Below are 56,559 nucleotides of genomic sequence, written 5' to 3'. Positions count from 1 at the left end.
CGACGAGGTGCAGGCCGCCGTCGACCGCATCGTCGAGTCGGGTGTTCCGCTGCGCATCGTCGTCAACTGCGCCGGTGTCGGCTGGGCCGGCCGCATCCTGTCGAAGAACGGCCCGCACGACCTCGAGCTGTTCCGCACGGTCATCACCGTCAACCTGCTCGGCACCTTCAACGTCATGCGCCTCGCGGCCGACGCGATCTCCAAGACCGAGACGGTCGACGAGTCGGGTCAGCGCGGCGTCGTCATCAACACCGCCTCGGTGGCGGCGTTCGAGGGCCAGATCGGTCAGATCGCGTACTCCGCGTCGAAGGGTGGCGTGCACGGCATGACCGTCCCCGCCGCACGCGACCTCGCGCAGTTCGGCATCCGCGTCAACACCATCGCCCCCGGCATCGTGGACACCCCGATGCTCGCCGGTGTCACCGAGGAGTACCGCAAGGGCCTCGAGGCCGGTGTGCCGTTCCCGTCGCGGCTCGCCCAGCCCGCCGAGTACGCGCAGCTCGCGCAGATGATCGTCGAGCACGACTACCTCAACGGTGAGACCATCCGCATGGACGGCGCGCTGCGCATGGCGCCGCGGTACCCCTTCCTCCGGTACCCCCGCCTCTTCCGTGCGCGTTTCCGGCAGTTCCGGCTGCCGGGAACGCGCACATGCGTTAGACCGGACCCATGCGGATCGTTCTCGCCGTGGTGCTCGTCGTCGCGCTCGTCGGCGTCGCCGGGTGGGCGCTGCAACGACGCCTGATCTACCTGCCCGACAGCTCCACTCCCCCGTCCGCCGCGACCGTCCTGCCCGGTGCGGAGGACGTCGTGCTCACCACCTCCGACGGTCTCGCGCTCGACGCCTGGTTCGTGCCCGGTCGCGCTCCCGACGGCCCCGGAGCCGGCTTCACGGTTCTCCTCGCTCCCGGTAACGGCGGCAACCGACTCGGCCGCGTCGACACCGCCGCCGACCTCGCCGCGGCGGGGTTCTCGACGCTCCTGTTCGACTACCGCGGGTACGGCGGCAATCCCGGCGCCCCCACCGAGGAGGGGCTCGCCGCCGACGCCCGCGCGGCCCTCGAGCATCTCCGTTCACGCGACGACGTCGACCCCGCCCGGGTGCTGTACTTCGGGGAGAGCCTCGGCTGCGCCGTGGTCACCGCGCTCGCCGTCGACGAACCTCCCGCCGGGATGCTGCTGCGCTCGCCGTTCACCGATCTCGCCGCCGTGGCCCGGCACCACTATCCCTTCGTGCCCGCCGCACTGTTGAAGGACGAGTTCCCCGTCGCCGAACTCGTCGGCCACATCGACGTGCCGATCACGGTCGTCTACGGCACCGCCGACAGCATCGTCCCGCCCGCCCAGAGCACGGCGGTCGCCGATGCCGCCCGGCAGCTGCACGAGCGCGTCGAGCTCGACGGTCTCGAACACAACGATCCACCGATGTTCGGCGCGCCCGTGGTGGACGCCCTGATCCGGCTCAGAGCAGGCCTGTGAGCCTGGCGGAGCCGTCGACGAGGAATCTCACCAGATCGGGATCCGGCTGTACCTTCGCGGCCGACCCGTGCAGGTACAGGCCGCCGACGACGAAGGACGACGAGTCGCGGATCGGGACGGCCAGCGCCGCCCGGCCCAGCCGGGTCTCCTGGCACTCCTTCGCGTAACCGGACGAGACGATCTCGCGCAGCTCCCGCGCCAGCGACTCGCGGTCGCACATCGTGAACTCGGTGAGCCGGCGAAACTCGGCATCCGGAGCCGCCCCCGGCACGTGTGCCAGCATCAGCTTGCCGATGGCATTGGCGTGCAACGACTTCGACAGCGTGGTGATGGCGACGATCTCGTGGTCCGGATCCTGGTCGACGAAGCGGAGCCGGCTCCCGGCGAAGGACGCGACGTGCAATCCGAAACGCGTGCACCCCCGCAGGTCCTCCATCACGTCGTGGAGCGACTCGGACGGGGTGGATTCCGCTGCGGCCTGGGCGAGTTCGGCGGTGCGACGACCGAGCGCGAAACCCGACAGGTCGGGGACACGCACGAGATAGCCGTCCGCGACGAGCAGGTTCAGCATCCGGTAAGCGGTGGCGGGAGGCACTCCGGCGAACGCGGCGATCTCCTTGGCGGTGGTGCCGGGACCGAGCTGTGCGACGGCCTCGAGCATCCCCAGCGCCTTCTGCACGGCGTGGGGTTGTCGTCCTCCGAAAGTAGTCTCGGAGGACCGGATCGGCACGTGGGCGGTCACATCCGCTCCTCCTGTGTGCCCCCCGTGACGATCCGCGGCCGCCCGTGCTCGTCGAGGACCAGTGTCCCCGCACCCGGCAGCAGATCCGAGGTCTCGACGGTGTCGAAGGCTCCGATCGTCGCGAGGCTCTGCGGGCGGAGCCGGCGCAGCACCGCGCGCCAGACGGGTCCCGACACCAGGAGCGCGACGAGCGCCACCGGCACGACGAGCAGCGAGTGCGTGACCCCGTCGACGGCCGTGGCCACCAGCAGACCACCACCGAGCAACGCGACGAACACCGCCGCGACCCGCGTCCACGTGGTGTCCTCACCGATGCGGTGCAGGAACCGCAGGGATGCCACCGCGACCAGCGTGTACGCCGCGACCAGCGCGACCTCGACGACACCGTCGAAGACGGACGAATCCGCTTCCGCCACCAGGGTGTACAGGACGGCACCCGCGACGCTCACCGCGACGAACGTCGTCACCGCGAGGTAGGGGGTGCGCAGGGTGCCGTGTACGCGGGCCAGAGCGGACGGCAGCACCCGTTCGACACCCATCGAGTACAGGAGCCTCGAGCCTGCCTGTGCGCAGCCGAGTGTCGACGCGAACCACGAGCACGCCATGCCCGTCTTCACGGCGAGCACGACCGCCCACGACGCACCGGAGTCGACACCGTCGAAATACGCTCCGATGATGAGCGATCCACGCCCGGTCAGCGAGGCGACGGCCGTGAAGACGAACAGCGCCCCGACGACGAGAGGGGTGATCAGCACCGTCCGGCTGACCGTGACGAGCGGCCGACGGGCCTCGGGTCCGAAGAACGCCGCGCTCTCGAATCCGGCCATGGACAGGACGGTCATGAGCGCCAGGAAGGGCAGCAGGCTCAGCGGTGAGACCGGCAGTTCGCTTGTCGTCGTCCCGCCCGCCGGCGCGACCAGCATCGTCGCGACGATCAGTACCAGCGAACACGTTTCGACGAGCAGGATCGCGCGGGTCGCGAACCGCACGCCGCGGATCGCGATCAGGGCGACGACCCCACCGAGCACCGCCGCCGTCACCAGCCACGGTCCCGTCCCCGGAAGATTCAGTCCCACAAGCTCACCGAGATCCAATACTGTGCGTGCTCCCTGGGCCAGCACGGAGATCGAGATGCCGAGATATCCGACGATGAGCGCCGTGCCCGTCACGAGCGCCGCGCGCGTACCGAGTCCCTGGAAGACGAAACTGTAGAGCGAACCCGCCGCGGCCAGGCGTCGCGTGAACTGCGTGATGCACCATGCGACCAGCACGACGACGCCGGTCGTCGCGGCGATGGTGAGCACACCCCCGAGTCCCGGAGCGCTCACGGTCATCCACAGGGCGATGAACACCATTCCGGTTGCGGGAGCGATCGTCGACAGCGACTGCCCGATCAGATCGAGCTGGGACAACTGCCGGCGGCCGAGCGCATGCAGGGGTGAGCGCACGTGATCCCCGGTGGGTTCCGCGTCCTGCGCGCGGACGATCGCCGCCCGGAGTGCTGACGTCACGGCCGTGGTCCTTTCACTGGATTCGTCCGGACGCTAACCCCGTTCTGTTACAGCCGCATTACCTGCGCGAACACGACGTGCCGTCCAAGTGGGAATCCGCTCGCAGAGGCGATGCGAGGTGCATCACGCCACCGCCTTCCGCGCGGACTCGGGCGAACGCAAAACCCCACGTCGCCGAGCCCCGACGTCCCTGAATTCGAAGGCTCGCGTTCTCGTTCAGGGTGTCCCCGTTCGTTTCTCCGGCGTCGCACGCCCGACTCGAGACCGCAGCAGGATGTGTCCATCCCCACCTGCGAGGGATCCGCCGGGACCTCGACGAGGTCCCGAAGCGAAACGGAAGGAGTGGTCGCACACATGCTGTGGGTGCTGATCGCATCGATCGTCGGAGGCACGCTGTTGCTCGCCGGCATCCCCAAGACCCGGGACCGCCAGGGTCTGCTGCGCACGGTGCGCGGGTACAAGCTGCTGCCTGCGCCGCTCGAGGACGCGGTGTCGTTCGCGCTGCCGTGGGCCGAGATCGTCCTCGGTGCCGCGCTCATCACCGGCATCGCCGGACGATGGGCGGCCGCAGGCGCCGCACTGCTGTTCCTGTGCTTCTTCGGCGGCCTGACGATCAACCTTCTCCGAGGCCGTCGTGACCTCGACTGCGGCTGTTTCGCATTCGGTTCCCATGACATCCCGCGGATCGGGTGGTTCCACGCGGTGCGGGCCGGTGCGTTCGTGCTCGTCTCCGCAGCCCTGGCCCTCGTTCCCGCCGGCGCACCGTCGCTCGCCGAGCACCTCCTCGCCGTCGCGCTCGCCGCACTGGTGCTGGTCGTGGTCGTCACCGCGGTGCAGTTGCGGTCGATCGTGCATCCGGGCCGACGCCCGGTCGACGACCACCTGACGAAGGCCTCGATCGAACTTCGTGCCGCCTCGACCCTCTCGCGGTACTGACACATCCGAACGGAGAAATCTGTGAACACCTTCCTGCTGATCGCGGTCATCGTGCTGGCCGTCGCCGTCGCGGCACTGTTCCTCATGCTGCTCGCCCTCGCCCGCGAGATCGGGCGCGTGCAGGTGCGTCTCGGCCCCCTCGGCGCCCGGATGATGGACACCGGCCCGAAGATCGATCAGGTCGCTCCGAGCTTCCGCGGCCTGCAGGACCACCTCGGCCGCGAGGTCGGCGTCGGTGGCCACCGCGACAAGGCGCAGCTGCTGCTGTTCACCGCGCCGTCGTGCTCGACCTGCAAGAGCCTGCTGCCCGGCGTCAAGGCTATGGCGAAGGCGGAGAAGGACCTCGAGGTCGTCATCATCTCCGACGGCACGCCCGAGGAGCACCAGAGTTTCCTTGCCGGTTCGGGTATCGGTGCCGAGCTCAGCTACGTCGACGCCCGCGATGTGGGCATCGCCTACCAGGTGGGCACCACTCCGTACGGCGTGATCCTCGACGAGCACGGCAAGATCCAGGCCAAGGGCCTGTGCAACCACATGGCGCAGGTCGAATCCCTCCTCAACGCACTCGAATCCGGCACGCCCTCGCTGCAGCACCTGCACGAGGCAGCCAAGACTCGCGCCGCAGCCGGTCTGTGATCTGCGAGCGCCGACCGCCCCGTCGGTACGGGCGGAATCTCATCCCCTTCTCGAGATCGGAGTACGTCGTTGGACCTCAGACCCTCATCCGGTGAACCGGAGATGCACGAGAACCGATATCCGGTGGACGAAGCCACCGTCAAGGAACAAGCCGAATGGATGGCCGGCCGCGGCGGATCCTTCATCGGCCGCACCGGCCGCAGGATGTCCGAGCGGGTCTCCCGCCGTTCGGTGATCAGCAAGATCGGCCGGTGGACCATGGGTGTTTCCGGTGTGGCACTGATCAGTTCGCTGCCCGTCACCCGCACTGCGCTGGCGCAGGAGCCGCCGGCTCCGCCCCCCGCCGAACCCGAACCGCTCGTTCCGGTCTACGACGGCAAGGACCCCGCCGAGTGCGAGTACTGGCGCTGGTGCAACATGGACGGCACCTCGTGCGCGGCCTGCAACGGCGGCGGTGTCACCACCTGTGCGCCGGGAAGCCGTCCCGGAGCGGAGTTCTGGGTTGGATGCTGCACGCATCCCGACACCGGTAAGACCTACCTGATCGCCTACTACGACTGCTGTGGTGCACCGTCGTGCTCGAACGCCTTCTGCGGTGAACCCGACATGCAGGCCATCATGTACAACCCGGTCTCGGGCAGCTTCGACCAGGAGATCATCTGGTGCGTGTCCGACGAATCCCAGTCGTACACCTGCACGATGGCACCGATCATCGGTGAGGACTGCCAGACCCGTCCCGCCGCACGACCGAAGGTGGGCGCCGGATCATGAAGCGCACCCAACGGGCGGTCGCCGCGACCGTCCCGCTCGCTCTCGCACTGTCCCTCGCGGCGTGCTCGAGCGACGACGACTCCTCCTCCGCGGCGGGCGAGGTCACCTACCCGACCGTCCCCTACACCACTCCCGGTGAGGGCATCTCCCTCGGTCACGACGATCAGGAGATCGGCGACACCATCCCGGAACCCGTGCATGTCTCGGAGATCCAGCCCGCGAGCGAGAACGACCTGCTTGCGGTCCTCCGGACTCCGGGCGGGCTCGAGATCGGTGTGAACGTCCTCGACCCGGTCACCGGTGTCGCGGGCAGTCGCATCGTCGTGGGTCCCGGCATCTGGGATCCGGTCATCCACGGGTTCGTCGGCGAGAGTTCCTCGGACCCAGCGGTTCTCGCCGCCGAAGTGTGGCGGCCGCGCGGGTCGCGCGGCCAGGCCGACTTCACCGTCACCACCTACTCGGGCGACCTGCTCGAGCCGGACGAGATCGAACTGCCCGACTACGCCCGCGCGCACTCGCGTCCCGGGTCCAGTGCCGTCACCTCGGACGGGAAGTACTTCGTGACGTGGGACGACGGCCTGTACGGCGTCCGCGTCGTCGATCTCGAGGCCGGCAAGGAGAGCGGCGCGCTGCAGATCATCGGGTGCGGTCCGTTCACCTGGCTCGTCGACCACAAGCTCTACAGCGTGTGCGAGGACACCCGCGAGCTGATCCAGATCTCCATCGACGATGCCGGTGTCCCCACCGAGACGGCGCGCACGAAGGTGCTGCCCGACGACTTCGTCAGCAACCGCAAGGTGACCTGGGCCGCGGACGCGAAGAAGGCACTGCTCGTCGGCGCGACCGGCGACGTCTTCGTCTTCGACTTCTCGAACGGTCTGCCGGAGGATCCAGTCGCTCCCATCGGGAACGCCGGACAGGACGGCGGCCGCTTCGCGGAGAACGCCATCAACAACACCGGCGACCGGATCGCGATCGAGTACACCGACAGCGAGATCCATCCGCACTCCGCGCGCGGTGGCGACATCGTCACGATCGAGCTGTTCGACGCGACCGGCCTCGCTCCGATCCGCACCCTCGATCTCGCGGCACTGGGGATGACGGACATCGCGTCCATGGCCTTCTCCGTGGACGGATCGATCCTGTATGTGGTCGGTTCGGGCCCCGAGGTCGACGGCGAGTCGGCCCAGCGCATCGTCGGTGTCTCGGCGAGCGACGGCACCGAGGTCAGTGCCGCCGAGGTCACCGGAACCGTCGACGACATCCGTTCGCTCCTGACCCCGCAGGTGATCCGATGACACGACCCGGTTCCGGGCTCGTGCTCGCTCGCCGACGCTTCCTCCGCCTGGGCACCCTCGGTGTCGGGGCGGTGGGGCTCGGCGCGCTCGGGTTCGGTGCCACCGCCTGCAGCTCCGGTACGTCCGGACAGCAGGCGGTGGCCACCGAGCTCGACTACATCCGTCCCACCGATCCCGAGGTGGCCGCGGCCGAGGCGGCCCGCGCCACCTCGGGAGCGACGGCAGCCTTCGCGCTCGCTGCGGGGGTGGGCGCCGTGGACCTCGGTGGGCGGATCGTGAACACGTGGACCTAGGGGGGGGCCGCCGTCGCACCCGAGCTGCGGTTGTCGAAGGGCGACCGGGTGCGGGTGTCGGTGGACAACGGGCTTCCGCAGGAGACCACGCTGCACTGGCACGGCATCCGGATCCGCAACGACATGGACGGTGCGGCTCCGGTCACGCAGGAACCGATCGGCGCCGACGGTGGCCGGTTCGAATACGACTTCGTCGCACCCGATCCGGGCACCTACTGGTACCACTCGCACAGCGGACTGCAGGCCGACCGTGGTCTGTTCGGGGCTATGATCATCGAGGACCCGAACGACGCCACCGGCGCGGACGCCGACGCGGTGCTCGTGCTCGACGACTGGGTCGACGGTCTGGGCACCACCCCCGACGCGGTCCTGGCCGCGCTCAACCCGCAGGTCGCCGGGCACGGTCATGCCGGGCACGGCTCGGGGCCGGCCGAGTACACGGACGCCGATGCCTCGGTGGCGCAACAGATCACGTCGGCGGGCCACGGGGACTCCGTCCCGCTCGGCGGCATGACCCAGCACATCGCGTACCCGCTGCACCTGATCAACGGGCGTCCGCCGAACGATCCCGCCGTGGTGGAAGCCGCTGCGGGGCAACGGTTGCGTCTACGGGTCGTCAACGCGGCCGCGGAGACGCCCTACCGTTTCGCCGTGGCCGGTCACGAACTGACCATCGTCGCCGTGGACGGCTTCGACGTGCAGCCGACGACCGCTGACACCGTGATCCTCGGCATGGCGCAGCGGGTGGACGTGCTCGTCACGGTGCGTTCCGGTGCGTGGCCGATCGTGGCGAAGGTCGAGGGGCGCGACGGCTACGCGTCGACCGTGCTGCGGTCCCACGACGCGGTGCCGATGTCGAACCCCGATGTGGGATACGACATTCCGGAGCTGAACGGGCGACTCGTAACCGAGAGCGAACTGCGGCCCGCCGAATCGGTACTGCTCGAGAAGCGGGACGTCGACCGCGACTACCGCGTCGAGCTGATCCAGGCCGGCGACCGCTACGTGTGGGGCATGGCCGGCCCCGACGCCGGCCGACTGGTGATGAAGGAGGGGGAACGGATCCGGATCACGATGGTCAACTCGTCGCCGATGTGGCATCCCATGCACACCCACGGCCACACCTTCGCCGTACCGGGTTACGGCGGTCTGCGACGCGACACCGTCAACGTGCTTCCGGGGACCGAACTCGCCATCGAGTTCGACGCGGACAATCCGGGCGAGTGGATGTTCCACTGTCACAACGCCTATCACTTCGAGGCAGGAATGACCGCGAATCTGCGGTACATCCGGTGAGGACGAGATATGAAGAAGTTTCTTTCCGCGGTCGCGGGCACGACACTCGCGATGGGACTGCTGACCGGATGCGGCAGTGCGGACGCCGACGAACCCGCGGTCGTCATCGAGGTCTCCAACATGTCGTACAGCCCCGCATCGGTCACCATCGAAAAGGGCCAGACCGTGCAGTGGCACTTCGACGACTCGGGACTGCCGCACGATGTGGCGGGCGACGGACCGCTCGAAGGTGACCTGAAGAGCGAACTGCTCACCGAGGGCACCTACGAGTACACCTTCGACGAGGCCGGCACGTTCACCTACCACTGCACGCCGCACCCCGCGATGGTCGGCACGATCATCGTCGAATGATGCGGATCCGGTGGGGGGTGGCCGCGTTCGTGATGCTGGCCGCGACCTGGTGTGCCGGCTCCCCCACCGGGCCGGACGCGGAGATCGTCGTGCGCGACGTGCACTTCGCGCCGGTGGACGTGACCGTACCGGTGGGCGGCACCGTCCGGTGGACGTTCGACGACGGCGGGGTCCTGCACCACGTCGGATCGGAGGGCGAGTTCGACAGCGGCATCATCCCCGAGGGGAGCTTCGAGCACACCTTCACGACGCCGGGCGTCTACGAGTACCACTGCTCGGTCCACCGGTACATGACCGGAACCGTCACCGTGACCGGGTGACGGACAACGCCGTCCGCCGTCCGGTCGTATCCGTAAGCACCACAGCAAAGGAGCATCCCGATGACAGAAACACTCGTGCGTGAGCCTCTGGCTCACCCGCCCCTCGGAGTCGACGTACCGGAGATACGCCCGACGCTCGAGAGCGCCGTCGCGAAGAAGACCCGCGGCGGCCTGATCGCCGGTGCCGCGGTGGTCGGCGCCGCCGCCGGTCTCGTCGCGGCCGCCTCGACCCCGACGGCCATGACCGCCGCGGTGATCGCCACCGGCGCGGTGACCGCACTGGCCGCCAACTGGTCGACCTGCGGTATGTCGGTGGCCGGCGTGGTCGCCGCACCGAAGCAGCCGGGACGCCGTGGGTCGTCGACCCCGATCCGCCGGCTCGGCTGGCACACCCTCGGATCGCTCGCGACGGGCATCCCCACCGGCGCGCTCTTCGGTGCGCTCGGCGCGCTCGTGACCGGCTCGGTGCCGTGGGCGTGGATGCTCGCGGCCTGGGGCGTGATCGCGCTCGGTTACGGCCTGCACGAGCTGGGCATGATCACCCTGCCGACGCCCATGCGGCGTCAGCAGCTCCCCCGCCACCTGCGGCGCACGATGGCGCCGTGGAAGGTGTCGCTGCTGTTCGGTGCGCTCATCGGCCCCGGCTTCATGATCTTCATCCGGTCCAGCGCGTACTACCTGCTGGTCCTCGGCGTGATCGCCTCGGGTTCGCCGGTGCTCGGCGCCGCGATGTTCGCAACCGTCAGCCTCGGCCGCTGCATGCCGAGCGTACTGGCCATCCTGCACACCCACCGCGGGGGTTCGATGCCCGGCTTCCTGTCGGCGATGTGCGTCGTCGACCGTCGTGTCCAGACCCTCACCGGCGGTGTCCTCATCGCCCTGGCGGCCTTCGCTCTTGCCGCACTGGTCTGATCTCCCGTGCGTGGTTCCGGTGGCCGAGGCCACCGGAACCACGCACGTGGCATGCTCTGCGCTACAGGTCCTCGACGAACGGGATGTCGAGCACCGCACGATCACTCATCCACTCGCGCAGGACCTTCGTGGCGATCACGTCGTCCTCGTTGTACTCGAGCAACCGCACACGCTGCGCCGGATCGGGCTCGCCCGCCATGCCCACGGCCTCGCGGTACCAGCTCATCGACGCCTCACCCCCGGCCTCGGCGTCACGCCAGTGATGCCCCGCGATCGGTGCGATCTTCTTCAGCCCCTTGCCGTTCGGACACACGAACTGGTCGGTGACGGCCTGGAAGATGTCGACCCACTCGTCCGAACCGATGAACGCCTTGACCTCCGCGAGCTCCGGCACACCCGGGAAGCCGTGGAACCGCCGCGCCGACGACAGCAACCACTTGTCCTCCGCCGACCGCGAATAGCAGTAGGCCGCAAAAGTCTTCCCGCGACGTTCGGCCGCGCGCCGCTGGTCCGACAGCCAGCGCCAGAACTCGGCGAACGAGCGTGCCTCGTCGTCGGTCGGCACGGGCTCCCACGTCGCGAACGGGATGTACTCGGAGGACGATCTCGAATTGAGCAGCGTGCCCCACAGATAGGCGCCGTGCTCGTGGTAGCTCTCCATGTCGATGTCGACCTCGACGTCGGCGCGGTGGACGTGCACGTGCCGGTAGCGACGCACGAGCGGCGCACCGGCGATCCACGCCCGCGCCGTGACGATCGCGTCCTCGAACGAACCCTGCGGCCACGCTTCCGGTTCCCCGCCCTCCCACCGGGCGAGGCCGTCGATGGTGTGCACCTCGAGTTCGCGCAGCACGGCGGCACGTTGCCCCGGCGCGACGAGCGACACATCCCGGGTGACGGTGAGTTCGGCGCGGCAGCGGTCCCACCACGGGCAGGTCTTGCACTCGCCGATCTGCGACGGCGCCGTCGGAGTGAGACCCCGCGCGATCTCGAGTCGGTCCGCCAGGCGGGCGTCGTAGTCGTCGAGGATCTGGTCGAGATCGTGCACGAGGATGCAGTCGCCGCCGTAGCCGATCGCGCCGGCGACCTTCGCGGGGCTCGCAAGTCCGTGACGTTCGAGCATCCGGTACAGGTGCGCGAGGCGCATCTGGTCGCGCACCTGACTGCGCACCTTGCGGGTCTCGTCGACAGCGGGTGCCCACGCGAACAGATCGGTGGTGAGCGCGCCGTGTCCGGGATCGGTGACCTTGTGGTTGACGACGATCACCGGGATGTAGCCGCCGTGTTCGGCGTCGCGCAGCAGGATCTCCGAGCGGCCGCGGCGTCCGGTGTCGGGTTCGCTCGGCAGCACCGCACCCCAGATGCGGTCGGCGCCCGCGCGGCACGCGTCGAGTGTGCGCTCGGCGCGCTGCGACATCGGTCCTTCGGGGGCGACGAGCACCCACCCGTCCGGGTCGGCGTCGAACAGCGTCTGGCGGATCGCCTCGCGATGCGCAGCCGCCGCCTCCTGGCGTTGCCGCGCACCCGGATTCTCGGGTGCATCTGCGAGTTCGTCGGGGAAGGTGGCGTCGAGATAGACCCGGTGGCGGCACCTCGTCAGCGCAGCGGCCTCGAGGGAGACGGCTGTGCGCTGTGACACTCCGCGTCGGGGCCGCGGTAGTTCTCCGGTTGCGTCCACGACATTCCAGGGTATTCCCTGCACAGGCGACGGCTCGCAGCAGCACCGTCACGTTAGGCTGACGCGGGGCGCCGGAGCGTCGTGTCGTACCGAATGGAGGGTGCTGTTCGATGGGGTTGTTCACACGGAAGCGTCGCGCGACTCGCAGGGCGGAAGCGAAGGCGCTGAGGACCAAGGCGAAGATCGAGGCCAGACTGGTCGCGAAGAATCGGCTCGAGAACGACCGGCGGGCAGCGAAGGCCAAGGCGAAGATCGACAAGAAACTCGCGAAGTCGCAGGTCAAGCTCGACCAGGAACTCGCGAGGTCGCAAGCCAAGGTCGAGAAGGAACAGATCGCGACCCTCAAGGCACAGAAGAAGGCCGCCGAGAACCAGGGGCTCACCGCGGCGAAGGTGCGCCGTTATCTCGGCGTCGCGCGTCTGCTCGCGCCGGTGCTCGTCCCGATCGTCTACCAGGCCGTGACGGCGCTGCGCGGTCAGCTCGACTCGCGTCGCGCGCAGCAGCTCGGGGTGCCGATCGAGGAACTGGGTTCGTTCACCGGTCACGGTGCCCGGCTCAGTGCCCGCATCGCGGGTGCGGAGCAGTCGCTCGCGAAGGTCGAGCAGCGCAACCCCAAGGACGCGGAGACGCAGAAGTTCGCCACCGCGACCCGCGAACGCCTCACCGATCTGACCGCCGCCGTGCAGACGGCCGAGCAGATGCCGGCCGCGCGCCGGAAGTCGGCACACGCGGCGATCTCGTCGGAACTCGACGGCATCGAAGCGGATCTGCTCGCGCGCCTCGGCGTGCGCTGACGCGGCCTGCACATCAGGAACGAGCACGACCGACAGTGACCAGGTATCCGACCGTTCTCGGCACCACCGCGGGCATCGCCACCGCGGTGCTGGCGGTGGCCGCCCACGGCGCCGCCGGCGGTGGTGTGCCGACGGGACCGGTCGCGGTACTGCTGGTCGCGGTCGCGGCGATCGTCGGGATCCTCGGCGCGCACCAGCCGTCGCTGTCCCCGCTCGTGCTCCTCGCCGGTGGGCAGGCGGCCACGCACGTCGCGCTCACCGTGCTGGTGCCCGGTCACGAACACCTGTCGGTGTCCATGCTGGGCGCCCACATGCTCGCCGTCGCCGTGTGCGCGGTGCTGCTCACCGCCGCGGCCCACGTGTACGCGGCGTGCGGCACCGCGCTGCGGGTCGTGCTGCTGCGCGGCCCCCGGGTCGCCGCGCCCGCCGTGCTCGCCCCGACCTCGTCGACCGACCGGCTCGTGTGGGGGCGTGCACCCCCGGCCATCTCGCGGAGAGGACCACCGCTCGCCACGGCTGCGCTGTGACGATCGATCCTCCAACCACGAGAAAGACCCATACATGTTCGAGTTCTCCCGTCGCGCCCTCGTGGGCGCGACAGCAACCGCTGCGCTGATGGTCGCGGGCGCCGGCATCGCTTCGGCCCACGTCACCGTCGTCGCACCCGGAGCCGAGCAGGGCGGTTACACCGTCCTGACCTTCCGGGTCCCCACCGAGTCCGAGACCGCCGGCACGACCGCCCTCACCGTCGAGCTTCCGGGGCTGCGCTCGGCGCGCACCGAGCCGCTGCCCGGCTGGACGGCGACCGTCGAGAAGGATCCCGAGTCGCAGCTCGCGACCTCCGTGACGTGGACCGCCGAACCGGACGTGCAGGTCGGGCCGGGACAGTTCCAGCAGTTCGTCCTGTCCGTCGGGCCGCTGCCCGAGGAGGACGAGATCGCCTTCCCCGCGATCCAGACCTACAGCGACGGCGAGGTCGTGGCGTGGGACGAGATCACGACCGGCGACGGGGAACCCGAACGTCCTGCCCCCAGCCTGACCCTCGCGGCGAGCAGCGGCGACGGGCACGGCGGCAGTGGTGACGCGCACGCCACCGAGACCGAGCAGACCGCCGGCGCGTCGGAGGACACCACCGACAGCACCGCGCGGTGGCTCGGCGGTATCGGCCTGGTGCTCGGTGCGCTCGGCGCCGCACTCGGCCTCGGCGCCGTGATCCGGGGGCGGCGGGCATGAAGCGCATCCTCGTTCTCCTCACCGCGTTGATCGCGGCGCTGACCCTGTCCGTCGGTTCCGCAGCCGCCCACTCGGTGGTGCTGTCGAGCTCGCCCGAGGACGGCGAGCAGATCGCCGAGGCACCCGATCGGGTGACCGTGACGTTCAACGAGAACCTGCAGGAGCAGTTCGCGGCTCTGACCGTCGTCGGGCCGGACGGCAACCTGTGGTCGAAGAGCGACCCGATCATCGAAGGTGCGAACGCATCCGTCGAACTAGACGGTCTCGGCCCCGTGGGCGAGTACACGATCGCCTACCGGGTGACCTCCGCCGACGGACATCCCGTCAGCGGAACCCGCACCTTCACGCTCACCCAGGAGGGGACCGGCACGCCCGGTGAAGCGGCGTCCGGTGACACCGCGACCGGCGAGACCGGCGCGGAGTCGGGCGAGAGCGACAGCAGCGGACCTGCCGTGTGGTGGTTCGTCGTCGCAGGTGTCGTCGTGGTCGCCGCAGGTCTCGCCTTCGCGCTGCGCAAGCCGAAGGCCTGACCCGCATGATCCCGGAACGCCGGCAGTGGCTCGTCGTGGCCGCTGCCGGCGTTGCCTTCGGAACCGTCGCGGGCATCGCCGTGGCCGGTTCCCTCGCCCTGCCCGCCCCCTCGAGTTCGGTGCGGGCGATCGAGCTGTGTGCCGGCTCGACCGTGCTCGGACTCGCGGTCCTGGCCGTGATGGTGCAGCGGCAACGCCGTCCCGCGGTTTCCTCCGACACGCTGTGGCGGACGATCGCCACGCTCGGCGGTGTCTGGCTCGTGCTCGCGAGCATCGACCTCGCCTGGGCCGCGTCCACCGCGGCCGATGTTCCCGCCGCGGACCTGGATGTGGGGCGGTTCGGGCAGTTCGTCGGCACCACCACGGGACGCGTGGATGCGGCGGCGTGGGTGTGCATCGCCGCGATCGTCGTCGTCGCCGCTGTGGCGTACCGCCGGTCGGCGGCGTGGTCCACCCTGCCGGTGCTCGTCGCCGCGGCGCTCGCGTTGATCGCCCGGCCAGTCACCGGCCACATGGCGCAGCAACCGCTGGGGTCGCTGTTCAACGCCGTGCATGTGCTCGCGGCCGCGGTGTGGTTCGGGGTGCTCGTGGCGCTGGCCGTCACCGTGCGGGGCCGCGGAGCGTGGGCGGAACTGCTGCCGCGCTACTCGCAGCTGGCCCTGCGGTGCGTGGTGGCGTTGGTGATCACGGGCGTGGTCGACGCGGCGGTACGGCTCGGCTCGGGCTCCGCACTGCTGGGCACCGGCTACGGACGCGTCGTGCTCGCGAAGGCAATCGTGCTGTGCGCCCTGCTGGGGCTCGCGTGGAACTGGCGGCGCAACTGGCTCCCCGCTGCCGCGTCCCACCGTCTCCCGGAGGAGGAGTCGCTGCGCAACGCCGTCCTCGAGGTGTGCGCGATGTCGGTGGCGCTCGGGCTCGCGGCCGGATTGGCGACCACCGGCTGAGCCGTCACAACGTGGCCGCTCGTTCCAGGTCCTGCACGAACGAGCGGAACATGTCGTCGCGCTGCGATTTCGCCCGCAACACCGCCGACGGGTGCACGGTGACGACCACCGCCGGATCGCACGACCCGCACAGCTCCTCGGGCAGGTGCAGGACCTCCCCGCGGTGCTGTGTGAGCTTGAAGTCCTTACCGAGCAGCGACTGCGCGGCCGTGGCTCCGAGGCACACCACCACGTCGGGGCGGACGGCGTCGAGTTCGGCCTCGAGCCACGGCCGGCACGCCGCGACCTGCCCACCCGACGGTTTCTTGTGGATGCGTCTGCGGCCGTTGGCGGACCGGTCGAAGCGGAAATGCTTGACGGCGTTGGTCACGTACACCGTCCCGCGATCGATGCCCGCGCGTTCGAGGGCCTTGTCGAACAGGTGCCCCGCGGGCCCGACGAACGGTTCTCCCGCGAGGTCCTCCTCGTTGCCCGGTTGTTCGCCGACGAAGAGCATGCGTGCGTCGCGCACCCCTGCCCCGAAGACCGTCCGCTCGGCGGCCTTGTAGAGATCGCATCCCCGGCATCCCGCGGACGCGGCGGCGAGTTCGGCGAGGTCGCGGCTGTCGGGTACGTACTCCTGTGCGCCGGGATAGGTCACCATGGCTGTCGCATACCCGGCTTCACCGCGGTTGCACCAGTCGCTCGATCCAGGCGCGGCTGTCGGCGGGGGCGATGACGTCGTCGAGTTCGAAGCTCGTCGCCGCCTGCAGGGCCTTGCCCTGCTGGTAGGCGAGGGCGACGAGCCGGCCGAACAACTCCTCGCGCTCGCGGGGTGTCTCCGCGGCGTCGAGTTCCTTGCGGAATCCGAGACGCACGGCCCCTTCGAGTCCCATTCCGCCGATCTCCCCCGTCGGCCACGCGACGGTGAATTCGGGTGCGTGGAAAGATCCGCCGGCCATCGCCATCGCGCCGAGGCCGTAGCCCTTGCGGAGGATGATCATGCCGAACGGGACCGTCAGGCGTGCGCCGGCGACGAAGAAGCGCCCGAAGCGGCGCACGGTGGCGTCCTTCTCCGATTCCGGTCCGACCATGAATCCCGGTGTGTCGCAAAGACTCACCACGGGCAGCCGGTGCGATTCGCACAGTTCCAGGAAGTCCGCGGCCTTGTCGGCGGCCTCGGCATCGATCGCCCCACCGAGGTGGGCGCTGCTGTTGGCGAGCACGCCGTAGGAGGCGCCTTCGACGCGCATCAGGGCGGTGACGATGCCGACGCCGTAGTCCGGGCGCAGTTCGAGCACCGATCCGAGGTCGGCGATCGCGTCGATCGCCGACCGCACGTCGTAGGCGCGGAAACGGTTCTCCGGCACCACATGTCGCGCGAGACGCGGGTCTGGTGCCTGCCGGTCCTCGTGCGGCGCGGTGAAGTACGCGAGATATCGCCGGGCGACGTCCACGGCGTGCGCCTCGTCGCGCGCCGCGACGTGCACGACGCCGTTGCGGCGTTGCACGTCGATCGGCCCGATGTCCTCGGGGCGGTGCACGCCGAGTCCTCCGCCCTCGATCATCGCGGGGCCGCCCATGCCGATGTTGGCGTCGGGGGTCGCGATGAGCACGTCGCACACCCCGGCGAGCGCGGCGTTGCCCGCGAAGCAGCGGCCGGAGACGACCGCGACGGTGGGCACGCGTCCGCGCAGCGACGCCATCGAGCGGAAGGTGGGCAGGTCGAGGCCCGCACCGGAACCGGCGTCGACGTCCCCGGGTCGCCCGCCACCACCCTCGGCGAACAGCACGAGCGGCACCCGCCGCCGGGCGGCGAGTTCGAGCAGCCGATCGGTCTTGCGGTGGTTGTTGCGGCCCTGGGTACCTGCGAGGACGGTGTAGTCATAGGACATCACGACCACCTCGGCCCCTCCGATCCGGGCGGTGCCGCCGACGAGTCCGTCCGCGGGAGTGTTCGCGATCAGGTCCTCCTCGCTGCGGCGGCCGCGCTGCGCAGCGAGGACGAGCGGCCCGTATTCGACGAAGCTGCCGCCGTCGACGAGGTCGGCGATGTTCTCGCGCGCAGTGCGCCGGCCCCGCCCGTGCCGCTTCGCCACGACCTCGGGCCGCGCCGCGTCGGTGGTGGTCTCGTGCCTGCGGCGGATCTCGTCGAGGTCGGCACGGTCGGCGTCGAGGTCGACCGCGGCGATGTCGTTCGTCGCGGTGTCCGCGTCGAGCACGCGGACCACCGCGAGCACCGTGCCCGGGTCGACGGTGCGGCCCGGCTCGACGAGCACACGTTCGACCACGGCGCTGCCGAGTGCCCGGATCTCGTGCTGCATCTTCATCGCATCGAGCACGGCGAGCGGCGCACCGGCCGGAAGGGTGTCGCCTGCGCGGGCGACCTCCACGACCGTGCCGACCATCTCGGCGTGCACCGCGTGTTCGTCGGCGCGCAGATCCGTGTACTCCACCGGCGCGGTCGTGGCGGTGTCGACGAAATCCGGGAGCCGCTCCCCCAGCCACGTGGTGTGGACGTTGCCGGACCGGAACTCCTTGTCGTCCAGGATCTTCTGCAGGAGATCGCGGTTGGTGTCCACACCGTCGACGACGAACTCGCCGAGTGCCGTCGACGCCTTGCGCAGCACGGCCGCGCGGTCGCCGGAGCGCACGTACGCGACGACCTTGGCGAGCAGGGAGTCGTAACGTCCGGTCACCTCGAGGCCGGGTCGGCCGTGGGTGTCGACGCGGATGCCCGGTCCGCTGGGAGGCGTGAACGCGGTGAGCGTCCCGGCGGTGGGCAGGGCGATGCCGTCGGCGCGCGGTGTCTCGGCGTTGACGCGCACCTGCACCGCGATGCCCTGCGCCACCGCAGGACGGCCGTCGATCCCGTTGCCGTCGAAGGTGATTCCTGCGGGGAGGCCGAGTTCGTCGAATCCGGCCCCACGAGCGATCGCGATCTGGGTCGCGACGAGATCGACGCCCGTCACCTCCTCGGTGACGGTGTGTTCCACCTGGATCCGGGGGTTGACCTCGAGAAACACAAAACCGGCATCGTGGACGAGGAATTCGACGGTGGACAGCCCGTGGCATCCGACGTTCCCGATCAGCCGGACGGCCGCGCCGTGCAGCGCCTCCCGCAGGGCGTCGGGCAGGTCGGGCGCGGGTGCGATCTCCACGAGTTTCTGGTGCCGGCGCTGCACGCTGCAGTCGCGGTCGCCCAACGCGACGGCGCGGGTACCCGACCCCGACTCGGCAGCCACGACCTGCACCTCGACGTGCCGGGCACGCTCGACGAGCGCCTCGGCGTACAGCCGGTCGTCGTCGAAAGCGGCGTGCGCTTCGGCGGCGGCGAGCCGGAGCGCCTCGTCGAGATCGGCGGCATCGCGGACCACGCGCATGCCGCGACCGCCACCACCCGACAGTGCCTTGACGACGATCCCGCCCGGATGGTCGCGCAGGAAGGCCCGCACGGACTCCGGATCCGTCGCCTCGACGGCAGCGGTCACCGGGATGCCGAGTTCCTCCGCCACCGAGCGGGCGGCCCGCTTGTCGCCGAGGACACGCAGTGCTTCCGGGGACGGCCCGACGAAGGTGAGCCCGGCGTCCGCACAGGCCTGCGCGAAGGCGGCGTTCTCGCTGAGGAATCCGTAACCGGGATGCACCAGCGTGCACCCGGTCGCCCGGGCGACACCGACGATCGCCCCGGGGTCGAGATAGACCGAGGGACCGGACCCCGGCAGGGCCTCGGCTCGCGTGGCGGCGCGGACGTGCGGAGCGTCGGCGTCGTCCGCGGCGTGGACGGCGACGGTGTCGAGTCCGAGGTCCCCGGCCGTGCGGACGACACGCAACGCGATCTCACCCCGGTTGGCTACGAGCAGCATCGACGATCCTTCCCTCGGCAGCGGTTGTATCCACTCCTACTCCGGTCGGCACCCGCACCGCAGACCGTCGTCTCACGCAACGACCACGGGACGGTGACGCAGGGCGCGACCGAGACCGAGCGCCATCAGCACGGACGTGATCGAGGCCGTCGCCATGATCGCGGCGAGCACGACCACCTGGAACCGTCCGGCCTCCACCGGCGACAACCCGCCGAAGATCGCGCCGACGAACGCCCCGGGCAGAGTCACCAGACCGGTCGTCTTCGTCTGGTCGGTCGACGGGATCATCGCCGCGTGCACGGCGAAGCGTGCAGGTGAGAGTGTCGCCTGTCGCATGGTCGCGCCGAGTGCGAGCCAGCCCTCCACCTCGGGCCAGTGGTCGTCGACGGTTTCGTGGAAGCGGCGACCGGCGAGGGCCGCGACGGTCATGGTGTTGCCGATGATGATGCCGCCGAGCGCGAGCGCGTAGCGCGGGGTGGCCTCCACCGCGCCGGTCGCGAAGACGATGCCCGCCGCGACGAGTACGCCGGTCGACATCGCGACGGCCGTCGCCCCGCGCACGACGGACTCGTTCCCGATCCGCCGGCAGGCCGTCCACCACGCGACGGTGAACATCACGACGAGCACCACCGCGACCCACCGGGCGTCGGTGATGACGCCGGAGAGCACGACGCTGATGAGCGCGAGTTGCACCGCGCCGCGGGCGATGGCACCGACGGGCGCGAATCGGTGCGGGACCCGGAACGCCCACAGCACCGCCGTCGAGATCACGGCGAGAGCGAGGATGCCGATGATCGTGCGGATCAGGACGGTCGGGTCGATCACAGGGTCGACGTTAATGCCCCGGTCGCCGGGTGAGGCCCTATCGGCGCTCGGGCGCGGCGTGCGGCAGATCCGCGGCGGACGCCACCGGCCAGTGCAGCGGATCGGGGCCGAGCGTGCGGAGCTGCTCCACCTGTTCGCGGCACCACACCGACACCTCACGGCGTCCCTCGACGACGTCCTCGGAGAACTCCGTCCAGTCGACCCATTCGGTGTCGTGCACCTCCGACGGCTCAGGAGTGGGCGCCGGCCCGTCGTAGAGCACGCGGAAGACGGGGCAGATCTCGTTCTCGACGATGCCGTTGTCCATCACCGCGCGGTAGCGGAAGGACGGCAGGACGACCTCGATGTCGTGCACGTCGAGCCCGAGTTCCTGACGCAGCCGGCGGCGCACGGCCGCGGTGAGCGGTTCGTCGGGCGCCGGATGACCGCAGCAGCTGTTCGTCAGGACACCGGGGAAGGTCGACTTGTCCAGGGCGCGCCGGGTGAGCAGAACGTTGCCGTGGGGGTCGAAGACGTACGACGAGAAGGCGAGGTGCAGCGGGGTGTCGGTGGTGTGCACCGTGGCTTTCGGTTCGATCCCGACCGCGCGGCCTGCGTCGTCGAGCAGCACGACCTGTTCCATGTGTTGTCCTGTTCTGTATTCGTGTCCGAATGCCGGCTCGGCCGGGCGGGCCTCACCGGCCGAGCGGCGCGGTGGGCGTCCCCAGTCTCGACCGTGAACGCAGCGTGGTCCAACCGGCCGAGGCCAGCCGCGGTGCCGCCACCGACAGGCGCCGGCGCCGCGACACGCGTGCGCGCTGGTGGAGTACCCGGTATCCGCTCTCCTCCACCGCCCGCAGGATGTCGCCGTAGAGGACGAAGGCAGTCCGCATCGCGGGGCGCACCGTGGGGTCGAGGAGGTCGATGCCCGGTTCGGCCACACGGTAGAGCGAGCGGGTGTGCGCGATCAGGTGCGCGAGGGCGCGTTCGAGCCGTATGTCGCGCTGCCCGGTCCGGCGGCAGTGCCACAGCAGGTCCTCGTCCACGTCGAAGGCGGCGAGGATGTCGGTGGGCAGGTAGATGCGGTCGCGGTCGAGGTCCTCACCCATGTCGCGGATGAAGTTGGTGAGCTGGAAGGCCTCACCGAGCGCGGCGGCGGGGGCCTCGGCCCGTTCGCGTGCGGCCTCGATGCCGAGGATGGGCAGCATCTGCAGCCCGATGACGGCGGCCGAGCCGTACATGTACTCCGACAGTTCGTCCATCGTGCGGTACCGCGACCGGAACAGTTCGGTGCCGGGGATGTCCATCCGCATCGACCGCAGGAAGGCGTAGTAGTACTCGTGCGGGATGTCGTACCGCTGCGTGGTGTCGACGAGGGCCCGCAGCACGAGACCGAATTCGTCGTAGGTCGGCGGCCTGCCCCCGAGCGCGTCGGACAGACGGCGTTCGAGCGCGTCGAGAACCGGTGCCGCGTCGACCGGTTTCACGTCGACGATGTCGTCGACCATCCGCGCGAAACCGTAGAGGGCGTGCACCCCGGCCCGTTTGGACGCCGGGAAGATGCGGGTCGCGAGGAAGTAGGTCTTGCCGTGTCGCCGGTTGAGCTCACGGCACAGCTGATACGCCTCGTGCAGATCGGGATCGATCCCGTCGAGTTCACGCATGAGCAACCGCACCTGCTTCCATCGGAATCGACATCGTCGTGGATCCGGCAGTCACACCACCGGAGATACGTTCTGCGGCAAGACGTCCGGAGATGAGCACGGTCGGGACGCCGACACCCGGCGTGGTGCCCGACCCGGCGAGGACGAGATTGTCGACGCCGTGCACGAGGTTGGGGCGGCGGAAGGGCCCGGTCTGCCGGAACAGGTGTGCCGCCGAGAAGGGGCTGCCGTCGAGCATGCCCTTGTCGGCCCAGGTCTGCGGGGTGTCGAGGTGGTCGACCCACATGGAACTCGCGAATCCCCGATAACCGCGCCGTTCGAGGACCTGCTGGATCTCCCGCATGTACGGCCTGCCGAGTCGGCCCCAATCGAGGGGTGCGGCAGCGAGATTCGGGCACGGAGCCAGCACCGAGACGGGTTCGCACTCGACACCGCCGCGCACGACCCGCAGGGACGGATCGGTCACGGCGGGTCGCGTGATGAGCAGGGACGGATCGGCCATCAACCGGCCGCGGCCGCGCGGCGCGGTGATCCGCGCGAAGGTTTCCGCCCACTCGGCACCGAAATCGATGGTGTGGTGGGAATCAGGCCAGTCCTGCGTCACGTCGGTGGGCACCGTGCCGTGGAAGACGACGGCCGAGGGCGACGCGACGGTGGCGCTGCGGGCGCGGCGGCGCGGCGGGACCCCGGCGCGCAGCAGCAGGTCGTCGACCACGGGCAGGTCCACGGTGAGGACGACGGCGTCGGCGGCGAACTCCCGGCCGTCCGCGGAACGCACGCTCTTCGCGCGGCCCCCGTCGACGCGGAGTTCCGACACCTCGACCCCGGTGTGCACGGTGCCGCCGCCCCGGACGAGCGCATCGACCATCGCGGCGGCGATGGCGGACATGCCGCCCTTCGGGAAGTAGACGCCGAGCGAGGTGTCCATGTGGGCGATGGCGCCGTAGACCGCCAGGGCCGTCGACGGCGCTGTGCCCGCGTACAGGGCCTGGAAGGTGAAGATGCGCCGGAGCCGCTCGTCCTTGATGAACGACCCCACGCGCGATCCGAGTCGGCCGAAGCCGCCGAGCCGGACGAGGTTGGCGGTGTCGCGCAGTGCCGCAGGTGTCGACACGAGGTCGAGCGGCGAATCGAAGTTGGAGTCGATGTAGCGGTCGAACTCGGCGTCGAAGATCGACGCGAGCCAGCGGCGCAGCCGCCGGTATCCGCCGGCCTCCTCGGGACCGCACACGCGCGCGATCTCGGCGGTCATCTCGTCCGGATCGGAGTACACGTTCAGGGCGGTGCCGTCGGCGAAGCGCGCGTGGTAGCCGGGGGCGAGCGGGGTGAGGTCGAGCGCCGGGGTGGTCGAGTCGAAGGATTCTCCGACGGCCGCGAGCGCGTCGGCGATGAGATTCGGCATCGTCAGCACACTGGCACCGTTGTCGATGTCGTAGAGATGCCGCCCGTCCTCGAACACCGGGTACGTACCGACGCGACCACCGACCGTGTCCTCGCGTTCGAGGACGGTGACGCGCTTGCCGGCGCCGGTGAGGTGGAGCGCCGCGGACAGTCCCGCGAGGCCCGCGCCCACCACGACGACGGACTCGACGGAGCCGCTCACGGACCTCACGCCTTGCCTCCCTGCGCGCGCGGGGTCGTCTGCTCCGTGCGCGTGCGCGCTTCCATGAACAGCTGGAGGAAACCTACGGACGGGTGCGGGTGCCGATTCTCGTTCTGCCGGGCTTCGTAGTTGGGCATGATCGGTCTTCCTCCGGTCGTCGCTCGAGCCGCGTGGGCGTGCGTAGTGGTTCGTGTCGGTCGGTTCGGGTGACGGCCCTCACGCCGTCTCTCCCCGTATTCGGAGCCGGTCGTCGAGCGGATGGGTCGGGTCTGCGGATTCGTCCCGTCCCTGGACGGGCGCGATACGGTCGAGGTATGGCTGCCCGCAAGACCGCTGTGCTCCGACGGCCGTCGGAGACCGACGACTACCTCTACGAACCCGTCGATCGCCGGATCAGAGGTGAGTGGTTCGGCCGGACGGTCGTCGACAGCACCCGGGCCGTGCTGGTGTGGGCACCCGGCAAGCCCGTTCCGTTCTATGCCTTCCCTCGCGAGGACGTCCGGCTCGACCTGATCGCGGCTTCCCTGTCGCCGAGCCGCTCCCGGCAGGACGTCTGGCAGTGGTACGACATCGTCGTCCGCGACCATCGGGCCTATTCACCGGTCTGCCAGCTCGACGTCGACGGTCTCGACGACCGTCTCGTCTTCCAGTGGTTCCGGTGGGGCGAGACGGGGCCGGGCGACGATGTCGACGAGGGCGAACGGTGGTTCGAGGAGGAGACCGAAGTGTTCACCCATCCACGCGATCCCTATCACCGCGTCGACGCCCTGCGCGGCTCCCGGCACGTGCGGGTGACCATCGGCGACGTCGTGGTCGCCGAGACCCGCAACCCCGTACTCGTGTTCGAGACCGGCCTCCCGACCCGCTACTACCTCCCTCCCGAGGACGTCGACTTCTCGGTGCTCGAGGAATCCGAGTGGCGGACGAGCTGCCCCTACAAGGGCGCCGCCCGATACTGGTCGTTCTCCGGCACACCGCCTGCCGAGAACGTCGCATGGTCGTATCCCGAGCCGTTCCCCGGCATGGAGCCCATCGAGGGATACGTGTGCTTCTACGACGACGCCGCGGAGATCACGGTCGAGGAGTGAGTGCGTCGGCTGCGGGACGCAGCGCTGCCCCGATCCCCGAGCCGCGGGCCTGGCGCGCACTGGCGGCCCTGTGCGTGGGTCTGTTCATCACCCTGCTCGACCAATCGCTCGTCGCGGTGTCGCTGCCGCGTATCCGCGAGGATCTGGACGCGAGCATCAACCAGGTGGTGTGGGTGTCGGCGGCCTATCTGCTGACCTTCGCGGTGCCGCTGCTGGTCACCGGTCGTCTCGGCGACCGTTTCGGTCAGCGCAACGTCTACCTGGTGGGCATGGCGATCTTCACGGCCGCGGCCTTCGCGTGCTCGATGGCTCCGACGATCGAGTGGCTGATCGCGCTGCGTGCGGTGCAGGGGCTCGGCGGGTCGCTGATCAACCCGCAACCGCTGAGCATCATCCACCGGATCTTCGCGCACGACCGGCGCGGTGCGGCCACCGGTGTGTGGAGCGCGGTGGCCAGCTCGGCGGGGCTGTTCGGGCCCGTCCTCGGTGGGGTGCTCGTCGGTACCGGTGGGTGGCGGTGGGTCTTCTTCGTCTACATCCCGCTGGGCCTGATCTCTCTGGTGATGGTCGCGCGGTACGTGCCGAAACTGCCGACCGGGGCGCGTCGCATCGACGTGCTGAGCGCCGTCGTCTCGCTGGTCGCGGTCACCGGCGTGATCTTCTCCCTGCAGCAGGGTCCCGATGCCGGCTGGACCGTGTGGGTGTGGGTCGTCCTCGGTATCGGGATCGTGGCGTTCGGGGTGTTCGTGCGTCTGCAGCGGACCGCGGTGGCCCGCGGCACCGAGGCGCTGGCCCCGCTCGGGTTGTTCACCCGCCGCAACTTCACCCTCGGGGTGACCGCCGTGGCGACGCTGGGTTTCACGGTCTACGCCGTGACCCTGCCGATCATGCTCTACCTGCAGGTGGGTCAGGGACTGTCCGCGCAGGTCGCAGGTCTGATGCTGGTACCGATGGGCGTGATCTCGGTGATCATGGCGCCCTTGATCGGGCGGGTCACCGATCGGGTCGCGCCGGGCCGGATCTCCCGGATCGGTTTCTCCGCGATGATCGCGGCGATGCTGTCGTTCGGTGTGGCGATGCATCTCGAGGCCACCGTAGGCTGGCTCCTGATCCCGATCGTGCTGCTCGGTTTCGCGAACTCGTTGTGCTGGGCCCCGAACTCGACGATCGCGTTGCGCGACCTGCCCGGTGACCTCGTAGGCGCCGGATCGGGTGTGTACAACACCGCCCGGCAGGTCGGTGCGGTACTCGGTGCGGCCGCCCTCGGTGCGGTGATGCAGATGGGTGAGGGGACGCTCGGGTTCGGTGCCGCGATGGGCAATGCGGTGTTGCTCCCGGTGGTCTTCCTCTTGGTGGGACTGGTGGCGGTCTCCCGTTTCCGAGAGAGTTCCACCGTCACCAGCGCAACGGGTGCGTGAGCAACCGTCATCGGCGCAGCAGGTGCGTGACCAGGCGTCCGCCTTCCTCCAGGGACATGTGGGGAAGATAGGCACGACCGACCGCGATCCCGATGGTCGGCAGCGCCGCCGGGTCCGGGAACACCATGTACAGCGGGCGGTAACGGGGCTGGAACTTCGCCTTGAACGCCAGCAGCGAGCGGAATCCGTATACCGGTTCGAGCGTGCGGCCGAGCAGATCGAGCAGGGCGTCGAGGGCTCCTCGGTCGAGTCCGGACCCACCGTCCATACTCGCGAGGGGCGCCCCCGACAAGCTCAGGAATTCGAGGCCCTCGTCGGCGGCGGACCGTGCCGCGGACGCGATGAGGAATTCCATGGCCGGCCGGAAGCCGTCCGAACGTCGCCGCATGAAGTCCAGCGTCAGCCCGACCACCTTCCCGTCCCGGTGGACCGGCATCCACGACGTGATCGCATGGACGTGGTCGTTCGCGTCGACCGCGAGCAGCAACCGGACTTCGGGATCGCGCAGTTCGGCGACTCCTCCGAGCGTGAACCCCATCTCGGGCAGTCCCTTGTCGGCCACCCATTCCTCGGAGATGTCGACGATCTGCTCGGTCACCGACAGCGGCGCGGCGGCGAAGGTCGTCCATCGCGCTTCGATCCCGTCCTTGGCAGCACGGTTGAGGGCGGTGCGGACGTCCTGGAACTTCTTGCCCTTGAAGGCGAGGTCCGCGAGATCGACGACGGTCTCCTCACCCACCTGCAAACAGGTCCAACCGTGGTCCCGGGCGATCGTCGCCGTCTCCTCGCCCACCGAGTACAGGCACGGTGTCCATCCGTTGCCGAGGCAGTACGCCGCGAACTCGTCGATCGTCTCGGTCATCGAGGCGCGCTCACCGATCGGATCCGTCGCCGTCAGCGCGACACCCGAGTGGACCCGATACGCCACGGCGTGCCTGCCGTCGGTGCCGAACCAGTACCGATTCCCCGCCCAGGTGGTCATCCACGACATCGATCCGCCGCCCGGGTCGTGCAGGAGTTCTCGCACCCGCTGCTCGTCGCCGAGGTCGACCCCGGCAGGGGGCACGAGGAAGCTGCGCCACAGGAGCACGCAGAAGGCGACCCAGACGATCACGCCGATCCACTCGAACAACAGGGTGGCGGCGGTGTCGAGGGGCATCACGGGAGGCTCGAAGAGCTGGAGGTAGACCGGTGGAAGGAGCCGGCGCGGCGCGTCGCGGAGCAAGGTGCCGATGCCGGGATCACGATCGAACCCGTCCGCCACCAGCGTGCCCACCATCACGTACGTCACGAGCGCGATGCCTGCGGCGGCTGCGGTTCCGGCCCATACCCGGCGATAGGTTCCCTGCGGTGCACGGACATCGAACAGGGTGCGGGTCAGCAGTAACAGGGCGAGCACGGAGACCAGCGCGAGGAGTGGCGCGAGTTCCATGGATACGGAGCTGTGCCGGTGGATTCCGTACAACAGGGAGCGGATCTCGTCCTGTTCGGTCACGCGGACGATCGTGCTCGCGGCGGCCACGACGATCAGCACGATGTGTCCTCCGACCGAGAGGAACCATGCTGCCCGCCGCCCTCGACGCAGTCCTTCGGCACCGATCAGCAGCAGTACCGACGGCATGAGATTCGCGACGAGCGGACCTGCACCGGAGAGCCGAAGGGCCTGTTGCCCTTTCCGGCACTCGTCGTGCAGCGCGGGATCGGCACACACCTCGACGAGTTCTCGCGGGGGGTAGGGAACCTGCTCGAACAGCTCGCGTAGCGCGGACAGCGGTCCGATCGAGTGTGGGGAGAGCGCCGCGAAGATCGGGCCGAGCACGCTCGCTGCGACCACGAGCGCGACGAGCGTGCGGCGCTCCCGGATGGTGCCGCCGAGCACAGGACGGCGCACACCACGTCCGAACAGGAGCGGGCCGGCGAGCAACCCGGCCAGCGCGACGGTCACCCTGTTCACGTCCTGCAGGTGTCCGGCGAACAAGGCTGCGGTCACCAGGAAAACCAGCAGGAGTGTCCGGATGCGGCGACGCCACAGGGTGCCCATCGCGGTGGTGGAGGCGAGCAGGACGCCGAGCACCCACGCCAGCGGGTCCTCGGTGAGGTGGGTGTGCAGCTCCCTGCCCCACAGGTTCGGCACCAGGGAGGCGACCTGAGCAACGAGCAATGCGAGTGCCGCGCCCAGGCCCTGTGAGACGAGCGCGGCGAGCGTGAACCTGCGACTGCCGATGCGACGTTCGACCGGCACCGCGACGGCGAGGATCGCAATGCTTCCGAGCACATACTCACCGGGACCGGAGGCGAACAACCCTGAAGTCCACAGTGTCCACAGGTGGCCGTCGGTGATATTCGGGATCCCGAGCGACATCTCGGATGCCGTTGCGTGCGACGGCCCGTTCCTCACAGAACCGGTGACGACCGCCAGGAACCAGATCAGCACGAGCAGTCCGCACGAGACGGGCGCCCGGAGCACCACCGTCCCGGTGCGGGACATCAGCCCCCCCGCCCCTGTGCGGCGCATCAGTTGCCGAGCCGGAGCCGTTGTGCGAGCCATGGCAACTCCTTCTCGAGCCCTGCGGACCACAGGGCGAAGCTGTGTGTGCCCGGCAGTTCGGTGAGGTGGACGTCCATCCCCGCGCTCCGAGCCAACGAAGCGAGTTGTTCCACCCCGGCACGGTATTCGGAATCGTCGAGTCCCACCACGAAAGCACCGGCGGAATCGGGATACCGATTGCGTGCGAGCAGGTCGGCAGGATTGTTGCGCGCGAATGCTTCCGCATCACCACCGAACACGTCCCGGATCGTCGACGCCCGGTCACCGATGGTCGGCTCGGCCTGTCCCGACATGTCCAGAAAGGTCGGGTAGACATCTGGCCGGGTGGTCGCGAGTTGCAGTGCGCACGTTCCGCCGTACGAGAGTCCGCCCACGGCCCGTGCCCGTGGGTCGTCGTCGACCTGCAGGTCGTCCCGTACCCACGCCGGAACGTCGACGGCCAGATAGGTCGCCACGTTGCCGAGATGCGAGTCGGCGCACAACGGGTTGTCGAACTGGCCTCCGGTGCCGTCCGCGAGCACGACGACCGGCGCCAGGCCGTGATGCTGCGCGGCATAGGCGTCCATGGTGGACGGGAGATGTCCGCCCACGAGCCAGTCCTCCGGACTGCCGGGCTGTCCGGCGAGCAGTACCAGCACCGGCAGTTCCGGTCGTGGATCCGAGAAGTAGGCCGGCGGGAGGTAGACGCGGGCTTCCCGCGCCCGAAATCCGGAGACTGTTCCGGGAATTGTCACAGAGGTGACCGCACCGGTCGCAGGCAGATCGTCCGACGCCGACCAGTCCTCCACCGGCACGGTCTGCGATGCCCGGAGGGAGGGGTCGTCGAAGGGGACGGTCCGGTAGTCGCTGATTCCGAGAACAGTCCGAACGGTGGGATAGGCGTCGTAGACCGCGTCGATCCGGCCCGCGGCGGAGATCACGACGAGTACCGCAGACACCACGAGTGCCGTCGCGACGAGTGGTCGGGCCCGGTCGCGACGTCGCACGAACCATCGTCCGATCAGTAGGGAGACGGCGAGCAGTGCCGTTGCCGCCCACCCGTACACCGCCCACGGCAGACGATCCGGGAACGGTTTCCACACCTTCTCGATCAGGAGCGCGGCTACCACCGTCGAGCCGAGGGCGGCGGTTACTGCGAGGGGTACTCCGTGTGCGAACCACACCCGGTAGCGGCGGAGGAGCAACACGATCAGACCGATGACCGTGAGGATCGCGAACACCGCGGTCGCCGTGGGGGTGGTGAGCGGTATTCCCAGCACTCCGTTCACCATCCTGGTCGAGGACATGGCGATCAGTATGCGCGGCCTTACACCCACCTGTCCGACATCACCGTCGAGACCATCGCAGAACAAGCGGAGGTTTCTACACGCACGCGCTGATCGCCGCTACGGCGGCCGGTGCGGTGCTGTTCGTCGCGGTGGAACGACGCGTCGCCGAACCCGCGATCGGCTGGGGCTCCTGTCGACCCTCGGCGCGGACACCCCGATCTGGGTGCTGGGCTGCTGGTTCGCCGTGCTCGGCATCGGATTCGGCACGTCCATGCAGCTTCTCGTGCTGATCGTGCAGAATTCCGGTTCTCGAGGCGTACAACGACGCGCTCGTGCCGATCTACCTGTACATTGCGCCGCTCGTGGTGGTCGCCGGGGTCCTGCTGTGCCTCGTCGTCGAGAAACCCCTCGCGACCACCATCGCGTGGAAGAGCGATCCGGCTCCTAACGACCCGGCAGCCACTGCATCGACTTGACGAAGGGGGCGAGCACCTTCGCCCACACCCGCCGCGGAAGTCCGCGCGGGCCGTCGAGATTGAGCAGGCGCGTCGTCGCGATCGTCTGCGCCTCGGTGTACTTGTACAGGCCCTCCGCGCCGTGGCGGCGTCCCATGCCGGAGATGCCCATACCGCCCATCGGTGCGTCGGTGCTGCCCCATGCCGGGGCGTATCCCTCGTCGACGTTCACCGTGCCGGCACGCACCCGCGCGGCGATGGCCTCGCCCTGCGCCTTCGTCGCGCCCCACACCGATGCGTTGAGCCCGTACTCGGTGTCGTTGGCCTCGCGGATCGCTTCTTCGACATTCTCCACCGGATAGATCGACACCACCGGGCCGAACGTCTCGTTCCGGTAGCACTCGGCGTCCTCGGGCACGTCGGTGAGCACGGTGGGTTCGAAGAACAGCGGTCCGAGGTCGGGCCGCGTCTTCCCGCCGGCGACGACGGTCGCGCCCTTGGCGACGGCGTCCTCGATGTGCCGGGTCACCGTCTTGACCTGGCTCTCGCTGATGAGGCAGCCCATCTCGGTACCGAAGTCGTAGTCGGGACCGAGCGACATCTCGCGCACCCGTGCCCCGAACATCCGGATGAACTCGGGGGCGATCGACTTCTCGACGTAGATCCGCTCGATCGAGATGCACAGCTGCCCGGAGTTCGAGAAGCATGCCCGCACGGCGGCGTCGGTGACCTCGCGCAGGTTCACCCCGGAGGTGACGATCATGGGGTTCTTGCCACCGAGTTCGGCGGAGAACCCGATCAGGCGCCGGCCGGCCTGCTCGGCGAGCAGACGTCCCGTCTCCGACGAACCCGTGAACATCAGGTAGTCGGTGCTTTCGACGATGGCGGTGCCCACCACGGTGCCGGGACCGGTGACCACGGCGAAGACGTCGCGGGGGACCCCGGCCTCGTAGAGGAGTTCGACGACGGCGAGCGCGCAGTAGGGCGTCTGGCTGTCGGGCTTGAGCACCACGCTGTTGCCGGCGAGCAGGGCGGGGATCGCGTCGGAGACGGCCAGCGTCATCGGGTAGTTCCACGGCGCGATCACGCCGACGACGCCCTTGGGATGGTGCAGGACGGTGGTCTTCGTCAGGACCGGCAGCATGCCCGTGGCCTTGCGGGGGCGCAGGAGCTTCGGTGCGACGCGCGCGTAGAACCGCGCGGTCATCGAGATGTCGAGCACCTCTTCTTGCGCGGAGACACGGGACTTGCCGGTCTCGGCCTGCGCCATGTCCATGAGCTGCTCGCGTCGGGACAGCACGAGCTCGCGGTAGCGGTGCATGATCGCGGCGCGCTTCTCGACGGGCAGCTTCGCCCACGCGACCTGCGCGATGCGGGCCCGGTCGATCGCGGCCTTCGCGTCCTCGGCCGTGCCGACCGGCACGGTGGCCAGCTCCCGGCCGGTGAACGCCTCGACGACGGGGCGGGTGGTCCGCTCGGCGGCGTCGGGGATCGCGATGAGGTCGGCAAGACGCTGGAAGGTCGCAGCGCTCGGAGCTGGCATGTTGCACCCCTACCGGTGAGTAGTACTTGCAGTTTCACTAAACTTACCCGGGTGCGTGTGTGCTGTCACACAGGCGTGGCGTCGAGGCCCGTCTCCCGATCGTCGCGTCGCTCGGGACCTGCTTCGACGATCCCCTGAGCGACCTCCGCGAGGGGGACGTTGCTGTCCTGCGAGAGCCGGCGCAACAGTTCGAAGGCCGCAACGGCATCGATACCGAAACGCTCCATGATCATGCCCTTGGCCTGCCCGATGATGTCGCGGGTCGCCAGGGCGGACGCGAACTGTCCCCGACTGCGGGCCGCGCTCATCGCCATCGCGGCATGAGCGGCCAGGACCTCGGCGGTCGCCTCCGCCGGAGGACCGAACGCCTCGGCTTTCGCAGAGAACATGTTCAGCGCTCCCATGCTCTCCTGATCGAGATACAGCTGGAACGACAAGGCACTGAGTACACCCGCGTCCACCGCGGCCTTCGCGAAACGCGGCCAGCGGGTCTCCGTCCGCAGGTCTTCGGAGCGCACCACGAGATATTTGAAGCTCGCATCGAGGCACGGACCTTCCCCGAACTGTTCCTGGACGTCGTCGAGATGCTCGGCGAGTTCCGACGTCGCGGCGAGAGAGCGGAAATGCTTCCTTCCGGTCACGATGAGGACGTCGGCGCAGTCGGCCCCCTCCACCAGTTCGACCGCGGCCGCGGTCACGCCGCGCAGGGTCTCGTCGAGATCGGCCGGATGGTAGAAGCCGCGAGCGAGCTGGGCCATACGCCGCCCGAGATCGCCCGCTTCCGACGCACGTGTCATGGGTTCATCCCTTCTCCATCGAGTTCGTAACCCCGCGGATCCGCCGACCGTATTGCCCGACTCAGCGAGCTCTACACCGCCGTCCTCCTCATCGGAACACGACCTCTTCCATTTCTACCCCGATAGTCTGGACTGATGGATCCGCCGGTGACCCGGTATCTACCCCGCGATGGTCACAATCCGGCCTACGGGGTGGCCGGAACCGGCCCCACCGACGTCGTGTGGTTCTTCGAGGTCCAGATGCGTCTGGACCTGTTGTGGACCGATCCGTACATGCACTCGCTCTTCGAACGCCTCGCCACCTGTTCGCGCGCCGTCTGTTTCCAGCGCCGCGGTTTCGGGCTCTCCGATCCCGTCGACCACGTGCCCACGATCGAACAGCAGGCCGAGGACGTCCTCGCCGTCATGGACGCCGAGCAGATCCGGCACGCCACCCTCATCGAGGATCGGCCCGATCGCCCAGGAAGCCGGCGTGGGAACCCTGGTGCTCTCGCACATGGTCCCGGGCAATCGGCCCGATTCCACCTGGGAAGGATGCGGCGCCGGATTCGCCGGGCGCCTCGTCATCGGCCACGACCTCGACGTGATCGGCGTCGGAGCCCCGGCCTGACCCCGTGCGTCGGAGACGCAGCGTGAGCCCGTTCTATTCGCCCGTGTAGAACGCACTCGTCCGCTCGGCGGCTGCGCGTGCCTGTTCGGGGTCCTCGCCCGCGGCGATGTCGGCCTCGCACCAGCCTTCGCTGCTGTCGCGGACGAACTGCAGACCTTCCTCGGACATCGACCAGGTCTCGAATTCCTTCGGGTCCACCGTTTCTCCCGATTCGATGTGCAGTCCGAGTCCGAGAAGCGCCTGGTCCCAGCCGATACCGACTGCGCCCGGACCGTACTGCTCCCAGTGCTCGTCGGGGTGGGCGATGTGCGTCAGTTCCAGGCGCGCCCGGTCTCCCGGTTCGGGCAGGACCGACACCTCGATCCAGCTCACGTGACCAGCGAATTCCCAGGTGGCCCTGAACGTCCGGGGCGGTTCGCAGGTGAGGACCTCACCGCCGGCGTTGCCCTGGAGCTGGTACCGGCCACCGACCTCGAGGTCGCCCTCGACGGGCAGGAACCAGCGGGGGATGCGCTGCGGGTCGGTGCACGCCTCCCACAGGTCCTCGGCGCTCGTGCGGTAGCTGCGCGAGATCGTGACAACCTTGGCCTCGTGGCCCTCGACGGTGCGACGACCGACCGTGCGGCGACTCGTCTCGTTGCTCGTGATCACGTTCTTCATGAGGATTTCCTTCTCTCGTCGGAAGCAGGGAGCGCGGGCGGGACGGCGTCGCGGCTCCGCCGCTCACGCTTGCCGCGCGCGATCTCGGTCTCCAGGGCGTCCAGCGCCGCGAATACCGGCGTATGCAGACCCGCGAGCCAGTCCTCGAGTTCGACGAGGACCTCGGGATCGAGTTCGTAGTAGCGGCGGGTGCCGTCCTTGTGGACGGCGGCGAACCGCTGGTCGCGCAGGATCTTGAGATGTTGCGAGACCGCCGGCTGGGAGATCGAGAACTCCCGGCCGATCGCCGCGACGATTTCACCGGCCACCTGCGGACCGCCCGCGAGCAGTTCGAGAATGCGGCGGCGAACCGGATCTGCGAGGACCTCGAACCCGTGCATGAACCAACTATATAAGTTCCTACTTATATTCACCAGAAGGACGGTTCCGCTACCTAGACTTCGACATATGACGACAACGACGCGCGTCTCCGAGGAAAAGGTCGACCGAGCGGTCATCGACGAACGGGCCCCCTCGGTCGCCCGCCTGTTACTCGATCGAGTGGCCGCCACACCCGACGCCGAGGCCTTCCGCTACCCCGACGGGAAGGACGGCTGGACGTCGGTCACCTGGGAACAGACCGGGGATCGGGTACGACTGCTCGCGGCCGGCTTGATCTCCCTGGGTATCGAGGCCGAGGACCGCGTGGCCCTCGCGTCGTCCACCCGCTACGAATGGGTGCTCGGCGACCTCGCCGTCATGTGCGCGGGCGCCGCGACCACCACCGTCTACCCCACCACCCACGCCGACGACGTCGCGTTCATCGTCGCCGACTCCGGCAGCCGGATCGTCATCGCCGAGGACGCCGGGCAGGTCGAGAAGCTCGTGAGCCACCGCAGCGATCTGCCCGAGGTGGCGAAGGTCGTGGTCGTCGAGGGCACCGGCGACGGTGATTGGGTCATCAATTTCGATGAGCTCGCCGACCTGGGCCGTGGCCTGCTCGCCGAGGACTCCGGAGCGGTGCTCAACCGCATCCACAGCATCAGGGCCGAGCACCTGGCCACCCTCATCTACACCTCGGGTCCCACCGGCAAGCCGAAGGGCGTGCGCCTGCCGCACTCGGCGTGGACCTACGAGGCCGCCGCCATCGACGCGCTGCACATGCTCAGCTCCGACGACCTGCAGTATCTGTGGCTGCCGCTGTCGCACGTCTTCGGCAAGGTGCTGCTCACCCTCCCTCTGCAGATCGGCTTCCCCACCGCGGTGGACGGACGTGTCGACAAGATCGTCGAGAACCTCGCGGTGGTCCGCCCGACCTTCATGGGTGCGGCCCCGCGCATCTTCGAGAAGGCCCACGCGCGCGTCGAGGGAATGATGGAGGAGGAAGGCGGCGCCAAGAAGAAGATCTTCGACTGGGCCGTAGGCGTGGGCCGGAAGGTGTCGAAGGCGAAGCAGGCCGGCAGGTCGCCCGGACTGCTGGACAAACTGCAGCACGGCCTCGCCGACAAGCTGGTCTTCTCCACCATCCGCGAACGCTTCGGCGGTCACCTGCGGTTCTTCATCTCCGGTTCGGCGGCGCTCAACCCCGAGGTCGGCGAATGGTTCGACGCCGTCGGCATCCCCGTCCTCGAGGGTTACGGACTCACCGAGACCTCTGCCGCGACGTTCGTCAACCGTCCCTACGCCAACCGCATCGGCACGGTCGGCTGGCCCGTCCCGGGCACGGAGGTCCGCATCGCGGAGGACGGCGAGGTGCTCGTCCGCGGCCCCGGTGTGATGACCGGCTACCACAACCGGCCCGACGCGACCGCCGAGTCGCTCTCCGACGACGGATGGTTCCACACCGGCGACATCGGCAGCCTCGACGACGAGGGCTACCTGCGCATCACCGACCGCAAGAAGGACATGTTCAAGACGTCGCAGGGCAAGTACGTCGCCCCGTCGTCGCTGGCAGCGACCTTCAAAGGCATGTGCCCGTACGCGTCGGAGATCGTCGTCTACGGCGAGGGCAAGCCCTACTGCGTGGCGCTGGTGGCGCTCGATCCGGAATCCGTCGGCGAGTGGGCGAACAAGAACGGTGTGAGCGGATCGTTCGAGGACATCGCACGGCACGACAAGACCCACGATCTGATCTCCGGATACATCGACGAGCTGAACCTGCAGCTCAACCGGTGGGAGCAGATCAAGAAGTTCACGATCATCGAGCGTGAACTGTCGGTCGAATCGGGTGATCTGACGCCGAGCATGAAGCTGCGCAGGAAGGTCGTCGTCGACAACTTCGCCGACAGGCTGGCAGGCCTCTACGAAAGGTGACGGCCTATCCTGGGTCTCATGATGAGTAGTGCACGACCGAATTTCCTGCAGCGGATCGGCTACATGTTCGGTCGCGCGCTACCGCCCGAGATGCGGGAGTGGGTACGCGACGACGTCCTGGGCCCCGGCGGAACACGCCGCTACCTGCTGCGATGGAACCTGCCGATCATCCCGCTGCTCCTGCTGTTCCTGCTGATCCCGGGGCCGGTGTGGATCCCGATCGCGATGATGCTGTTGCTGCTGCTGCCATGGGTCTACTTCTCGGTGGCGTTGATGCCCATCTGGCAGCGGCACCGCCTCCAGCAGCACGGTCTCGATCCGGAACTGCTCAGCGCGAAGGCACGCGCCCGCGCCGCCCGCGAACGAGAGGACTACGAACGCCGTTTCGGTCGCGCGTCCTGACCGGACCTCCCACGGTGCGGGGCAGCGTGTCCGCTTATCCTCGCACCATGAGTGACACCCCTGCCTTCACAGCCACAGCAGACCTCGCCGACGAGATCGGCCCGGACATCCGCAGCTGCGACACGCAGTTCATCCAGTTCGGCGGCCGCACCGAGTTCGTCGGCCCCATCACCACCATCCGCTGCTTCCAGGACAACCTGCTCGTCAAGCAGACCCTCTCCGAGCCGGGCAACGGCGGCGTGCTCGTCGTCGACGGCGGTGGCAGCATCCACACCGCGCTCGTCGGTGACATCATCGCCGGTCGCGGTGTCGACAACGGCTGGGCCGGGGGCATCGTCAACGGCGCGGTCCGCGACTCCGCCATCCTGCGCACACTCGACATCGGCATCAAGGCCCTCGGCACCAACCCGCGCAAGAGCACCCAGACCGGCTCCGGCGAGAAGAACGTGCCCGTCGAGATCGGCGGCGTGACGTTCAACCCGGGCGAGATCGTCTACAGCGACTCCGACGGCGTCGTCGTCCGCGCCGAGAACTGATCAGCCGAGCGCGCGGGTCGACCCGCTATTCGTGCGCGACCCGCGCGCTCGCCCCGGCGATCTCCACCACGTCGCCCACCTTCAGCTGACGGCCGCGACGCACCTCCACGTCACCGTTGACCGACACCAGGCCGTCGGCGATCACTTCCTTGGCCTCCGCACCCGACTCGATGAGGCTTGCGAGCTTGAGGAACTGACCGAGCCGGATCGACTCGTCACGGATCGGTACATCGAATGCGTCGGACATGGCACCCATTGTCCCCGACACTGGATCCATGGCCCGCCCCAGCATCATCTGGTTCCGTCGTGATCTCCGACTGAACGATCTGCCCACCCTGCTCTCGGCGACCGAGGCCGCCGACGACGTCCTCGCCCTGTTCGTCCTCGACGACGCACTGCTCCGCCCGTCCGGGGCCCGCCGGCGCGACTTCCTCATGGGATGCCTGCGAGCCCTCGACCGGGATCTCGGCGGGCGCCTGCTCGTCGTCGAGGGAGACCCGGTGACCCTGGTGCCGCAGGTCGCCGCCGAGTTCGATGCGACCGCGGTCCACATCAGCTCGGATCACGGGCCCTACGGCACGCGACGTGACCGGGCGGTCGCCGAAGCGCTCGGCGACGTCCCGCTGGTGGCCACCGGCTCGCCGTATGCCGTCACGCCGGGCCGCGTGACGAAACCCGACGGCACTGTATACAAGGTGTTCTCGGCCTTCCGCCGCGCCTGGAACGACCACGGATGGCACACACCCGCGGCGACCGGACCGGACACCGCCGACTGGGTCGACCCGAGCGGCTGCTCCGCACGCGTGCCGATTCCCGAGGCGGGCTACGAACCCGCACCTCCCCCCGGAGAGGCGGCCGCGCTGGTGCGGTGGCGCGAATTCCTCGACGACGGTCTCGAGCGGTACGCCACCGACCGCGACCGGCCGGCCTTCGACGGCACGAGCGGCCTGTCGCCCTATCTGAAATTCGGCTGTATCCATCCGCGGACCCTGCTGCACGACATGAGGAACCGGTCCGACGACGGGGCCGTCACCTTCCGCAGCGAACTGGCGTGGCGCGACTTCTACGCCGACGTCCTGTTCCAGCGGCCCGAGACCGCCCGGACCAACTACAACAGCGACTTCGACGCCATCACCTACGATTCCGGACCCGACGCCGACGCCCTGTTCGCGGCATGGTGCGAGGGCCGGACGGGATTCCCGATCGTGGACGCCGGGATGCGGCAGCTTCTCGCCGAGGGCGTCATGCACAATCGGGTGCGGATGATCGTCGCGTCGTTCCTGACGAAGGATCTGCACCTGCCGTGGTGGCGCGGGGCACGACATTTCATGAAGCATCTGGTGGACGGCGATCTGGCGTCCAACCAACACAATTGGCAGTGGACGGCAGGTAGCGGCACCGACGCCGCTCCCTACTTCCGGGTGTTCAATCCGACCCGGCAGGGCGAGAAGTTCGATCCGAGGGGTGAATACGTGCGCAGGTGGGTACCCGAACTGCGGAGCATCGACGGCGCTCGTGTGCACAGCCTGCCCGACGGCCCTCCGGACGGATATCCGGAACCGGTCGTCGATCACGCACACGAACGTCGCGTCGCTCTGGACAGATACGAGCGGATTCGCTCACCCCGATGAAAAAGACGGCGAAACGACCCATCCGGTCGTGGCGGTGCTCCGAACAACTTCCGGACGGACAACGTGTTCGCCGTACACCCAACGAAAGGACACCGCAGTGCGCGCTCTCGTCGAAGCAGCTTTCATGGCCATCCACAACCCGCTCGTCGACGCATACACCTTCCTGATCAGCGTCCTTCCTGCTTGAGTGGATACGGCGCCGGAGTCCGCTCCGGCGCCGTGACCACTGGGCGCCCCGGCGCCGTCACCACCGGGTGAGCACTCTGCGAACGGGAGGTAGGGCATGGGCATCGAATTCTCGAGCGCCGTCGACGCACCGCGTGACGAAGTGTTCGACTGGCACTCCCGTCCCGGCGCCATCCTCCGTCTGATCCCGCCCTGGCAACCGATGAGCGTCGTCGCCGAGGCCGACTCCCTCGAATCCGGCACGGCCGTCCTCGGTCTCCCCGGCGGACTACGCTGGATCTCCCGGCACAGACCCGAGGATTACGATCCACCAGCGCGTTTCGTCGACGAACTCTCCCACGACGGTCTGTTGTCGCGCCCCGCCACCGTCATCGGCTCCTGGCGCCACGAACACCGCTTCGACGTCGTCGACGAATTCCGCACCCGCGTCACCGATCGCGTCGACACGCCGGTACCGGGCCGTTTCCTCACCCAGACCTTCCGTTACCGGCATCGCCAGCTCGCCGACGATCTCGCGAGCCACCGCTGGTCGCACGCGCAGGGCATCCGGCCCGGGACGGTCGCGGTGACGGGATCGAGCGGACTCGTGGGTACCGCCCTGACGGCATTTCTGTCCACGGGTGGCTACCAGGTCGTCCGCCTGGTGCGCCGGAAACCGCAGCGCCCCGACGAACGACGCTGGGACCCGCAGGATCCGGCGCCCGACCTGCTCGAAGGCGTCGACGCCGTCGTCCACCTCGCGGGCGCGTCGATCGCGGGACGGTTCACCGACTCCCACAAGGCCGCGATCCGCGACAGCCGCATCGAACCGACACGCCGACTCGCCGAACTCGCCGCGACGACACCCAACGGTCCTGCGACCTTCGTCTCCGCGTCCGCGATCGGCTTCTACGGTTACGACCGAGGAGACACACCGCTCGACGAGAAAGCGTCACGTGGAACGGGTTTCCTCGCCGACGTCGTCGCCGACTGGGAGGCCGCGGCACATCCCGCGGAGAAGAAGGGCATGCGGGTCGTGCACGTGCGCACCGGCATCGTCCAGACACCTCGCGGCGGAACGCTCCAGTTGATGCGGCCGCTGTTCGCGAGTGGTCTCGGAGGCCGGCTCGGCGACGGTCGGCAGTGGTTCTCCTGGATCGACATCGACGACCTCCTCGAGGTCTATCACCGCGCCCTCACCGACCCGGGCCTGGCCGGGCCGGTGAACGCCGTTGCACCGCAACCGGTGCGCAACGAGGAGTACACCCGAGTACTGGCGTCGGTGCTGCACCGTCCCGCACTGCTGCCCGTCCCCGGTTTCGGCCCACGGTTGCTGCTCGGCGACGAGGGTGCACGCGAGGTCGCCCAGGCCGATCAGTTCGTCGTCCCGAAGGCGCTGATCGACGTCGGGCACCGGTTCCGGCGTCCCGATCTCGAAGCGTCGCTGCGCCATCAACTCGGCCACATCCTGGAGGAGCCGTGAGCGGAAAGCGAGTCCTGGTCACCGGAGCGACCGGTTACATCGGTGGCCGGCTCGCTCCACGCCTGCTCGAGGCGGGGTACCGGGTACGGGTGCTCGCGCGCAGCCCCGACAAACTGCGCGACGTGCCGTGGGCCGACGACGTCGAGATCGTCCGCGGCGACCTCGACGACGCCGAATCGCTGCACGAGGCGTGTCGCGACATCGACGTCGTGTACTACCTGGTGCATTCGATGGGCGGCCGCGACGAGTTCGTCGACGCGGAGAAGCGGGCCGCACAGAACGTCGCCGACGCGGCACGCGACACCGGAGTCTCCCGCATCGTGTACCTCGGTGGGCTGCACCCGGAGTCGGGTGATCTCTCACCGCACCTGTATTCGCGCGCCCAGGTCGGACGCATCCTGACGGATTCCGGTGTGCCGACGCTCGTGCTGCAGGCCGGGGTCGTGATCGGTTCGGGTTCGGCGTCGTTCGAGATGATCCGGCACCTGAGCAACCGGCTCCCCGTCATGACCACTCCGCGCTGGGTGAACAACCGGATCCAGCCCATCGCGGTGCGCGACGTCCTGCACTATCTGGTCGCCGCCGCCGATGCACCCCTCCCCCGCAGCGGCACCTACGACATCGGTGGGCCCGACGTCCTGCGGTACGGCGAGATGATGCAGCAGTACTCGGAGGTCGCCGGTCTGACGAAACGCCGGATCCTCGTCCTTCCCGTCCTCACCCCGAAGCTCGCCGGTCTGTGGATCGGCCTGGTCACGCCGATCCCTCCGCCTCTCGGACGTGCGCTCCTCGAATCGCTGTCGACCGACGCGGTGATGCGCAACCACGACATCGATTCGATCATCCCCCCACCGGAATCCGGTCTCACCGGTTATCGCGACGCCGTCCGGCTCGCCCTCGGCCGTATCGATCGGGGAGAGGTCGAGACGACGTGGACGAACGCGTCCCCGGTCGGTGCGCCCGCCGATCCGCTTCCCTCCGATCCGGACTGGGCGGGCGAGGTCGTCTTCACCGACGAACGGTCGCTCGAGTCGGATTCGTCCCAGGAGAAGGTATTCGCCGTCGTCGAGAGCATCGGCGGCGAGAACGGGTGGTACTCCTTCCCGTTGGCGTGGACCATCCGCGGCTGGCTCGACCGGTTCGTCGGCGGCGTCGGACTCCACCGGGGTCGCCGTGACCCGAAGACCCTGCACACCGGCGACGCCCTGGACTTCTGGCGCGTCGAACGGATCGAACGCCCGACGCTGCTCCGCCTGCGCGCGGAGATGCGGGCACCCGGCGGGGCATGGCTCGAATGGCGGGGCGAACCTCGGGAGTCGGGTCGGTCGCGCGTGCACCAGCGGGCGATCTTCTTCCCGCGCGGCGTCGCCGGACGTCTCTACTGGTACGCGCTGGTTCCCTTCCACGGCATCATCTTCCGCGGGATGCTTGAGAACATCGCGGGCACCGCCGGCCGCTAGAGCGATCCGCTACATCTTTCGCCATCCGCTGCGGCAATTCGGAAGTTGTCAACCTGTCTGAGACAGATGGGTGATGTTGATTCCGGTCGGTCGAGGTAGGGGTGGTGCCAGCGGCCGGCGCTGGAACCGCTGCGGGTGCCGGGCATGGATCCGGTCGAGTCGGTCCTGCCGACGGCGGTGTTCCTCGACGGCGGTGCCGAGGAACACCGACGCGGGGGTGTGCCGACCCAACCCACTGTGGCGGTGTTCGAGGGCGTACCGGGTCATGAATTCCTCGGTCCACCGCCGGGCATGGTCGATGCTGTCGAACCGTTGCGGACACGACAGGTCGTACTTGATGGTCTTGAACAACGACTCGGAAAACGGATTGTCGTCACTGACCCGCGGCCGCGAGTACGAGGGCAGCACCTGCTGCTCGTCGAGCGCATCGAGCAGTGCGCCCGAGCGCATCGAGGCCCCGTTGTCGGCGTGCAGCACCGTCGGTGCCCCGAACGCGGTGAACGCTTCGGTGAACATTTCCACCGCCGCGGCGGCGGTCTCGGCGTACTCGATGCGCCAGGCCACCGGGAACCGCGAATACACATCGATCACCAGATACAGCAGATACCGGTCCTGGGTGCGTGGCCCCTTGAGCGCAGTGATGTCCCACGACCACAATGTGCCCACCGCCGGAGCCGGAACGACCGGTTTGCGGCGGCTGATCCCCGATCCCGGGCCGCCGCTGCGGCTGCGGCGTCGGTCCCCGACCAGGTTCTGCGAGTGCGCCACTCGATAGAAACTCGACTGGGAACACTCCACCAGCCCCTCATCGAAGGACCGCCAATACAGTTGGCACACAGACAGATGGGTGTTCCCCTCGGCGAGGATCACCTCGACGATGGTGTCCTTCTCGGCCGGTGACAACGCGGCCGGTTGGTGCCGGTCCCGCTGCCGGATCGGATCGGACACCGGCCGATAGTGCCGATACCCGCGCACCTCCCGGTAGTAGCGGGCCCGGGGGATCCCCAGCAATGCGCAGCCACGCACGATCGGCACGCCGGCGGCGGCCAACGCGGTGACGGTGTCGGTCAGGACAGTCCTCGGCGTTCGAGCCATTGCGCGTACTCGCGGGCACTCATCAACGACGGCGGGATCTGCGGGTCCTCGTCGGTCGAACTCTTGGTGATCCCTTGCAAGAGCTCGAATGCTTTTCCCAGGATTTCCACGGCGGCGTCGCCCTGGGTGACCTTCTCGCGGAGGCGTTCGTTCTCTTTGCGGAGTTTGGCCAGCTCCGCACGGTCTCGACTGTCCACTCGGTCCCTCGACTTGTCTGCTGCGGTCACCATCGACGCTTCCAAGTCTCCCGAATCCCGGGCGTGGATCCAACGTGTGATGGTGGCGTAGTCGAGGTTGGTCTCGCGCAGTAGACGGGTCTTGGCACCGACTTCGATGCATTGGTCCCACTGTCGCAGGAACTCGATCTTGTAGGCGATGGAGAACGCGCGTTTGCCGGTGCGGGTCCGCCCAACAGGGATGTCGATCATGGGTGTGTTCCGATCCCCGCGCTGATTGCCAGGTGTCTCACGAACATCCTGACAACCAGCGAATTGCTGTAGCAGATGGCGAATTCGCGAGCGGATCTACCGAGACGACGAATCGGGGGTGGTGTGCGGATCTTCCTCTGGATCCGCACACCACCCCGATCGTCCCGAGAGTTACACGGTGCAGAGCGGTTTGATGTCCTGCAGTCCCTCGGTGGTGGGCGAGGTGAGCATCAGGCACGAGTTGTACCCGCTCGCCTCGACGACGTTCCGGATCTCGCGCCACGCGTCGTCGCTCACGACGGGCGAACGCGACAGTACGAATCCGGAGATGCGCGTCGGGTCACCGACGAATGCCCACGAGTAATCGTCCGCGAGATACGTGACGATGTAGTTGCTCGGTCCGTCGAGCGAATCCTGGAACGGCACCCCCGGGAACGACACGTGCAGTGCAGCAGTGTCGTTCACACGAGCGTTCCCGATGATCCCGCGACGATCACCGGTGAACGTGGTGCACGAGTTCTCCACGCGCACGTTGCGTTCGTCGAGCAGCGTGTAGAACGCCGTCGTGTCGCGAGCGCAGTCGATGTTGTAGGGAGCCGGATTGGCGGCGAGCTGATACCACTGCCCCACATATCGGTTCACGTCGAGCTCGGGAACCGGGGTGAGCGGGGCTGCGGCGGCGGGCGTGGCGAACAGGAGCGCGCCTGCGGCGGCGATGAACGCCGCCGCAAGCCCCCGAACGCCGTGTCGGGACCTACGCATGTCTTCTACCTTTCCGTCGTCCGGTATCGGTTACTGCTGGGGCATGAGAACGCCGTCGATCAGGTACACGGTGGCGTTCTCGGTCTCGATGCCACCGCAGATGACGTTGGCGTCGTTGACGGTCCACATCTCACCCTCGCCGGCGACCTCGACGGTGCCGCCCTGGACGGTGGTCTGCGTGCCGGCGATGTCGGCGGTGGTCAGCTCACCGGGAACCACGTGGTAGGTGAGGATGTCGGTGAGCAGAGCCGAATCCGTCTGCAGCGTCTGGACGGTCTCCGGCGGCAGGGCGGCGAACGCGTCGTCGACCGGTGCGAAGACGGTGAACTCGCCACCGTTGAGTGTCTCGACCAGGTTGACGTCGGGGTTGAGCTGGCCGGATACGGCCTGCGTGAGAGTGGTCAGGATCGGCACGTTTCCGGCGGCCTCGGCGACAGGCTGGTTCGCGAGTTCCTCGACGGACGACGGGCCGGTCGGGTTCGCGGCGACATAGTCGGCACAACCCGGGCCGACGGGGCCGGCAGCGGGAGCAGCGGTTCCCGTTGCAGCAGTGGTGGTTTCCTCGACGATGGTCTCCTCGACGGTTTCCTCCATCGTGGTCTCGTCCGTGTCGCTCCCCGAATCGTCGGAGCATGCCGCGACACCCAGCAGGGACATCGCACCGATTCCGACGGCGGCCAGGCTCTTGCGCGCAGTGATGTTCATGATCGTGGTTCCCTTCGTATGCCGTGGCCGGAAAGCAGCCACGTCGACCAGGTGTGTCACTGAGCATTCGATCCCCGGGGCGGTGCGGATGGGTCGGATCGAAAGAATTTTTTTCGGATCGGTATCCGGTGTTCGACCCATCCGGATCGCGGTCGGCTCCGAATGCAGGTCATGGACAACGTCGAGGATCTCCGACCGGCTCACGTACTCGTGTTGCCCGGTGGGCGTCCGGTCGGCACCACACCGCCACGTCCGTGGCATCCGTCGCAGCTGCGCATGCGTCTGTTCACCGATGCACTGCGCCTGAGGCTGAGCAAGTACGACATCGCGGTCGACCTCGTCGACTACCGGTACTGCGGGTGGAACGACGATCACATGAGCCCGGTCCGCGACGGTCTGCGGGCGATCGAGTCGGTGACCCGGCGTCGTGGGGACGTCCGGTTCGGTCTGGTCGGGCACGCGATGGGTGCGCGGGCGATCGCGCATCTCGCGGCCCAGCACGGAGTCGAGTCGCTCGTCGCCCTGGCTCCGTGGTGGCCGGCCGACGACGCCGACCTGATCCCTGCGGGCCGGCACCTGCTGGTCGCGCACGGTACGGAGGACACCAGGACCGATCCACGGATGGCGCAGAGCCAGACGATGGCGGCGGGAGACCGGGGCGTGAACACGCGCTGGCGGCCCCTGCCCGGAGCCGGACATTTCCTCCTCACCGACCCGCGCTGGTGGGCCGACACCACGGCCGATTTCCTCACGTGCACACTGGCGGGGAAACCGACCACGTGCCCCGGAGACGACCATGCATCCTGACCTTCCCCGCGCAGTCGCGATGATCGGCGACGACGTCGAGTTCCGGGGTGGCCGGGAAGCGGTCGCGCCGGCGATCTACCGGACCTTCGTCCGCCACGCGCAGGGCTCGGCCGAGTGCCCCTCGCTCGAGTACCGCGGCTTCAGCTGGGTCATGGACGTCGACGAGACGACGCCCTCGTCCTGGTGGCTGCGCACGCTGATGCGGTTCGAGCCGTGGGACCACTTCGTCGCGAGTGATTCCGACACCTTCCGCGGCCGGGTCGAGGACCAGCTCGTGGCCGACGGGGTGCGGGTTGCGGGCGGGCGGATCACGGCGCTGCTGAACATCCGGCGTCTCGGTCTCGGATCGGATCCGCTGAACCTGTTCTGGTGCCACGATCCGAGTGGTTCCCTGGCCTGTGTGGTCGCGGAGATCCATTCGCGCCGGAACGGACGGCACTGCTACACGCTGCGCTCGGACGAGATCGACATCATCACCCGGGCGGGCGACATGTTCGCGGTTTCGGTCGCCCTGCGGCGGCCCGGCGTCCCGGTGTTCACCGCGACCGTCAGCGGCGAACGGCTGCCCGTCGATCTCACGACGGTTCTCCGTGCTCGGATGTGGATGGGGTGACGCTCGTGGGCGACACGGTTGCCTTGAGTGGAGGGAATGTCCCGGCTAGGCTTTCCCCCGATGAGCGGACTGAGCCGATGACCGGCGTCGGAGGCCATACCGATACCCTCGGCGAACTGCTCGGGCGGGTGGCCCGGCAAGACCCTACGGCGTTCGCCGAACTGTACGACGCGACGCGTTCCCGAGTCTTCGGCATGGTGCTGCGGGTCCTGCGGGATCCCGGTTACAGCGAGGAGACCACCCAGGAGGTCTACCTCCAGGTATGGAGGTCGGCCGACAAGTACGACCCGCGTCAGGGTTCCGCTCTGTCGTGGATCATCACGCTCGCCCATCGGCGTGCCGTCGACCGGGTCCGCAGCGAACAGTCCGGAGCCGACCGCGAGTCGCAGTACGGTTCGACGAACGTCGACGCGGCCTTCGACTCGGTGAGCGAGGAGGTAGCGCAGCGCGACGATCGCCGCCGGGTGAACGAGTGTCTGGGTTCGCTCACCGAACTGCAGCGACGCTCGGTCGAGCTCGCCTACTACAGAGGCTTTACGTATACCGAAGTGGCAGAAGAACTTTCGTCCCCGTTGCCGACGGTCAAGTCGCGCATCCGGGACGGCCTGAAACGACTGAAGAATTGTCTGGGGGTGACTGTGGATGGCTGACGAGGCGAACGATTCCTCGCACGATCTGCTCGACATGGCACCCGTCTTCGCATTGGATGCCGTCACGCCCGACGAACGTCGAGAGCTTGCCGAGCGACTCGCGGAAGCAGACCCGGAGGCGGCCGAACGGTTCGGCGTCGAGGTCCGCGAGGTCCGCGAGACCCTCGCAGCGATGTCGGCCGGTACCGCGACCGAGCCGCCGCCCGAACTCCGGGTGCGACTTCTCGATCTGGTCCACGCCGAACTCACCGCGAAGACGCCCGCCGAGAAGACGCACACGGAACGACCCGGTGACCCGGAGGCGACCGAGGCACCTCGGGCGGAGGACGATCCCCCTCCCCCGCCCGTCTCCCTCGACGAGCGCCGCCAGGCCCGACGGCGGAACTTCCTGCTCGCCGCGGCAGCGGCCGTGATCGTCGCGATCGGCGGCGTCGTGGTGGCCGGTCAATGGCAGAACACGTCCGAGCCGGGCACGAGCGAGCGGGTCTTCGCCGCCGAGGACGTACGGACCTCGTCGGGCGAGCTCGACGGTGGCGGCACCGCGACCGTGGTGTTCTCCAAGGAGGAGGACGCCGGCGTGCTGGTGATGAACAACGTCGCCCCGCCGGCCGAGGGCAGCGTCTACCAGATGTGGCTGGGCGGGCCCGCGGGAATGGAGCCCGCAGGCACGATGACACCCGACGACGTCGCGCCGTCGACGACCGCGGTGCTCGAGGACATCTCGGGTGCCACCGCGCTCGCCTTCAGCGTGGAACCGACGGGCGGGTCGACCCAGCCGACCGCGCTCTTCGCTCAGCTGCCGCTCGACTGACATGTTCGCGGCAGCGAGCACGTCATCGGCGGGTGCCGATGACGACGGTCGCGTCGGCCTCCTCGAAACCCCGCGTGTCGGCGTCGAGTCCGGCACGGGTCATGAGGTCGCGCACGACGGGTGCCTGCGACGCGGCCGACTCGACGAGCAGCGACCCACCGTCGGTGAGCCACCGACCCGCGTCGGCGACGAGCCGACGGTGGACGTCCAGTCCGTCGGGTCCGCCGTCCAGTGCATGTCGCGGCTCGCTGCAGCGCGCCTCCCGCGGCATCGACGCGATCGCCCCCGACGGCACGTAGGGCGCGTTGGCGACGAGCACGTCGACGCGACCGCGCAGCGTGCCCGGCAGGGCGTCGAACAGATCGCCGACGAACACCCGGTGGGGCGGCAGGTTCAGGCGGGCACACGCGGTGGCGACGGGATCGATGTCGGCCGCGTAGACCTCGCAGGCCTCGACGGCGGTGGCGAGCGTGGCACCGACGGCACCGCACCCGCAGCACATGTCGACGATCACGGCGCCGGGCCGCGCGAGTTCGATCGCGCAGTCCACCAGGTACTCGGTGCGGCGACGGGAGACGAACACCCCCTCTCGCACCGCGATGCGCCTGCCGTGGAAGAAGACCTGTCCCAGTACGTGTTCGAGGGGTTCTCCGCCGGCCCGCCGCGCGATGAGCCGCTCCAGATCCGAGGGTGTGGGAGCGGCTTCGACGAGCAGCTGCGCCTCCTCCTCGGCAAACACGCACCCGGCCGCTCGCAGTGCGGAGACAACGTCGGCGTGGGTCCGGTGGGCGGAGACCATGCGGAACCCTACCGCGCGCTCATCCGGCGAATCTCTCCGTTTCCCGGGGCGGGGGCCGGCTCACACCCCGTGAAGGGGTGGAATCTCCCGATCATGGGTATTCCGCGGGCTGTCACGAGGAGCGCTGTGGGAACGAACGATCTCGAGCAGGAGCCTGCGCAGGGTCGCCGGGTCCGAGACCGCGACCGGAGAGTCGCCACCGGTCGCGTCGTCGCGCTCGAGTTCGATCACACGCCGGTAGGCGTCCACGCCCCCGGGTGGGTCGACATATCCGTTCACGCCAGGAGGAATCTTGAGCACTGCTACCGCGCCCCCACGTAGAACCGGCCGATGGCGGTGGCTGCTACCCGCCCTGTTGCTCATCGCGTGGCTCGTGGCCGCCGGTGGCGGCGGCCCGTTCGCAGGCAAGCTCAGCGAGGTCGCCTCCAACGACGCGAGCACCTTCCTCCCGGCATCGGCCGAATCCACCCGCGCGGACGAGCTGTACGCGCAGTTCAACGAGAGCGAGTTCATCCCCGCGATCGTCGTCGCCGAACGCGACGGTGGGATCACCGACGAGGACCTCGCCTTCCTCGCCACCGAATCGGCCGGACCGCCGCCGATCCCGTCCGAGGACGGCGCAGCGGCGCAGATGATCGTGCCGCTCGACGCCTCCGGGGAGGTCCAGGAGGCCGTCGAGGAACTCCGGACGGCCCTCGAAGGCGCACCGGACGGCCTGACCGTCTACGTCACCGGCCCCGCCGGGCAGGCCGCCGACCTGTCGTCGGCCTTCGGCGGCATCGACGGACTGCTCCTGCTCGTCGCGGGCGGTGTCGTCCTCGTCATCCTCGTGGTGGTCTACCGCAGCCCGATCCTGCCGTTCGTCGTCATCATCTCGGCGCTGTTCGCACTCGCCCTCGCGAGCCTGCTGATCTATGTGCTCGCCGACGCCGGAGCGATCGCGCTCAACGGCCAGAGCCAGGGCATCATGTTCATCCTCGTGTTCGGCGCCGCCACCGACTACGCGCTGCTGCTGGTCTCCCGGTACCGCGAGGAACTGCGACTGCAGCAGGACAAGTACGCCGCGATGCGCAGCGCGCTCCGCGGCTCGATCGAGCCGATCGCGGCGTCGGCCGGCACCGTCATCCTCGGTGTGCTGTGCCTACTGCTGTCGGACCTGAACTCCAACCGCGGTCTCGGCCCGGTGGCCGCCATCGGCATCGCGACGTCGTTCCTCGCGTCGCTCACCTTCCTGCCCGCAGTGCTCGTGCTGCTCGGCCGCGTCGCGTTCTGGCCCACCCGCCCGGTCTACGACCCGAACGCCGACGCCGACGACATGCAGAAGTCCCACAAGGTGTGGGGCCGGGTGGCCGACTTCGTCGGGTCGAAGCCGCGTCCCATCTGGATCGTGTGCAGCCTCGTGCTCGTCGCCTTCGCCCTGCTGGCACCGCAGTTCAAGGCGAGCGGTGTCGCGTCCTCGGATCTGTTCCTCCTGCAAACCGATTCGAAGTCCGGCCAGGAGGTGCTCGGTGAGCACTTCGACGCCGGCACCGGTTCGCCCAGCATCGTCGTCGCCCGCGAAGGCGCGCTCGAGGGTGTCGTCGGCGCCACCGAGGGCGTCGAGGGCGTGACGACCGTCCAGCCCGTCCCCGGCCCCGACGGCGCGCCGCGCGTGGTCGACGGACTGGTCGCGGTGCAGGCGACGCTCTCGGATCCCGCCGACTCCCTCGCCGCCGAGGAGACCGTCGAACGCATCCGCGAGGCGGTGCACGCCGTGCCCGGGTCCGAGGCACTCGTCGGCGGACCCACGGCCGTCGACCTCGACACGAAGGACACCGCGACCCGCGACCGCACCGTCATCATCCCGGTTGTGACGCTCGTGGTGCTGCTGGTGCTCATCGCGTTGCTGCGGGCGGTCGTCGCACCGATCCTGCTGATGCTCACCGTGATCGTCTCGTTCGCGGCGACCCTCGGTATCTCGTCGCTCGTGTTCAACCACCTGTTCGGTTTCCCGGGCGCCGACCCGGTGGTGCCTCTGTTCGGGTTCGTCTTCCTCGTGGCGCTGGGTATCGACTACAACATCTTCCTCATGACCCGCGTCCGCGAGGAGACGAAGAAGGTCGGCACCCGTGCGGGCACCCTGCGGGCGCTGACCGTCACCGGTGGTGTCATCACGTCCGCCGGCGTGGTGCTCGCGGCCACGTTCTCGGCGCTGGCGGTGATCCCACTGCTGTTCCTGGCTCAGCTGGCGTTCATCGTCGCCTTCGGTGTCCTGCTCGACGCGCTGCTCGTGCGGTCGCTGGTGGTGCCGGCCCTGACGATCGACATCGGCAAGAAGATCTGGTGGCCGAGCAAGCTGGCGCGGGCCGAACCGTCCGAGCCGGACGCCACCGAGGACGTCGCGACCGCGGGAGCGCCGCGCTCATGAGCGCGCTGAGCGCGCAGTGCTACTGACAGGCGCATGAGCGGATGAGAGCGGCCGCGGGACCGGGCATGTGATCCGGTCCCGCGGCCGTTCGTCCCACGGCTGCCGCGTTTGCCCGTTACCGTTCTATCCCATGTCTGCGGATTCCGCCGCTCCTGTCGAGCGCCCGCGTCCGGTGGAGGACGCCCGACCGCCCTCCCGGCCGTCGCTGAACGACCGTGTCGGTGGACGTCTGTCCGCCGTACCGCACATCTTCGGCCTGATCCTGGGCATCTACGCGGTCGTGGTCGCATTGTGGTCGATCTCCCCGACCCTGCGTTACTGGATCCACGCCCCGCGCGAATATCTCGACGAGTACTACTTCGACGCCCCCGACACGAGCCTGTCGTTCGCGCTCGTCCTCGGCCTGCTCGCCGGTGCGATCGCCGGCCGAAAACGCATCGCGTGGTGGATCCTGACGATCTACCTCGGCGGATTCTCCATCACCAATCTCGTGATGAGTATCGTCGAGCGCGACCCGAACCACCTCGTCGCGTTGGTCGTCCATCTGCTGATCGTCGCGCTCCTGCTGCTGTCCTATCCCGAGTTCTACACGCGCGTGCGGCGCGGAAACGCCTGGGCCGCACTCGGTGTGCTCGTGGGTGGTCTGGTCGTCGCGACGCTCATCGGCTGGGGCCTGGTGGAACTGTTCCCTGGCACCCTGCCCGCTACCGACCGGTTCCTGTGGGCGCTCAACCGCGTCACCGCGCTGACGTTCATCGACAACGACCAGTTCGGTGGCCGCCCGAACGGGCTGGTCAACACGATCCTCGGCCTCCTCGGCGCCCTCGCCGTGCTCGCGGCGGTCGTGGTGCTGTTCCGTTCACAGCGAGCGAGCAACGCGCTCACCGGCAGTGACGAATCGGCCATCCGCGGTCTGCTCGCCCAGAGCGACGATTCGCTCGGCTACTTCGCGACCCGCCGCGATAAGGCCGTGGTGTTCGCCCCCAGCGGCAAGGCCGCGGTGACCTACCGCGTCGAACTCGGCGTGTGCCTCGCGAGCGGTGATCCGATCGGCAACCCCGAAGCGTGGCCGCACGCCATCGACGAATGGCTCGACCTCGCCCGCGCCTATGGGTGGACACCCGCGGTGATGGGGGCGAGCGAGGACGGTGCGACGGCCTACCACCGTGCGGGTCTGAACGCGCTGCAGCTCGGCGACGAGGCCGTCCTGCTCACCCGCGACTTCAGTCTCGCCGGACGCGACATGCGACCGGTGCGGCAGGCCGTCAACCGCGCCCGCAAACACGGTGTGACCGCGCGGATCATGCGTCACCGCGAACTGTCACCCATCGAGCTGTCGGCGGCGATCCAGCGCGCCGAGGCCTGGCGCGACACCGAAAACGAGCGCGGTTTCTCGATGGCCCTCGGCCGGCTCGGCGACCCGCTCGACGGCGACTGCCTGCTCGTCGAAGCGGTCGCGGACGGCAAGGTCGTCGCGATGCTCTCGCTCGTGCCCTGGGGATCGGACGGCGTGTCACTCGACCTCATGCGCCGCGACCCGCAGGCCCCCAACGGCGTCGTCGAACTCATGGTCTCCGAGCTCGCCTCACGCGGTGCCGAATTCGACGTCGAGCGGATCTCGTTGAACTTCGCGGTCTTCCGGTCGGTCTTCGAGGAGGGCGCGCGGATCGGTGCCGGCCCGATCCTGCGGTTGTGGCGGTCGATCCTGCTGTTCTTCTCACGGTGGTGGCAGCTCGAGGCGTTGTACCGGTCCAACGTCAAGTACCACCCCGAATGGGTGCCCCGCTTCCTGTGTTTCCGCGACAACCGGCTCATCCCGCGCGTCGCGCTCGCGTCGGCGATCGCCGAGGGCTTCCTCACCCTCCCCACCTTCGGTCGTCGGAACACCCAGCAGCACACGGGAACACACTCGGCGTTCCCCGAGGACCAGGTGGCCGCGGCAGAACTGCACGACGACGGCAGCGCACCCGACGTCGAGCTTGCCGACGGCACGCCCGCCGTCTCGCACGGACGTCGCCGCCCCGAACAGGTCCAGGTGCGGATGAACACCCTGCAGCGGATCGTCGAGCACGGTGTCGATCCCTATCCGGTCGCGCATCCCCCGACCCACACGGCCGCCGAGGCCCGGGCCGCGAAGTCCGGCACCCCGGTGACCGTGGCGGGACGCCTGCTGCGCATCCGCAACTTCGGCGGTGTGCTGTTCGCGGTGCTGCGCGACTGGTCGGGCGACATCCAGATCCTCATCGACCGGCAACGGGTTGCCGGACAACGCTTCCTGTTCGACCTCGGTGACCTCGTCGAGGTGTCGGGCGAGGTGGGACGCAGCCGCACCGGCGAGATCTCGGTGCTCGCCGACTCGTGGCGCATCGACGGCAAGTGCCTGCATCCGCTGCCCGACAAGTACCACGGCCTCGTCGACCCGGAAGCCCGCGTGCGGCAACGCTATCTGCATCTCGCGATCGACCGCGGGGCACGCGACCACCTCGCGGCACGCAGCGCGGTGGTGCGGTCGCTACGCGACGAACTGCAGGCGCGCGGCTATCTCGAGGTGGAGACCCCCATCCTGCAGTCGGTGCACGGCGGCGCGAACGCCGCACCGTTCATCACGCACATCAACGCCTACGACGCCGATCTGTACCTGCGGATCGCCCCCGAGCTGTATCTGAAGCGGTTGTGCGTCGCGGGCATGGCGAAGGTCTTCGAGATCGGCCGGGTGTTCCGCAACGAGGGTGCGGATTTCAAGCACAACCCGGAGTTCACGATCCTCGAGGCATACGAGGCGCACAGCGACTACGAGAAGATGCGGGTGGTCGCACGCGAGTTGATCCAGGCAGCGGCCCGCGCGGCACACGGACGCGAGATCATCCTGCGGCCCGGACCCGACGGTATCCCGGTCGAGATCGACATCTCCGGCGAGTGGCCCGTCAAGACCTTCCACGACGCGATCTCCGAGGCGCTCGGGACATTCGTCGATGCGCAGACCCCCGTCGACGTCCTGCGACGCCTGTGCGACGAACACGAGATCCCCTACAACCCGGCCTGGGACGCCGGAGCCACCGCGCAGGAGATGTACGAGCACCTCGTCGAATCGAAGACGGAGTTCCCCACCTTCTACACCGACTTCCCGACCTCGGTGTCGCCGTTGACCCGGCCGCACCCCCGCAAGCCGGGTGTCGCGGCGAAGTGGGACCTGGTGGCCTGGGGTGTCGAGCTGGGGACCGCCTACAGCGAGCTCACCGATCCGCTCGACCAGCGTGCTCGCCTCACGGAGCAGTCGCTGCTCGCCGCGGGCGGTGACGAGGAGGCGATGGAACTCGACGAGGAGTTCCTCGAAGCACTCGAATACGCGATGCCTCCCACCGGCGGCCTCGGTATGGGTGTCGACCGGATCGTGATGCTCGTACTCGGAGGGAGCATCCGCGAGTCGCTGGCGTTCCCGTTCACGAAGCCGCGGCGCTCCTGACGGGTGGTTTCACGTGAAACCGCTCCACCTGGCATCGTGAGGTCGTGCAGCTACTCCTGATCCGTCACGCCGAGCCGAACAACGCCCGCGCCGAGACCGGGGGCGCCGACCCGCCGCTCACGGAGGCCGGTCGTCTCCAGGCGTCGCGGTTGCCGGACGCGCTGTCCCCCTACAACATCCCCCGCCTGTTCTCGAGCCCGCAGTTGCGGGCCCTGCAGACGGCCGAGCCGGTCGCGGAACGACGCGGGCTCGACGTGGAGAAGATGGAGGACATCGCCGAGTACGACTACGGCCACGACCACTACTTCACGATCGACGCCGCGAAGGACGTCGCACCGGCCGCCTACAAGCGCATCCTGGCAGGTCACCTGCCCGATTTCGTGGACGGGGACGCCTTCCGCACGCGGGTGCTGCGAGGGATCGACCAGGTGGTGGACACGTGCGACCACGCCGAGACCGTGGCGCTGTTCGCCCACGGTGGGGTCGTGAACATCGTGCTGCAGCACCTGCTCGAGCTGCCCCGGCCGCTGATGTTCCCCATCGAGTACGCGTCGGTGACGCGCATCCTCGTCTCACGCAGCGGCGCGCGCCGCGTCGCGTCGATCAACGAGACCGGGCACGTACGCGACACCCTGCGCGTCTGAGCGCCCCGGGAGTCGGCCGCGGGTGAGCCCCCAGCGCCCACCCGCGAGTCGTGGGTTCAGCGCCGTGCGCTCGCGAGGAGGTCGCGGGCGGCGGTGCTGCCGTCGAGCAACCGCGACGTGCGGCGCACGATCTTCCAGCTGCCGTCGATCCGGGCGAGTTCGAAACGATTGGCGCTCACCCGCCACACCCGGAACGAATCCGAATCGGCGTTGCGGCGCAGCAGCAGGGAGTGGCAGGTCGCGACGGCGGTGTCGCCGCCGACCCGGATGTGCACCGGGTCGAGCAGATGACCGCAGCCCTCCTCGATGTAGTCCTGGTGCGGTCGGGTGCGCACCATCTTCATGATGGCGTCGCGACCCTCCATCAGGCGGATGTCGACGTCGTAGACGGCGTCCTCGGCCCACAGTTCCCCCACCGCCTCGGCGTCACCGGCGTCGACGGCCGGGCCGTAGGCCGTGAGGACCTCGTGGATCGCAGCCTTGTCCTCGAGGAGCTGTACGCGTTCGAGGAGGGAGGCCAGCAGGGCGGAGTCGGTCATCTCGATCCTTCCGGGCGGGGGCGTCGCCACCCGTTCTACCGGGGTCCGGAGTCCTGCCTCCCGGGTCGTCCCGGTGACCGGAAGCAATCGACTGTGCAGCCCCTGACCAGGGCATGACACGGACGCCGACATGATCTTCCCGTGCAGGATTGATACGGTCACCGCCGGAGGTGCACCGGATGGATGCGGACAGGATCGACGAACTCGTACAGGGCGGGATACGGACACAGGACGAACTCGAGGCCGTCCTGGGCATTCCGCACCCGGCGATCGTCGACAAGGCGCGACCACACCTGACGCCGCTCATCAGGCATTTCCTGTCGCTGGCGCGGTTCTTCACGATCGCCACCGCCGACGCCGTCGGCAACTGCGACTGCTCGCCGCGCGGCGACATCGAGTCGGCGGTGCTCGTCCTCGACGACCACACGATCGCGCTGCCCGACCGGCCCGGCAATCGCCGCGCCGACTCGTACCGGAACATCCTCGAGAACCCTCACGTCGGGCTGCTGTTCTTCGTCCCCGGCGACGAGGAGGTGCTGCGGATCAACGGCCGCGCCACGCTGTCGACCGACCCCGACCTGCTCGGGAAGCTGTCGCTGCAGAACAAGCCGGCGCAGCTTGCTGTGATCGTGCAGATCGACGAGGTCTTCCTGCACTGCGCGCGGGCGTTGCTCCGCGCCAAGTTGTGGGATCCGTCGACCTATCCCGACCGTGCGGCGGTCCCCTCGATGCGCGACATGCACGCCGAACTCCACTCGATCGAGATCCCGGCCGACGCCGAGCCGGGCAAACGCGAGCTCTACCGCGAGTTCCTGTACTGACCGGACCACACGCGGCGAG

At 68.9% G+C, this 56,559-nt stretch carries 54 protein-coding genes and 2 pseudogenes (1 of these 56 running past the window's edge); 32 read left to right on the top strand and 24 right to left on the bottom strand.

Annotated elements, in window-relative coordinates:
- Positions 1–580 (top strand): annotated as a pseudogene (locus IM25_RS07115) (SDR family NAD(P)-dependent oxidoreductase); its annotated part reaches 185 nt to the left of the window's first position; the annotation flags it as partial.
- Positions 581–669: 89 nt separating this feature from the next.
- Positions 670–1,479, top strand: coding sequence for an alpha/beta hydrolase (locus IM25_RS07110; protein ID WP_033097864.1), 810 nt, complete (start codon positions 670–672; stop codon positions 1,477–1,479).
- Here the strand turns inward: IM25_RS07110 and IM25_RS07105 are convergent.
- A complete protein-coding gene (locus tag IM25_RS07105; protein ID WP_033097865.1) occupies positions 1,463–2,221 on the bottom strand; it encodes an IclR family transcriptional regulator in 759 nt (252 codons plus the stop codon). The genes IM25_RS07110 and IM25_RS07105 overlap by 17 nt on opposite strands.
- A complete protein-coding gene (locus IM25_RS07100) occupies positions 2,218–3,732 on the bottom strand; it encodes an APC family permease (RefSeq protein WP_033097866.1) in 1,515 nt (504 codons plus the stop codon). Before IM25_RS07100 ends, IM25_RS07105 begins: the two co-directional genes overlap by 4 nt.
- 354 nt (positions 3,733–4,086) lie before the next feature.
- Between IM25_RS07100 and IM25_RS07095 the strand changes: the two genes are divergently transcribed.
- The 8 genes and pseudogenes from IM25_RS07095 to IM25_RS07060 all read left to right on the top strand — a co-directional run bounded on the left by IM25_RS07095 (position 4,087) and on the right by IM25_RS07060 (position 10,545).
- Positions 4,087–4,668, top strand: coding sequence for a MauE/DoxX family redox-associated membrane protein (locus IM25_RS07095; RefSeq protein WP_033097895.1), 582 nt, complete (start codon positions 4,087–4,089; stop codon positions 4,666–4,668).
- 21 nt (positions 4,669–4,689) lie between these two features.
- The gene (locus IM25_RS07090; protein WP_006553384.1) at positions 4,690–5,304 is read left to right on the top strand and encodes a redoxin domain-containing protein; all 615 of its coding nucleotides are present in this window, start codon (positions 4,690–4,692) and stop codon (positions 5,302–5,304) included.
- Between the two features lie 102 nt (positions 5,305–5,406).
- Complete coding sequence (locus IM25_RS07085; RefSeq protein WP_065995905.1) at positions 5,407–6,075, top strand: methylamine dehydrogenase light chain; 669 nt, start codon at positions 5,407–5,409, stop codon at positions 6,073–6,075.
- Positions 6,072–7,373, top strand: a complete 1,302-nt coding sequence (locus IM25_RS07080; RefSeq protein WP_006553382.1) for a hypothetical protein — start codon at positions 6,072–6,074, stop codon at positions 7,371–7,373. Before IM25_RS07085 ends, IM25_RS07080 begins: the two co-directional genes overlap by 4 nt.
- A pseudogene (locus tag IM25_RS07075) lies at positions 7,370–8,962 on the top strand (multicopper oxidase family protein). Before IM25_RS07080 ends, IM25_RS07075 begins: the two are co-directional and overlap by 4 nt.
- Positions 8,963–8,971: 9 nt before the next feature.
- Positions 8,972–9,313 (top strand): cupredoxin domain-containing protein, encoded by a 342-nt coding sequence (locus IM25_RS07070; protein WP_006553380.1) that lies wholly within the window; start codon positions 8,972–8,974, stop codon positions 9,311–9,313.
- Entirely contained in the window at positions 9,310–9,633 is a 324-nt protein-coding gene (locus IM25_RS07065) for a cupredoxin domain-containing protein (RefSeq protein WP_084294978.1), read from the top strand. The genes IM25_RS07070 and IM25_RS07065 overlap by 4 nt, the downstream gene beginning before the upstream one ends.
- Before the next feature lie 60 nt (positions 9,634–9,693).
- Entirely contained in the window at positions 9,694–10,545 is an 852-nt protein-coding gene (locus IM25_RS07060) for a hypothetical protein (RefSeq protein ID WP_006553378.1), read from the top strand.
- Positions 10,546–10,606: 61 nt separating this feature from the next.
- Here IM25_RS07060 and IM25_RS07055 read toward each other — a convergent pair whose 3' ends face one another.
- On the bottom strand, positions 10,607–12,184 hold the full coding sequence (locus IM25_RS07055) for a TM0106 family RecB-like putative nuclease (protein ID WP_033097870.1): 1,578 nt from the start codon (positions 12,182–12,184) through the stop codon (positions 10,607–10,609).
- A gap of 149 nt (positions 12,185–12,333) precedes the next feature.
- Between IM25_RS07055 and IM25_RS07050 the strand changes: the two genes are divergently transcribed.
- From IM25_RS07050 to IM25_RS07030, 5 genes are read left to right on the top strand one after another with little or no spacing between them, the layout of a single operon-like run.
- A complete protein-coding gene (locus IM25_RS07050) occupies positions 12,334–13,017 on the top strand; it encodes a DUF6474 family protein (RefSeq protein ID WP_024102631.1) in 684 nt (227 codons plus the stop codon).
- A gap of 35 nt (positions 13,018–13,052) precedes the next feature.
- Positions 13,053–13,544 carry a hypothetical protein gene (locus IM25_RS07045; protein WP_024102630.1) on the top strand — a complete coding sequence of 164 codons (492 nt, stop codon included), beginning with the start codon at positions 13,053–13,055 and terminating at the stop codon, positions 13,542–13,544.
- A 34-nt stretch (positions 13,545–13,578) separates the two neighbouring features.
- Complete coding sequence (locus IM25_RS07040; protein WP_033097871.1) at positions 13,579–14,250, top strand: YcnI family copper-binding membrane protein; 672 nt, start codon at positions 13,579–13,581, stop codon at positions 14,248–14,250.
- Positions 14,247–14,780 carry a copper resistance CopC family protein gene (locus IM25_RS07035; RefSeq protein WP_006553373.1) on the top strand — a complete coding sequence of 178 codons (534 nt, stop codon included), beginning with the start codon at positions 14,247–14,249 and terminating at the stop codon, positions 14,778–14,780. The genes IM25_RS07040 and IM25_RS07035 overlap by 4 nt, the downstream gene beginning before the upstream one ends.
- 5 nt (positions 14,781–14,785) lie before the next feature.
- Complete coding sequence (locus IM25_RS07030) at positions 14,786–15,724, top strand: copper resistance D family protein (RefSeq protein ID WP_065995904.1); 939 nt, start codon at positions 14,786–14,788, stop codon at positions 15,722–15,724.
- 4 nt (positions 15,725–15,728) lie between these two features.
- Here the strand turns inward: IM25_RS07030 and IM25_RS07025 are convergent, their stop codons facing one another.
- From IM25_RS07025 to IM25_RS27360, 7 genes are all read right to left on the bottom strand, one after another.
- Positions 15,729–16,367: a UdgX family uracil-DNA binding protein gene (locus IM25_RS07025; protein WP_006553371.1), complete on the bottom strand. Its 639-nt coding sequence runs from the start codon at positions 16,365–16,367 to the stop codon at positions 15,729–15,731.
- Between the two features lie 19 nt (positions 16,368–16,386).
- Positions 16,387–19,569 (bottom strand): acetyl-CoA carboxylase family protein, encoded by a 3,183-nt coding sequence (locus IM25_RS07020; RefSeq protein WP_065995903.1) that lies wholly within the window; start codon positions 19,567–19,569, stop codon positions 16,387–16,389.
- 72 nt (positions 19,570–19,641) lie between these two features.
- Complete coding sequence (locus IM25_RS07015; RefSeq protein ID WP_033097874.1) at positions 19,642–20,394, bottom strand: ABC transporter permease; 753 nt, start codon at positions 20,392–20,394, stop codon at positions 19,642–19,644.
- A gap of 37 nt (positions 20,395–20,431) precedes the next feature.
- On the bottom strand, positions 20,432–21,016 hold the full coding sequence (gene idi, locus IM25_RS07010) for an isopentenyl-diphosphate Delta-isomerase (RefSeq protein ID WP_033097875.1): 585 nt from the start codon (positions 21,014–21,016) through the stop codon (positions 20,432–20,434).
- A gap of 52 nt (positions 21,017–21,068) precedes the next feature.
- On the bottom strand, positions 21,069–22,037 hold the full coding sequence (locus IM25_RS07005) for a phytoene/squalene synthase family protein (RefSeq protein ID WP_033097896.1): 969 nt from the start codon (positions 22,035–22,037) through the stop codon (positions 21,069–21,071).
- Positions 22,030–23,649 (bottom strand): phytoene desaturase family protein, encoded by a 1,620-nt coding sequence (gene crtI, locus IM25_RS07000; protein ID WP_033097876.1) that lies wholly within the window; start codon positions 23,647–23,649, stop codon positions 22,030–22,032. The genes IM25_RS07005 and crtI overlap by 8 nt, the downstream gene beginning before the upstream one ends.
- Positions 23,646–23,777: a hypothetical protein gene (locus IM25_RS27360; RefSeq protein WP_257785283.1), complete on the bottom strand. Its 132-nt coding sequence runs from the start codon at positions 23,775–23,777 to the stop codon at positions 23,646–23,648. The genes crtI and IM25_RS27360 overlap by 4 nt, the downstream gene beginning before the upstream one ends.
- 177 nt (positions 23,778–23,954) lie before the next feature.
- Between IM25_RS27360 and IM25_RS06995 the strand changes: the two genes are divergently transcribed.
- Both IM25_RS06995 and IM25_RS06990 read left to right on the top strand, forming a co-directional pair.
- Positions 23,955–24,728, top strand: a complete 774-nt coding sequence (locus tag IM25_RS06995) for a DUF427 domain-containing protein (RefSeq protein ID WP_033097877.1) — start codon at positions 23,955–23,957, stop codon at positions 24,726–24,728.
- Positions 24,725–26,146: a DHA2 family efflux MFS transporter permease subunit gene (locus IM25_RS06990; RefSeq protein WP_065995902.1), complete on the top strand. Its 1,422-nt coding sequence runs from the start codon at positions 24,725–24,727 to the stop codon at positions 26,144–26,146. The genes IM25_RS06995 and IM25_RS06990 overlap by 4 nt, the downstream gene beginning before the upstream one ends.
- Before the next feature lie 7 nt (positions 26,147–26,153).
- Here the strand turns inward: IM25_RS06990 and IM25_RS06985 are convergent, their stop codons facing one another.
- From IM25_RS06985 to IM25_RS26385, 5 genes are all read right to left on the bottom strand, one after another.
- The gene (locus tag IM25_RS06985) at positions 26,154–28,634 is read right to left on the bottom strand and encodes a bifunctional lysylphosphatidylglycerol flippase/synthetase MprF (protein ID WP_442971917.1); all 2,481 of its coding nucleotides are present in this window, start codon (positions 28,632–28,634) and stop codon (positions 26,154–26,156) included.
- A 26-nt stretch (positions 28,635–28,660) separates the two neighbouring features.
- On the bottom strand, positions 28,661–29,980 hold the full coding sequence (locus IM25_RS06980; protein WP_084294977.1) for an alpha/beta hydrolase: 1,320 nt from the start codon (positions 29,978–29,980) through the stop codon (positions 28,661–28,663).
- Between the two features lie 426 nt (positions 29,981–30,406).
- Complete coding sequence (locus IM25_RS06970) at positions 30,407–31,960, bottom strand: succinic semialdehyde dehydrogenase (protein WP_006553362.1); 1,554 nt, start codon at positions 31,958–31,960, stop codon at positions 30,407–30,409.
- Positions 31,961–32,025: 65 nt separating this feature from the next.
- On the bottom strand, positions 32,026–32,757 hold the full coding sequence (locus tag IM25_RS06965) for a GAF and ANTAR domain-containing protein (protein ID WP_006553361.1): 732 nt from the start codon (positions 32,755–32,757) through the stop codon (positions 32,026–32,028).
- Between the two features lie 159 nt (positions 32,758–32,916).
- Positions 32,917–33,186 carry a hypothetical protein gene (locus tag IM25_RS26385; RefSeq protein WP_033097880.1) on the bottom strand — a complete coding sequence of 90 codons (270 nt, stop codon included), beginning with the start codon at positions 33,184–33,186 and terminating at the stop codon, positions 32,917–32,919.
- A 43-nt stretch (positions 33,187–33,229) separates the two neighbouring features.
- Between IM25_RS26385 and IM25_RS25360 the strand changes: the two genes are divergently transcribed.
- Complete coding sequence (locus IM25_RS25360) at positions 33,230–33,367, top strand: hypothetical protein (protein ID WP_198162542.1); 138 nt, start codon at positions 33,230–33,232, stop codon at positions 33,365–33,367.
- Between the two features lie 33 nt (positions 33,368–33,400).
- Here the strand turns inward: IM25_RS25360 and IM25_RS06955 are convergent, their stop codons facing one another.
- Positions 33,401–34,027, bottom strand: a complete 627-nt coding sequence (locus tag IM25_RS06955; RefSeq protein ID WP_006553359.1) for an SRPBCC family protein — start codon at positions 34,025–34,027, stop codon at positions 33,401–33,403.
- On the bottom strand, positions 34,024–34,407 hold the full coding sequence (locus IM25_RS06950; protein ID WP_006553358.1) for an ArsR/SmtB family transcription factor: 384 nt from the start codon (positions 34,405–34,407) through the stop codon (positions 34,024–34,026). The genes IM25_RS06955 and IM25_RS06950 overlap by 4 nt, the downstream gene beginning before the upstream one ends.
- A 67-nt stretch (positions 34,408–34,474) precedes the next feature.
- Here IM25_RS06950 and IM25_RS06945 point away from each other — a divergent pair, with 67 nt between their 5' ends.
- Genes IM25_RS06945 through rraA form a run of 3 tightly spaced genes read left to right on the top strand, consistent with a single transcriptional unit; the run spans position 34,475 to position 37,257 of the window.
- Positions 34,475–36,319 (top strand): AMP-dependent synthetase/ligase, encoded by a 1,845-nt coding sequence (locus IM25_RS06945; protein ID WP_065995899.1) that lies wholly within the window; start codon positions 34,475–34,477, stop codon positions 36,317–36,319.
- A gap of 18 nt (positions 36,320–36,337) precedes the next feature.
- Positions 36,338–36,721, top strand: a complete 384-nt coding sequence (locus tag IM25_RS06940) for a DUF5313 family protein (RefSeq protein WP_006553356.1) — start codon at positions 36,338–36,340, stop codon at positions 36,719–36,721.
- Between the two features lie 47 nt (positions 36,722–36,768).
- Positions 36,769–37,257 carry a ribonuclease E activity regulator RraA gene (rraA, locus tag IM25_RS06935; RefSeq protein ID WP_065995898.1) on the top strand — a complete coding sequence of 163 codons (489 nt, stop codon included), beginning with the start codon at positions 36,769–36,771 and terminating at the stop codon, positions 37,255–37,257.
- 25 nt (positions 37,258–37,282) lie between these two features.
- Here the strand turns inward: rraA and IM25_RS06930 are convergent, their stop codons facing one another.
- Entirely contained in the window at positions 37,283–37,504 is a 222-nt protein-coding gene (locus IM25_RS06930; RefSeq protein ID WP_033097898.1) for an RNA-binding S4 domain-containing protein, read from the bottom strand.
- Positions 37,505–37,532: 28 nt separating this feature from the next.
- On the opposite strand from IM25_RS06930, the gene IM25_RS06925 reads away from it, so the two are divergent.
- From IM25_RS06925 to IM25_RS06915, 3 genes are all read left to right on the top strand, one after another.
- The gene (locus tag IM25_RS06925) at positions 37,533–38,888 is read left to right on the top strand and encodes a cryptochrome/photolyase family protein (protein ID WP_033097882.1); all 1,356 of its coding nucleotides are present in this window, start codon (positions 37,533–37,535) and stop codon (positions 38,886–38,888) included.
- 283 nt (positions 38,889–39,171) lie between these two features.
- The gene (locus IM25_RS06920; RefSeq protein WP_033097883.1) at positions 39,172–40,536 is read left to right on the top strand and encodes a TIGR01777 family oxidoreductase; all 1,365 of its coding nucleotides are present in this window, start codon (positions 39,172–39,174) and stop codon (positions 40,534–40,536) included.
- On the top strand, positions 40,533–41,996 hold the full coding sequence (locus IM25_RS06915; RefSeq protein ID WP_065995897.1) for an SDR family oxidoreductase: 1,464 nt from the start codon (positions 40,533–40,535) through the stop codon (positions 41,994–41,996). Before IM25_RS06920 ends, IM25_RS06915 begins: the two co-directional genes overlap by 4 nt.
- 48 nt (positions 41,997–42,044) lie before the next feature.
- Here IM25_RS06915 and IM25_RS06910 read toward each other — a convergent pair whose 3' ends face one another.
- The 4 genes from IM25_RS06910 to IM25_RS06895 all read right to left on the bottom strand — a co-directional run bounded on the left by IM25_RS06910 (position 42,045) and on the right by IM25_RS06895 (position 44,986).
- Positions 42,045–43,091, bottom strand: coding sequence for an IS3 family transposase (locus tag IM25_RS06910; RefSeq protein WP_033098889.1), 1,047 nt, complete (start codon positions 43,089–43,091; stop codon positions 42,045–42,047).
- Complete coding sequence (locus IM25_RS06905; RefSeq protein WP_065995896.1) at positions 43,064–43,519, bottom strand: hypothetical protein; 456 nt, start codon at positions 43,517–43,519, stop codon at positions 43,064–43,066. The genes IM25_RS06910 and IM25_RS06905 overlap by 28 nt, the downstream gene beginning before the upstream one ends.
- Positions 43,520–43,690: 171 nt before the next feature.
- Entirely contained in the window at positions 43,691–44,281 is a 591-nt protein-coding gene (locus IM25_RS06900; protein WP_033098126.1) for a lipocalin family protein, read from the bottom strand.
- A 30-nt stretch (positions 44,282–44,311) separates the two neighbouring features.
- A complete protein-coding gene (locus IM25_RS06895) occupies positions 44,312–44,986 on the bottom strand; it encodes a fasciclin domain-containing protein (RefSeq protein ID WP_033098125.1) in 675 nt (224 codons plus the stop codon).
- Positions 44,987–45,157: 171 nt separating this feature from the next.
- Here IM25_RS06895 and IM25_RS06890 point away from each other — a divergent pair, with 171 nt between their 5' ends.
- From IM25_RS06890 to IM25_RS06875, 4 genes are all read left to right on the top strand, one after another.
- On the top strand, positions 45,158–45,793 hold the full coding sequence (locus IM25_RS06890; RefSeq protein WP_033098139.1) for an alpha/beta hydrolase family protein: 636 nt from the start codon (positions 45,158–45,160) through the stop codon (positions 45,791–45,793).
- On the top strand, positions 45,783–46,406 hold the full coding sequence (locus tag IM25_RS06885) for a DUF1365 family protein (RefSeq protein ID WP_033098124.1): 624 nt from the start codon (positions 45,783–45,785) through the stop codon (positions 46,404–46,406). The genes IM25_RS06890 and IM25_RS06885 overlap by 11 nt, the downstream gene beginning before the upstream one ends.
- A gap of 77 nt (positions 46,407–46,483) precedes the next feature.
- Entirely contained in the window at positions 46,484–47,056 is a 573-nt protein-coding gene (locus tag IM25_RS06880) for a sigma-70 family RNA polymerase sigma factor (RefSeq protein ID WP_024102602.1), read from the top strand.
- Positions 47,049–47,867, top strand: a complete 819-nt coding sequence (locus IM25_RS06875; protein WP_065995895.1) for an anti-sigma factor — start codon at positions 47,049–47,051, stop codon at positions 47,865–47,867. The genes IM25_RS06880 and IM25_RS06875 overlap by 8 nt, the downstream gene beginning before the upstream one ends.
- A 22-nt stretch (positions 47,868–47,889) precedes the next feature.
- Here IM25_RS06875 and IM25_RS06870 read toward each other — a convergent pair whose 3' ends face one another.
- Positions 47,890–48,666 (bottom strand): putative protein N(5)-glutamine methyltransferase, encoded by a 777-nt coding sequence (locus IM25_RS06870; protein ID WP_019290411.1) that lies wholly within the window; start codon positions 48,664–48,666, stop codon positions 47,890–47,892.
- A gap of 292 nt (positions 48,667–48,958) precedes the next feature.
- On the opposite strand from IM25_RS06870, the gene IM25_RS06860 reads away from it, so the two are divergent.
- The 3 genes from IM25_RS06860 (at position 48,959) to IM25_RS06850 (ending at position 55,180) form a co-directional block, all read left to right on the top strand.
- A complete protein-coding gene (locus tag IM25_RS06860; RefSeq protein WP_198162541.1) occupies positions 48,959–51,073 on the top strand; it encodes an MMPL family transporter in 2,115 nt (704 codons plus the stop codon).
- 130 nt (positions 51,074–51,203) lie between these two features.
- On the top strand, positions 51,204–54,536 hold the full coding sequence (lysX, locus tag IM25_RS06855) for a bifunctional lysylphosphatidylglycerol synthetase/lysine--tRNA ligase LysX (RefSeq protein WP_442971912.1): 3,333 nt from the start codon (positions 51,204–51,206) through the stop codon (positions 54,534–54,536).
- A gap of 44 nt (positions 54,537–54,580) precedes the next feature.
- Complete coding sequence (locus tag IM25_RS06850; protein ID WP_065995894.1) at positions 54,581–55,180, top strand: histidine phosphatase family protein; 600 nt, start codon at positions 54,581–54,583, stop codon at positions 55,178–55,180.
- A 56-nt stretch (positions 55,181–55,236) separates the two neighbouring features.
- Here the strand turns inward: IM25_RS06850 and IM25_RS06845 are convergent, their stop codons facing one another.
- The gene (locus IM25_RS06845) at positions 55,237–55,719 is read right to left on the bottom strand and encodes a nuclear transport factor 2 family protein (protein ID WP_033098119.1); all 483 of its coding nucleotides are present in this window, start codon (positions 55,717–55,719) and stop codon (positions 55,237–55,239) included.
- Positions 55,720–55,898: 179 nt separating this feature from the next.
- Here IM25_RS06845 and IM25_RS06840 point away from each other — a divergent pair, with 179 nt between their 5' ends.
- The gene (locus tag IM25_RS06840) at positions 55,899–56,540 is read left to right on the top strand and encodes an MSMEG_1061 family FMN-dependent PPOX-type flavoprotein (RefSeq protein WP_006553337.1); all 642 of its coding nucleotides are present in this window, start codon (positions 55,899–55,901) and stop codon (positions 56,538–56,540) included.
- Positions 56,541–56,559: the final 19 nt, after the last annotated feature.

It is taken from the genome of Rhodococcus sp. p52, from assembly GCF_000763325.2.
GTDB lineage: Bacteria > Actinomycetota > Actinomycetes > Mycobacteriales > Mycobacteriaceae > Rhodococcus > Rhodococcus pyridinivorans.
Note: the sequence above shows the minus strand (reverse complement) of the source record. Positions and strands in the feature narration are given on the sequence as shown.

Bases quoted from the DNA above. Each gene is read 5' to 3' on its own strand.
- IM25_RS27360 (WP_257785283.1), bottom strand. From the start codon at position 23,777: ATGCCCAACTACGAAGCCCGGCAGAACGAGAATCGGCACCCGCACCCG.
- IM25_RS06875 (WP_065995895.1), top strand. From the start codon at position 47,049: ATGGCTGACGAGGCGAACGATTCCTCGCACGATCTGCTCGACATGGCA.
- IM25_RS06985 (WP_442971917.1), bottom strand. From the start codon at position 28,634: ATGTCCCGCACCGGGACGGTGGTGCTCCGGGCGCCCGTCTCGTGCGGA.
- IM25_RS07080 (WP_006553382.1), top strand. From the start codon at position 6,072: ATGAAGCGCACCCAACGGGCGGTCGCCGCGACCGTCCCGCTCGCTCTC.
- IM25_RS06880 (WP_024102602.1), top strand. From the start codon at position 46,484: ATGACCGGCGTCGGAGGCCATACCGATACCCTCGGCGAACTGCTCGGG.
- IM25_RS07095 (WP_033097895.1), top strand. From the start codon at position 4,087: ATGCTGTGGGTGCTGATCGCATCGATCGTCGGAGGCACGCTGTTGCTC.
- IM25_RS07065 (WP_084294978.1), top strand. From the start codon at position 9,310: ATGATGCGGATCCGGTGGGGGGTGGCCGCGTTCGTGATGCTGGCCGCG.
- IM25_RS06950 (WP_006553358.1), bottom strand. From the start codon at position 34,407: ATGCACGGGTTCGAGGTCCTCGCAGATCCGGTTCGCCGCCGCATTCTC.
- IM25_RS06920 (WP_033097883.1), top strand. From the start codon at position 39,172: ATGGGCATCGAATTCTCGAGCGCCGTCGACGCACCGCGTGACGAAGTG.
- IM25_RS06955 (WP_006553359.1), bottom strand. From the start codon at position 34,027: ATGAAGAACGTGATCACGAGCAACGAGACGAGTCGCCGCACGGTCGGT.
- IM25_RS06840 (WP_006553337.1), top strand. From the start codon at position 55,899: ATGGATGCGGACAGGATCGACGAACTCGTACAGGGCGGGATACGGACA.
- IM25_RS07070 (WP_006553380.1), top strand. From the start codon at position 8,972: ATGAAGAAGTTTCTTTCCGCGGTCGCGGGCACGACACTCGCGATGGGA.
- IM25_RS06895 (WP_033098125.1), bottom strand. From the start codon at position 44,986: ATGAACATCACTGCGCGCAAGAGCCTGGCCGCCGTCGGAATCGGTGCG.
- IM25_RS06890 (WP_033098139.1), top strand. From the start codon at position 45,158: ATGGACAACGTCGAGGATCTCCGACCGGCTCACGTACTCGTGTTGCCC.
- IM25_RS06870 (WP_019290411.1), bottom strand. From the start codon at position 48,666: ATGGTCTCCGCCCACCGGACCCACGCCGACGTTGTCTCCGCACTGCGA.
- IM25_RS06845 (WP_033098119.1), bottom strand. From the start codon at position 55,719: ATGACCGACTCCGCCCTGCTGGCCTCCCTCCTCGAACGCGTACAGCTC.
- IM25_RS07085 (WP_065995905.1), top strand. From the start codon at position 5,407: ATGCACGAGAACCGATATCCGGTGGACGAAGCCACCGTCAAGGAACAA.
- IM25_RS07030 (WP_065995904.1), top strand. From the start codon at position 14,786: ATGATCCCGGAACGCCGGCAGTGGCTCGTCGTGGCCGCTGCCGGCGTT.
- idi (WP_033097875.1), bottom strand. From the start codon at position 21,016: ATGGAACAGGTCGTGCTGCTCGACGACGCAGGCCGCGCGGTCGGGATC.
- IM25_RS06910 (WP_033098889.1), bottom strand. From the start codon at position 43,091: ATGGCTCGAACGCCGAGGACTGTCCTGACCGACACCGTCACCGCGTTG.
- IM25_RS07110 (WP_033097864.1), top strand. From the start codon at position 670: ATGCGGATCGTTCTCGCCGTGGTGCTCGTCGTCGCGCTCGTCGGCGTC.
- IM25_RS07060 (WP_006553378.1), top strand. From the start codon at position 9,694: ATGACAGAAACACTCGTGCGTGAGCCTCTGGCTCACCCGCCCCTCGGA.
- IM25_RS06945 (WP_065995899.1), top strand. From the start codon at position 34,475: ATGACGACAACGACGCGCGTCTCCGAGGAAAAGGTCGACCGAGCGGTC.
- IM25_RS06940 (WP_006553356.1), top strand. From the start codon at position 36,338: ATGATGAGTAGTGCACGACCGAATTTCCTGCAGCGGATCGGCTACATG.
- IM25_RS07040 (WP_033097871.1), top strand. From the start codon at position 13,579: ATGTTCGAGTTCTCCCGTCGCGCCCTCGTGGGCGCGACAGCAACCGCT.
- IM25_RS07035 (WP_006553373.1), top strand. From the start codon at position 14,247: ATGAAGCGCATCCTCGTTCTCCTCACCGCGTTGATCGCGGCGCTGACC.
- IM25_RS07050 (WP_024102631.1), top strand. From the start codon at position 12,334: ATGGGGTTGTTCACACGGAAGCGTCGCGCGACTCGCAGGGCGGAAGCG.
- rraA (WP_065995898.1), top strand. From the start codon at position 36,769: ATGAGTGACACCCCTGCCTTCACAGCCACAGCAGACCTCGCCGACGAG.
- IM25_RS07005 (WP_033097896.1), bottom strand. From the start codon at position 22,037: ATGCGTGAACTCGACGGGATCGATCCCGATCTGCACGAGGCGTATCAG.
- IM25_RS06885 (WP_033098124.1), top strand. From the start codon at position 45,783: ATGCATCCTGACCTTCCCCGCGCAGTCGCGATGATCGGCGACGACGTC.
- IM25_RS06965 (WP_006553361.1), bottom strand. From the start codon at position 32,757: ATGACACGTGCGTCGGAAGCGGGCGATCTCGGGCGGCGTATGGCCCAG.
- IM25_RS06925 (WP_033097882.1), top strand. From the start codon at position 37,533: ATGGCCCGCCCCAGCATCATCTGGTTCCGTCGTGATCTCCGACTGAAC.
- IM25_RS06905 (WP_065995896.1), bottom strand. From the start codon at position 43,519: ATGATCGACATCCCTGTTGGGCGGACCCGCACCGGCAAACGCGCGTTC.
- lysX (WP_442971912.1), top strand. From the start codon at position 51,204: ATGTCTGCGGATTCCGCCGCTCCTGTCGAGCGCCCGCGTCCGGTGGAG.
- IM25_RS06995 (WP_033097877.1), top strand. From the start codon at position 23,955: ATGGCTGCCCGCAAGACCGCTGTGCTCCGACGGCCGTCGGAGACCGAC.
- IM25_RS06970 (WP_006553362.1), bottom strand. From the start codon at position 31,960: ATGCCAGCTCCGAGCGCTGCGACCTTCCAGCGTCTTGCCGACCTCATC.
- IM25_RS06900 (WP_033098126.1), bottom strand. From the start codon at position 44,281: ATGCGTAGGTCCCGACACGGCGTTCGGGGGCTTGCGGCGGCGTTCATC.
- IM25_RS06980 (WP_084294977.1), bottom strand. From the start codon at position 29,980: ATGTCCTCGACCAGGATGGTGAACGGAGTGCTGGGAATACCGCTCACC.
- IM25_RS06930 (WP_033097898.1), bottom strand. From the start codon at position 37,504: ATGTCCGACGCATTCGATGTACCGATCCGTGACGAGTCGATCCGGCTC.
- IM25_RS07025 (WP_006553371.1), bottom strand. From the start codon at position 16,367: ATGGTGACCTATCCCGGCGCACAGGAGTACGTACCCGACAGCCGCGAC.
- IM25_RS07020 (WP_065995903.1), bottom strand. From the start codon at position 19,569: ATGCTGCTCGTAGCCAACCGGGGTGAGATCGCGTTGCGTGTCGTCCGC.